The organism is Emticicia sp. W12TSBA100-4 (assembly GCF_040253585.1).
Classification (GTDB): Bacteria; Bacteroidota; Bacteroidia; order Cytophagales; family Spirosomataceae; genus Emticicia.
On the sequence record NZ_JBELAU010000006.1, the window covers coordinates 1 to 57,671 of the forward strand.

The following is a 57,671-nucleotide window of genomic DNA, read 5'->3' on the forward strand; positions in this document are numbered from 1 at the left end:
ATTTGCTGTACCTGTGATTACTGCATTTGGCACGCTGTTATCAAGCGTGACATTGGTCGTTGCTGTTGCGGTGCAACCATTACTATTTGTCACCGTTACCGTGTAAATGCCTGAACTTGTGATACTTACCGTGGCATTTGTTCCAAGTCCATTTGACCATGAATATGTTCCACCGCCTGTGGCTGTGCGTTCTACCGAAGTAGTAGTACAAGTTAAATTCGTTGTCCCTGTGATGCCTGCACTTGGCACACTGTTATCAATTGTAACACTTGTTGTCGCTGTGGCGGTACAACCATTGCTATTCGTAACTGTTACGGTATAAACGCCTGAACTTGTGATATTTACTGTTGCATTTGTTCCCAAGCTATTTGACCATGAGTAGGTTCCGCCACCTGTCGCTGTTCTACTTACCGATGTGGTCGTACAAGTTAAACTCGTTGTCCCTGTGATGCCTGCATTCGGAACACTGCTATCAAGCGTGACATTGGTCGTTGCTGTTGCGGTGCAACCATTGCTATTTGTCACCGTTACGGTATAAATACCAGAACTTGTGATATTTACTGTGGCACTTGTTCCCAAACCATTTGACCATGAATATGTTCCACCGCCTGTGGCTGTTCTACTTACCGATGTGGTCGTACAAGTTAAACTCGTTGTCCCTGTGATGCCTGCATTCGGAACACTGCTATCAAGCGTGACATTGGTCGTTGCTGTTGCGGTGCAACCATTACTATTTGTCACCGTTACCGTGTAATTCCCTGAACTTGTGATACTTACCGTGGCATTTGTTCCCAAACCGCTTGACCATGAATATGTTCCACCACCTGTGGCTGTGCGTTCTACCGAAGTGGTCGTACAAGTTAAACTCGTTGTCCCTGTGATGCCTGCACTTGGCACACTGTTATCAAGCGTGACATTGGTCGTAGCTGTGGCGGTACAACCATTGCTATTCGTCACCGTTACAGTGTAAATGCCTGAACTTGTGATATTTACTGTCGCACTTGTCCCCAAACCATTTGACCATGAATACGTGCCACCGCCTGTGGCTGTTCGGCTGACCGAAGTTGTTGTACAACTTAGGTTTTCTGTGCCTGTGATGCCTGCATTTGGAACGCTGTTATCAAGCGTGACATTGGTCGTAGCTGTGGCGGTACAACCATTGCTATTCGTCACCGTTACAGTGTAAATGCCTGAACTTGTGATATTTACTGTGGCACTTGTTCCCAAGCCATTTGACCATGAATACGTGCCGCCACCTGTGGCTGTTCGGATTACTGATGTCGTTGTACAACTTAGATTCGTTGTCCCTGTAATTCCTGCATTTGGTACGCTGTTATCAAGAGTGACATTGGTGGTAGCAGTTGCCGTACAGCCATTGCTATTTGTTACAGTTACGGTATAAATTCCTGAACTTGTGATACTTACACTCGCATTCGTCCCCAAACCATTTGACCATGAGTATGTTCCGCCGCCTGTGGCTGTTCGGATTACCGATGTTGTTGTGCAAGTTAAATTTGTCGTGCCTGTGATGCCTGCATTTGGTACGCTGTTATCAAGAGTGACATTGGTGGTAGCAGTTGCCGTACAGCCATTGCTATTTGTTACAGTTACGGTATAAATTCCTGAACTTGTGATACTTACAGTCGCATTTGTTCCCAAACCATTTGACCATGAATATGTTCCACCGCCTGTGGCTGTTCTACTTACCGAAGTAACCAAACAAGTTAGGTTTGTAGCTCCAGTAATGGTCACGGTTGGTTTAGTAGGTTGAGGGTCAATGACAACAGGATTGCTGGCATAACTTATCACGCAAGCAGGATTAGAAGTATTCCTTATCGTTAAATTATAGGTTCCAGAAGTAAGCCCACTAAATGTATTACTGGACTGATAATTCATACCTCCATCTACGCTAAACTCTATTGCTGAGGAGCTTGTGGCATTGATTATAATTGTACCCGATGCTACGTCGCAAGTAGGTTGTGTTATGGTTGGAGCATTGACTGTTATAGCGATGTCATCGTTTTGAATAGTTCCAGTAGCATCAAGTGTAGTTCCACCACCATTGAATCGAATATTCCTTCCATTGTTTATTAAATTACTAAGTCGGAGAATGAGCGTTTCATTACTCTCAAATTTACAATCACCGTTGATGGTTACACTGACTTGCTTGGTTGTTTGGCCAGCCGCAAAAGTAAGTACTCCCGAAGTACTGGTGTAATCATTATCAGTAATAGTGGCAGTATTATCAACGGTAGCATAATTGACCAACACATCAGCATCCGAGGGATTACTCATTTGAATATCAAACGTCATGGTCGTCGTTCCAGTATTAGTCTCGGCTACCGTTGGATTATTGATTGAAATAGTGCTAATATCATCGTTAACAATTGTTCCAGTTGCCTGTGCATCAACAATATATATTCCAGTGGGAGCTCCCGATAAATTTACGTTAAAAGTCTCATCTAATTCAACCACATTATCACGATTGACTGAGCCTACAAAAATATTCGTAAGACTACCCCCAGCAGCAAAAAAGATTGTCCCGTTTGAAATAGTGTTATAATCAGATGTACTGACTGCTGTCCCATCAGCTGTATTTACTGTTAATGTGAATACTTCGTCATTGTCACTCCGTGTAACCGAGAAATTAAAGATAGTAACAGAACTATTATTACCTTCATTAACACTAAAATCACTGATAGATACCCTTGTGGGTGTTTTAAAACCAAAATCAACATGATTGATGGTAGCAGCAATATTAAATGCCTGTGTTGCTACCCCAAAGCCACTCACTGGATGGCCATTATCGTCATTATCTGTATTGTTGAAATCAGGGTCAGGGGGAGATGTAGTAGGGCTACTCACAAGAGGCTGACCTGTATTATAGAGAGGTCCCCCTACTGCGAAGTTTGAAGCAGCGACTTCAACGATGTAAGTACCTGCCACAACTTCAAAAAGATAAGTGCCTGCCTGCGTAGCCACAGTAGTAGTAGTGGTAGTAGCCACTGGAGTACCATCGCCCACATCTAATCTATTGTTGTTGTTGATATCTCGATAGATATTCATTATTACACCATCAATTCCCACATCCCCCACATCAAAAACTCTATTTCTGTTTATATCGTTATATACTAAATTACCTACCATAAAGACAGAAGTCGGTGCGTTGATGACAACATCAGCCGTAGGTGCCGATACACAATCCGTGCTGTTAGTAACCGTGAAGTTGTAAGTGCCTGCTGCCAAGTTAGTAACTGTTGTGCTGCTCCCAGTTCCCGAAATATTACCAGGATTAATAATCCAACTGCCCGATGGTAAACCACTCAGTAGAACACTACCTGTTGAGGTACTAAGGTAGGGTTGTGTAATTGTTCCTACGTTGGGTGTAGCAGGTGCAGGAGGGTCAGAAATTATCCTTGAAGTGACTAATGTAGCAGTACAACCGTTTCGAGTTACTGAGAAGTTACTGTAAGTTCCAGCTTTAAGCCCAGATAAAGTAAAGGCATTCCCCTCAACCGTTACATTCTTCGGACTTGTTGTTGCTCCCACGCCAGTTGCCGTGAAACTTAAAGAGTATGTCCCATCAGGTAAATTGGTAGAGTTAAACGGAATACTACCATCCCCCGTACAAGTAGTCGAATTTACGGCTGTACCAGCCACAAGCGTTGGGGGCGATGGATTGGCCACTGTTTTGGCGGGACTTAGGACTCCCGTACTAACTGCATTTCCCGAAACTGTTATCGAAAAATTATTATAATCACCTACTGACAAGCCCGTTAGCATAAAAACACCTCCATTAACCATTACATCCTTAGGACTGCTACTGCCCGTAGTACTGAAAGATAGCGAATAAGTACCATCTGGCACATTGGTTGTGGTAAATGCAATACTACCATTCGCTCCACCACAACTAGTGGTATTCGTTACTGCTCCTGCTGTAATGGTAGGTGGGGCAACATAATTATACGTAAACGGTACTACATAAAAGCACGCCCCACCACTTGGAGTTATTTTAGCATAAAGCGTTTGTGTGCCTGCTGGTAGCGAAGCATCTGGTTCAAAAGTATTCGGTGCGGTAAAGGTTCCAGCTAAGTTGGTAGCTGCCTGTTCTTTATAAATGCCATTTACTGTACTTGCACCCGTGCCGTTATATGTGCCACCGTAGGTAAAAATTGGAGTTGGTGTATTATTTACAACGATTGAAGCATTACCCGAATTGGTGATTGTACCCGTCAGGCTACCGTATTTTAGTATACCAGAATTGGTGAAAGTACCACCAGTATTATTTATGTTGTTCATGATTTGGATTAAGCCAGAATTATTGGTCGTACCAACTCCCAAATAGCTTCCCGAAGCCATGATGATTTTACCACACGAATTATTGTTAATGGTAGCTCCATTGCCCAAAATCCCTTTACTTAAATTCATATTAACCGTTCCAGTATTGGTAAATACTGTGGCTGCATTCATGGTCATTGATTCCCAATTAGTACCTAAGTCAAAATTTAATGTACCATTATTGGTAAAAGTTCTTGGATTCGACCCTAAAAAAGCAATCCCTCTTGTATCGTTTGTCCCTTTAAAATTTATAGTACCTGTACTATTATTTGTAAGATTAACAGTTGAATTACTTCCACCAAACGATATATCATCAACGGTAGATTTCAATGTAAGAGTACCATTATTGATTATTGAAATAACATCACTACCTTGAGTAACCATGGCAAATCCTGTAACGGGGTTTCCGCTGGCTGTTTCTACTCTAATGGTTCCATTATTTGTTAAGGTTGCCCCATTTAGTGTAATAGCAATTGTATTGGTACTAACACTTCTTACATTAAGCGTACCATTTACAGTAAGTGATGAATTAGCATTAATCCGTATTGAATTAATCTCGGCAATAGTAGCTAAACCAATAATTGGTTTGTTCGGAACATCTGGTATGATTGCATCCTTATTTGTCAAATCTGGTACCCAAGCAGGATTCCAGTTGCACGGGTCGTTCCAGTCGGTGCTAAATGTTCCTGTCCATGTTATATCAACATTTCCTGGAGAGGTTGCCAAAGGTGTACATGCTTCTTGAATATACTTAGCTGTAGAGCTGGTAAAGTTTGCGTAAGCAATACTGGCTTTATTGTCGATAGTTGTTAATGAAACAGCATAGGCCAAACCCGAACCGTTTGCTTCCAATATTAGTGGACTCCCCCATGTGTTGCCTGAGACATCAGAAGCTCTTAGATAGTATAAACCGTTACCAGTAAGATAGGCAATCGCAGGATTTCCATTTACAATCTCTAAGGAGCAACTTGAAACTGCTGTAGATGAGGTGGCACTTTGTAAAATGCGGTGGGTTCCCCATGTATTACCATTAACATCATTGGCTCTTATAAAAGCAAGTTCATTGCCTCCAGTTGAAAAAGCAATAGCTGGGTAGCCGTTTACAACTGTAAAAGAAAAACCAGCTACTTGCAAATAGTCTTCGAGTGCAATGACAGTACCCCACGAACTTCCTACGGCATCATTGGCTATCACGTATTCTAAATTATAACCGCTTCCATTTCGTAAAACAATAGCGGGCTTACCATTGACCATTTTCATAGCTTTCAGGTCTGCACTATGTGAAGTAACCACTACGGGGGAATTACTAAATGAAGTTCCTGCATCATTAGTTGCTCTCGAAAAATAAACGTTCGTTGCATCCGAGAATACCACCGCAGGTCTTCCTCCAACATCAAGCAAAGAAGGATTGTTGTACAAAGAATTGGGTGAAAAAACCGTGACAGTAGTATTCCAAGCACTTCCATTAATATCCGAAGCAGATTTGTAATTAACGTAGTATTGGGGCGAATTGAAGCCCGAATATACAACTGCAGGCTTCCCAGCTATTATAGCCATTTGAAAATCACTACCGACATTGAATCTATCTTCAAGTGTTACTGGAGTCCCCCATGTAGTACCTTCAGCATTGGTTGCTCGCACATACATCAAATCAAGTGATGAATTAAGATAAATAAAGGCGGGATACCCATTGACAATCAAATGAGAATGTTGCCTTGAAAAATTCGCTATGCCCGTCACGACATTTACTGGTGTTCTAAAAGTACTTTGTGCAAAAATTTGTTGGCTTATCAACAAAGCCATAAAAAGGTAAAATATTTTTTTCATGGTAGATTTCAATTTGGGTTATTCATAAGATTCAAACTGATATTTTGATGTTAAGTGACTACGATAGATTTATCATAGCCACTATTACTTTATTTCTTTACGCCATCGCACATGGCTTCCATGTTGAGTCTTACAATGTGAGGTATTTGCTTACGACCTTCGGTACTGCCATTTACGCCATAATTATCTTTAATTTTATCTTGTATTTGGTCGTGTACTTTATCAATTATATCGCCCGAAGTGATGATTTCGGTATGAAACGGGTCTTCTTCTTTCATCTGTACAAAGGCTTGTCCGTAGAATAGTTTACCAGAGGCATCAAAGCCCATTTGCAGCACTATGTGGTCATCTAAATTATCGCCTCTAATATGGTCTATTTTTACGGAAACCAACATTCCCGCATCGTGCGTAATCATCGAGCTTTCTTGATGCCAAGTGCGGTAGTTATGGTCGCCATCTTTTATTCTGTACTCCATTACTTGATTAAAAGCACTCGATTTATCATCATCTTTATAAAACCAACCGTAGTTTTCACCGCTATTTTTTACATCAATATCATTGTTTTCATTGCTATTCATTGCTTTACCAAAAGCATCATAATCGAATTTCATAGTTATAAGAAGTTTAAGATTGAAAAATTTAATTTGCTGAAACTGACGAACACAGACGATTGATAGTATGGCTAACCACCGCCACAAAATACAACTGACCACCATTATCATTGAATTTTACGATAGCAGTCGAAATCTCATTGAAAGCTTTGGCACAAAAATCAAAGGCCTCTTTGGCATCAAGTGCCAATTCTTCTGAAAGGCCAAAAGTTTCTAATGCTCCCACTGCACCAATTATTTCAAGTGTTCCATCGACAACTTTAATCAGCTTATCAGGAACCTGATAACCATCATCACCTTTTGTCCAATCATAATCTACTTTGTTGATTGTTCCAGTCGGGCTAAACGTAACGGTAAGCTCAACGTGGTCGTCGGTGGCGTCGGCTCGAATATGGTCAAGTTTAACATTCAGTACATTATCTGCCTTCACGGTCGGATTATAAACCCGATACTGAGAATCTTCGACTTTGTATTCCAAATACTCGCTGGAAGACTTTGAGTTTGGATACAAACTTTTGAAGGTATTTAAATTAAATTTTACGCTCATGGTTATAAATTTTAGAGTTGAGAAATAATACGTTTTTAGTTCAATTACACGCAGGCTGAATGACGATTTTAAGCTTAATAGTCCAGTATCAATTATTACAAACTGCCTGAATCATGGCTTGAAAAACAGCTCCTTTTTTTGCCTCAAAACCAGCGTCAAGCTCCACATATTTGCCAGTTTGGAAGGTCGCTTTTCCTGTCGTTTCGATTTTATTACTGGCCTTAATGTTGTTTCCTGCCAACAAAATCCCAGCATAGGCTGTAATATCATTCGTTGGGCTAACCAATGTTTGCGTAGCAACCGCATTCACAACCGTAATAGCCTGACTTACTCGATTGCTAAAACAAGCAGTGTTTTCGCAAGCGGCATAATAAGTCGTCGTAGCCGAAGGCGTAATCATAAAAGGTGAGCCTGTGGCAAGTGCCGTTCCGCCCGTTGCTTGATCATACCACTTTACTGACCCAACTGTACAAGTAGCTGATAATGAAGCACTAACACCACTACAAAGATTGTTTTTTGAAGTACTAACGGCAGTTGGGGCAGTAACTGAAGGCGATACAAACACTCTAAATACATCTGAAAATACTGACCCAGTATTATTTAAAGCGGTACATCTGATGTACTTATTAGCAAATGAGGCATTGCCCAAAATTGTAGTTGAACCAGCAGAAGTTGAAAGATTAGTTGGTGTGCTCATATTGGCAAAAGATGAACTTTGCCATTGATAACTTATGGCATCGGTTGCGGTAAGATTTAGCACTTCGCTTGCACCCGTACACAAGTTACGGTCGGTATATTGCGAAGTAAAAACGGGAAGAGGCACATACGTAATTGGGGCAACAAAGCTACAAGCACCATAAGTGATTTTAGCATAGAGTGTTTGCGAGCCACTCGGAAGCATGGCGGGCGTAAAAACATTAGTAGCAAGGCTATAAGTACCTGCCGAAACAGTTGTTGCTAAATCGGTATATATTCCATCCACGACCAAGTTATTGTTTGTTCCGATGGTCATAAAAGTTGCGTTTGCTGGATTATTCCTGACCCGAAGTTTATTATTTGTAAATGTCCCTGCTGTATTTCCAATTTTTATCAGACCGTCATTCACAAAATTGGTAGCCCCTGCGTTGTTGGTCAAATTATACTGAATATCAAAATAGCCATTGTTCTGAACCAAACCTGCTTGATTGATAATTTCTCCTCTATAAAAGTTGCTATACGTGATGAGTTTTATGATACCACAAGTTTCGTTAATAAGGTTATCGGTATATTTTTCGATACCACCCGTCAGATTCATTGTTCCGCTATTGCTGAGCATCGTTAAGGCTGTATTATCGCCTTGCATAAAAATCGCTTTCGCACCTGTGGCATTGATAACCCCGCCTGCTTCATTGATAATTCTTGATAAATTATAGAGTCTAATTCCATAAGCACCATTCACCACAGGAATGATTGAATTAAAAACTCCTGTGGTTTTATTGGTAAAGATTCCACTTAGTTCAAACCTACTACCTTCGTTTACATTGATAGTGCCGAAATTTTGAATACTACCACGGCAACTAAGCGTAGTAGTTATATTAAGCACTACTCCCGAATTCACGGTCAGACTTGCCAGTGTATTAACTAAAAAAATAGACTTGATAGAAGCGTTGGCAGCTACAATAGGATATCTGGTTAGGCCAATCGGAATCGTAACATCATCGGCAGAGGTAGGTAAACCGCCAGTCCAGTTAGCGACATTACCCCAGTCGGTGTTTACGCTGCCATTCCAAGTGATGGTAGCGGCAAATGATAATTGATTGATAAATAAAAGGATTACGAAAAGTCCTTTTGAGAAAATTCTTTTTTTCATGGTAGTGAAATTTTTGAGGTTATTTTTGAAAACAATAGGGTAAAAATCATGGCAAAAAAAGTAGGAGATAACTCCGAAGAGTTACCCCCAAACCCACTTCTTTCTACCACGAAAGGCCTTTTGATGATTTTGAAAAAATATTTTGGAAGGTTTTTAGTCTTCTCCGTGACGCAATAAATTCCTTCCCACCGTTGAGCCGAATGATTAGCTTATTGTTTTCATGGCGAAAAGCTGAGAGATGCGAAAGATTGATGATGTAGCTTCGGTTGACTCTGAGGAAAGATTTAGTATCAAGCCGTGACTCAATAACGCCGAGTGTAAGGGCGGCCAATATTCTTGCCTTTGAAGTAGTATAAATATTGGTATAATTCACCTCGCTTTCGAGGTATAAGATTTTGTCAGTTTCTATCTGCTGACGGCGTGTAAGGTAAAGTTCATTCATGGTTCTCGTGGTATTGAAAAGTTTCTACAAAACTCGTCCACGAAAAGCATTTCCATTTAACCCAAAATGAACTTTCTTTTGCTCTTTTTAAACAACAAAAGCCTCGAAAATCGAGGCTTTTATCAAAAAAACATGATATTTATTTGCTCAAAATGAACTTTCTTTTGCTCTTTTTGAAAAAATACGATTATTTTCCATATTCCGAAGGTGACTTCCCAAACTCATCTTGAAAGGCTTTCGTGAAATAAGATAGACTTTCAAAACCTACCTGATAAGCAATATTTGAGACCGTATCTGCACTATTTTGTAGCAAATTTGCAGCCTTTTGTAGGCGATATTTACGCACAAATTGTGTGGCAGATTGATTAGTAACGGCCTTGATTTTTCGGCGAAGAACCACCGACGACAGATTCATTTCTTCGGCAAATTGCTCTACATTAAACTCGCTTTCGGAGATATATTTTTCTACTACTTCTTTAGCCTTATTGATAAATTTTTCATCAATCGAAGGCAGAATCACTTCGGTTGGTTTCAAATCTACCACTTGTTTATCATATTTTTGGCGTAATATTTCCCTTTGGTTGACCAAATTCCTGACTCTAACCAGCAGTTCTTCTTTATTAAAAGGCTTTGTCAGGTAATCGTCAGCACCCAATTCAAAACCCTCAATGCGGCTTTCTACATTGGCTTTAGCTGTGAGCATCACTACTGGAATGTGACTCGTTTTCTCGTCACTTTTTAAAATTTTACAAAATCCTAAACCATCTAATCGAGGCATCATAAGGTCAGAAACCACAATATCAGGAATCAACTCTAATGCTTTTTCTATGCCTTCTTGCCCATCAATTGCTTCAATGATTTGGTAATCTTGCTCAAAAACACTCCGAATATACTGGCGGAGGTCTGAGTTATCTTCTATGATAAGAAGTATTTTTTCTTCATCGCCTACTTTATTTGTTTCGACAATGTTTTTACTTTCGCTACTGGCATAAAAAGCCCTTAAATCAGTATTTTGATATTCTTCCGAAGCTCCATGAAGTAATTCCTCCTTCCAGGTTTCTTTGTCGGTAGGAAGGCTTATAGTAAAGCTTGTCCCAATGGTTTCTTTACTCGAAACTCGTACCGTTCCTTTGTGCAATTGCACCATTTCTTTGACCAACGCCAAGCCAATTCCCGAACCTTCGTAGTTTCGCTGATGCGAGCCATCAATCTGATAAAATCTATCAAAAATCTGATTTATCTTTTCGGCAGAAATACCTATTCCAGAATCTTCAACAATTATTTCAACACCGCCAAAATCTTCGGTATAATTTACTTTCAAAGTGATTTTACCCGCATCTTTCGTAAATTTAAACGCATTTGAAAGCAAGTTCAACAATATTTTCTCAATCTTGTCCGCATCAAAATAAGCAATTGCTTGTCGGCGGTTCTGAATAATCTGGAAATCAATTCCTCGGCTTTCGGCCAGCGAACTAAACGAACTACCGAGTATTTGAATGTGTTTGGCTAAATCATCTTGCTTAATATTAGCTTGCATCTGCCCTGCATCAAGCTTACTCAAATCAAGCAATTGATTGATAAGCACCAACAATCGCTGGCCATTACGTTTCATTGAGTCAAAGAGTTTTTCGTGCGGATAACGCTTTCTCAAATCATCAATTGGACTCAAAATTAAGGTTAACGGAGTACGGAATTCATGCGAAATATTGGCAAAAAACTGAGTTTTTAGGTTATCAAGTTCTTTCAGACGTTCGTTTTGAATGACATTGAATTGAAGTTTTTCTTCGGCCAACATTTTATTTAATTCAACACTCCTAAAGATTTGCCCTAAGAAAACTACAAACAGAAAAATTTCGGCAATAAAAAGGAAAGTAGTAATTTCAAAAATTGGTTTAAATTCAAGCAACCCAAATAATCTAAGATTGAAAATAAAGTTGGCTATTACGCCCAAAATAAAAGGGAATGAGTAATAAATATGAACATTGTATCGCTTGATTATGCTATAAATGTAGACCATAAGTACAATTGCAGAAGAAGAAACAATGTTATAATGCCCTGCTTTTAGCCAATACCATTTATAATCGAACAATACTAAAATGTCAATAATAGCGGTTGAGATAATTGATATTTTGATTAATAAAACCATCCATTTTGGTAGTTTTTCGACTTCTAAAACGGCCAAAATTAAGATACCCGAACCAATAGCAAATGAATTATAGCAAAGAAAATCAATTTTTTGGGCGATATCTGGGTTAAAAGAAAAAAGTGGCCCAGGTACATTCATCATACCTAAAAACGAAAACGTTCGGATAGCAATCTGAATCGAATACGCTCTAAATATTCGGTCTTTTATGATAAAAAGGCCAAGTATAACAACTAAAAAAAACCTAAAAATAATTAAAGCCAAGTTGAAACTCTGATCAGAATAAATATCAATGTTTGAAAACACATAAGAAGGTGCAGAATGAAGTATAACAGCCCCATAAATGCCTCTTTGGTTCTTTAGTCGTAGATAAACTGTTTTGGTAGAATTGACAGGTAAATCAAGTTTAAATGTAATTTCTTCTTCTAAAAATTTCTTAGTTTTTTGGATAGTTAATAAACGTTGTTTTTGATAATCAATCTTTTTTCCTGTAGAATCCAATACATAAAATTCGAGCTGCTCGGTTAGCGGATTATTCCATTTAATTACCCATTTTTTAAATTCAGAGTCTTCGTTTTTGAAAGTAAACTTCATCCAATAAGCATTATTGGAATAGGGAAATATAAAATATTTTTTTTGATGTTTGATAAACTTATGCTTTGAAAGCTGCTCAAACGGCACTTTTGAAGTAGAATCTTTAAAAACCTCCATATCAGAGGTAATATTCAAGGGGATTTTGGATTTAGAAGTGAGTAGTACGGTCTGCGAATAGCTCTGTTTTTGTAGTATAAATAGTAGTGATATTAAAAAAAACAGTGTTTTTTTTATCATTTTCATAGCATATAAAGTTAATTAGTATCCTCTACAATACAACATCATAAAGGACATTAAGTTTTCATGTCACCGATAAATAAGCATCGGTTTAGGTTACATAGGTTGTAAATATACTTATTCCTAAGAATTAAAGCAAAAATACAATTTTCTGAAAAGAATCGACAAAGATGAATTCATAAAAAAAGGTTGCTCCCAGAGGTAATTAACCTCTAAAAGCAACCTATCAATAAATGTAGTAATTTGGAATTACTTATTTAAGAAATCAATTGTGCTTATGCCAAACAAAGCTTTGCCTTCAGCTTTAGGGTTTTTGAAAACAAAGTACAAGTTTTGTAGGCCAGTAGCATTTAAACTAACTTTTAGAGGCATCATATTAGATTCTGAAACCTCAGCTTCTGCCAATACAGCCCCTGTTGGCGAACCCGTACGAACTTCAACTTTTCCACCTACACTCTGGCCTTTTTGCGAAAACGCTCCAATCGTCAATCCTTTTACGCCAGTCAAATCAATATTTTTGAAGCCAAAATAGGCACCATCTTCGGTAGCGATTACAATTTCACCACCCAATGCCTCCACATTAAATTTCGATGTAGCTTTGGCTTCATCAAACGTAACTGCTTTCACTTTAGGGCTACGCAAAGCTACCGACTCTGTATTTGTCAAAGGGCCAATTACCTTTCCACCCTTATCAGTATAAGTAGCTTGAATGATATATGCTCCATCTTTTTTACCCTTATGTGCAGTAGTTTCATAAGCAGCCTTAATTGGTTGTGAAGCTTTTTTCTTATCGTTTAATGAAAGAATATAGTCAACCATGTCACGGGCATCAGCAAGTGAAACTTGCGGGTGAGCCGCCATTGCTTGTTCTCCCCAAACACCACCACCACCTTTGATCACTTTCTCAGCCAACTGATTAATAGCCGTTTGTCCACGACGGTATTTTTTAGCTACATCAATATATGCTGGCCCGATAGATTTTTTATCAACTGAGTGGCAAGCCTTACAATCGCTCAAATCAATCAAACGTTTTCCTGCCGCAAAGTTCATATTTTCTTTGTGTCCTTGCTCAATCATCGTTTTGTCATAACCTTCCAAATAATTGATATTTACAACCACATCAGCAGCATCAATACCTTTGGCGGTTGTACCGTCTTCTTTGTCAGCAACACTTACTTCGTAATCAATGTTTTGGTCATCGAAGAAGAAAGTTTTGTTGCTTTTCACGGCAATATTTACTTTTGGTTCGGCATTACCAACTTTCACTTTCAATGTTTGATTTGCTTTATTTCCAGCCACATCTGTTACCGTCAAAACAACATCGTATTCGCCAGGTTTAGCAAAAGTAACCTTCGGATTTTGTTGAGTACTTGCGGGAATGCCTTTGCCAAAATTCCATGAATATTTCAGAGCATCACCATCATAATCCATGGTTCCTGCTGAAGAGAAGGCAACTGTTAGTGGAGAAGCCCCTGCTTTTTTATCGGCTTTTGCCATCACTACAGGCTTACGATTACCGTAGTTATACTCAATGACCGAAAGCGTAGCTTCTTCGTTTTGAGCAAACCAGTTCATGCCATAATCTAATACAAACAAACGGCCATCTTTCGAAAATGCCATGTCCATTGGGTGATAGAATTTTGTGCTTGGCATAAAACGCTCCATACCCGCATAATTTCCATCTTTATCCATGCTTATCAAATAAATCCAGTCACGCATCCATTCGTAAGCAAAGAATTTTCCGTCTAAGTAGCTTGGTAATTTCTTTGGATGTTTGTCATAATCTTCTGAATAATAAACAGGTCCAGCCATCGGATTGCATCCACCTTTACCAAACTCAGGAAACTGTCTCGATTCACCATAACCATAATGAATCCATGCTTTTTGGGCTGGCGGAAGCTCAGTTAAACCTGTATTATGCGGTGAATCGTTGATTGGAGCTAAAGCATTGTATTTCTCGCCTGATTCTTTTTTAGCAAAATCATAATGATTGTAGGCAAAATTTGGCCCTGTAAAAATTGGCCAACCAAAGAAACCTGGTTTACGTGCTTGGTTAAATTCTACGATACCTTCAGGCCCACGATTTGGGTCCGTTTTACCTGCATCGGGACCAACGTCTCCCCAATACAAATAGCCACTACGCTTATCTACCGCAATTCTGTACGGATTACGCATACCCATTGCATAGATTTCTGGACGAGTTTTTTCTGTTCCAACTTTAAATAAATTTCCTTCTGGAATTGTGTATGTACCATCTTTTTGTGGTGTAATTCTGAGAACTTTTCCACGCAAATCGTTAGTACTACCCGATGAACGAAGAGCGTCCCAGCCATCACGTCCCTCACGAAAATCTATCGGAGCATAACCATTTGAAGCAAAAGGGTTTGTATCATCTCCTGTCGATAAATATAAATTTCCTTTAGCGTCCCAATCAATTGAGCCACCTGTATGGCAACATTCATCACGCTTTACGGGTACTCTGAACACTACTTTTTCCGAAGAAAAAACTACTGTATCTTTCTGATTATCGTACTCAAATCTTGATAAAAAATTGTCTTTCGTAGCTTCACGGCTTTCGTTTGGTGTATAGTAAAAATATACCCAGTTGTTTTGAGCAAAATTTGGGTCAATTCCAACGCCCATTAAACCATACTCGAATTTGGTATAAACTGGCATTTGTGCAACTACCTTCACTTTGTTAGTTGTGGGATTCCAAACCTTTACTAAACCTTTGCGTTCTACAAAAATAACCTTTCCATTTGGCATGGTGGCCAATTCTGTTGGTTCATCGAGATTCGTTGCTAAAATGGTACGTTCGTAGCGATTTTCTTCGGGAGCTCTTTGCGTTTTAGCTTTTGAATAATCCAATTTTTCGGCCATTGCCCATTTCAAACCTTGCCAAAAATGCTCAGTTATCAAAGGTTCCGTAAATGTTTCGGGTGTGTGTCCATAACTCGAATAAAATGCTTTTCCACCATCAAATTCATGGTACCATGCCATTGGGTGAAACTCACCCATTCTACCCATTTGGTAACTCGACTCGTCAACCTTTACGATAAATTTCAAAATATCTTTTTTCAAAGATTTGAAATCGTAAAATTCGTCAGTTTTTTCAAATGTTTCAGGAAAATGTGCCGATGCTGGAAACGTTTTGTCAAGCGTAACCATTTTACCCTTTTGCACATTCGATACTTTCCCACCTGGGTGGCTCGCAAAATATGCCCCAACTAAATCATTATACCATGGCCAGTTATATTCTGTATCTGTAGCAGAGTGAATACCCACATAACCACCACCTGCTTGAATATAACGCTCAAAATCGGCCTGTTGAGCAGGATTCAATACATCACCTGTGGTGCTTAGCCACACAACGGCATTGTATTTTTTGAGGTTTTCTTCAGTAAATTTGGCAGGATTCGTAGTTGTATCAACGCTAAAACCTTGTTTTTTCCCGAGTTCAAGAAAAAACTGATTTCCTTCTTTAATTGAATTGTGGTGAAAACCTCTTGTCAAGGAAAACACCAATACTTTTTTTTGGGCTTGTACTCCCAGTACACTCAACAAGAGTGCGTAAAGCAGAATAACTTTTTTCATTTGAAAAATATAGGTTGGAGTTTAATTTTAAAAACCATTAATCATAATTTTTGTTAGCAGAAATGATTCATTTCTTTTAATAAAACAAAGATATACAAAAAGAAATGTTTAATTGTCAAATTGACACTAAAAAGTATTTTTTTGAGATGTAGTATAACTTTTTGGCGAGAATTAGCAGCAAATTATACTCTGAAAAAGTAGCCAACACCTTTGATAGTCATGATTTCAAGGCTTGGATCATCTTTAAGGTACTCTCGAAGTTTGGTCATATAAACATCCAGATTGCGTGAGTTGAAGTACGAATCATCGCCCCAAATCTGCATCAGAATATCTTTACGGCTCACAATGCTATTTCGATTTTCGGACAAAATCTTTATTAATTTAGCTTCTCTATGGCTAAGTTTCTTGATTTTGTCTTGATAAGTCAACTCGTACTTATTTAAGAAGACTTCGTACTGACCAATCATGATAACATTGGTTGTGTTTATACTTTTTTGTTGTGTTAGATTGAGCAAATTATTGATGCGAATAATGAGTTCTTCCATGCTAAAAGGCTTTCGGATATAATCATTTCCGCCCGATTGAAATCCTTTTGCCAAATCCTCAGTTTGGGTTTTAGCAGTTAGAAAAATTATAGGAATTGTAGGATTTAGTTGCCTAATTTCAGTAGCCAATTTGAAACCGTCTTTGTTGGGTAGCATCACATCAAGCACACATATTTCGGGTTTGTATTGACCATAGGCCACAAGACCATCTTTGCCATCTGTAACCATAATTACCTCAAAATTTCTACTTTCAAGGCTCTCTTTCACTATTTTGCCTAAAAATGGCTCATCTTCGGCATACAATATTTTTGTTTTCATAAAGTTTTCAAAAGAACTATCTTAAATTCACTTCCTTCACCCTGCTTATTTACCAAATTAATCGTTCCTCTATGTTGTTCAACAATATTTTTTACATAACTCAGACCAAGCCCATAGCCTTTGGTATTGTGTGTATTTCCAGTTGGGACTCGGAAGAATTTCTCAAAAATTTTATATTGAAACTCCTTCGGAATGCCGTTGCCATTATCGGTAAAGGTCAAGATAAATTGTTTATTTTTTTCGGTTAAGACAATTAGTATTTTTGGGGTATTTGTTGTGTATTTTAAAGAATTATCCAACAAATTATAAATGACATTGGTCAGGTGAATCTCATCGCCTCTACTAATAAAGTTTTGACCATTCGTTTCAAATTGCACCTGAGCTTGGCATTTTTCAAACTGCAATTTCATAGTATTTAGCACTTGCTCAACTAATTGTTTCAAATTGATTTCTGAAAAATTCAAATCAAGTTTTTGTTGCTCGAAAATCGCCATTTTTAGTACACTATCCACCAAAACCGATAATCGATTAAGTTCATTTTTTGAGATTTCGAGATATTCTTTGGTCAACTCTGGATTTTGCAAGCCCCCAAAACTACTCAATGCTTCAATAGCAACACTGACTGTCGAAATAGGCGTTTTAAGTTCATGAGTGATGTTGCTAATTAGGTCGTTTCTGAGCAAAGTTAAGCGTTTTTGCTGCTGTAAATTCCTAAAAATTAGCCAAAAAGCACAAGAGGTTACGGTAATCAAAAAGAGTGAAAACAGAATTTGAGGTATAATTTTTTTGATTAAAAAGTTTTCATAACTGTTGAAGTTCGCCAAGAACGATTTAGAATGAGTGGGGCTTTCAACGGTGATTCCCGATAAAATAAATTGGGATTTCACTTTGGGTGAAACAAATACCTCGAAAGGTAAATCAATTGCCGATTTAATTAGTTTTCGTTGAAACGCCTTCGCCACATCAAGCCTCCGCAACGAATCCTGAGTAATGCGAAGTGTTATTAATGTATCTCCGCCACTTTTCTTTAATTTAAAATCAGAATTAGTTTTTTCACTTATTTTTTCGAGCTGAATACTTGGCAAAACCATATTTGTATCAGCCTGATTTGTTGACAAACTAAAACTTTTACTTGAATCACGATTCACCTGTATGGTCAGCCTACTTGTACCTGCTCTCTTTTGCACAACTGAAATCATTCTCGTCAAAATTCTCTTTACTGAATCATTCATCTGATTGCGAGAAAACGCAAACTTTATCATTTTGATTGATGTATCAGCTACGCTTAAAGAACTATCAGTCAGTGGATTGACTGGACGCATATTCATCACAACTTTTGGACTTTTGGGCGTTTCTTTGGCTTTAAAAGTTTTTTTTAGCATTGCTTTTGCCGACGGCAACTGCATTTGATTGATAATCATTGAGTCTTGCAGTTCTGAAATTGTAGCATCAAAAATCTGACTGATGTTGTCTTTTAGTAATTTTTTTTGCTCAAAATAGTTTTGCCTAATCCAAAAGAATTGAAAAAATAGTAGCAATAAAATACTGCTAACTATCAACATTATTGGGAGCTTATTTTTGAAATCATTTTGCATCAAACAAATGTAAGGGTTTTCATAAAAACACCATAGTTTTTAACCTAAATTAACCTTAAATCAACCTACTTTAACACTAAATCAGGTAAAAGAATATCAATTTTGCCTTGAACTAAAATAAAAAATAAAATGAAAAAAATAGTAGTATTTGCCGCCATTCTGGGCAGTTTAGGCACTTTAAAAGCCCAAAAACAAGAAGGAATCATTGATTTTGAGCAAAAAATAAATATGCATAAACGCATGACCGATGAGTCGATGAAAGCCATGATTCCAGAATTTAGAAGTACACAACACCAATTGTTTTTCAATGCCAACGAGTCGGTTTATAAATTACTCGAAAAAGAAGACGACGATGATGAGGAGATGGGAGGAGGTGGCGTAACAATAAAATTGACAATGCCCAAAAACGAGCTATACCGCAACTTTACTACCCAGAAAAAAATTGACCTCAAAGAAATGCTTGGCAAAAAATATCTGATAAATGACACACTCCAGACTATGGCTTGGAAGCTTGGTACAGAAAGTAAAAAAATCAAAGGGTTTGAGTGTATGAAAGCTACAATGGTCAATAATGAAACTCAAAAAACTATTGTGGCATGGTTTACCCCCGAAATTAGCTGCCCAAGCGGCCCCGAAATCTACGGTACGCTGCCTGGAATGATTTTGGAAGTAAATGTAAACGATGGCGAGATTGTCTATACTGCCAACAAAATAACGTTTACGAAACTCAAACCAAACGACCTAAAACAACCAACAGAAGGCAAACCAATCAGCCCCGAAGCATTCAAAAAGATGATAGATGAGTTTAGAGTTAATAACGGAAATGGAATTAAAATTATGAGAAACTAAAAACATTATGAGTCATAAAAAAGGCATCATCTACTAAAAACCATTAGATGATGCCTTTTTTCTTTGAAAACTTAGCATTTTAGTGCTTTATCAAAGTATGTGTTCCGTCTGGATTTATTTTTGTTGAAGTATTAGCATTATGATGAATAACTGTATGCGTACCATCTGGATTTACTTGAATTGATGTGCTTTTATTCCGATAAATCACAGTATGAGTACCATCAGGATTTACCTTTAAGTTTGTATTTGAATTATGCTGAATTGTAGTACTTTGTGTCCCATCTGGATGAATCTTTGTTAAAGTATTACCATTATGATGAATAACAGTGTGTGTGCCGTTTGGATTTACTTGCACCGAAACATTGTCATTATGCTGGTGAATAACAGTATGCGTACTATTTGGATTCACTTGAACAGTTGGACTTTGGGCTTGACAAAAGTGAGCAGAAGCTGTGAAAATTAGACAAGCGATAGTAGTTTTCATATATTTAATGAATTTTAGTAAATTTATTTTTAACTATTGAGATATTTCACTTTAAATGACATTAATGACTTGACTATTTAGCTCTTTCACTGCTGAATAATTCTCATCACACCTTGTGACTTTCCACCCAAAGGTTTATTGAGTGAATAAGTGAAACTTACCAAAAAGTAACGCCCCAACGAGCGTACACGACTATCTTCCACAAAGTTTAGACTTGCTTGACGATTGATTCCAACATTTTTATTGAGGGCATCAACTACCGAAAATTTCATTTCTGCACGGTTATTTTTTAGGAAAAGTTTGGCAACTGACGCATTCCAAAGCGGTATTTTTTGATTAAAACTGGCATAAAGTAAATAGTCGAAATTAGTGCTAAAGGTCCAGTTTTTAGGTAAGTTCATATTCGACTCTACAAAGTAAGTTTGGTTGATAAAACTTTGATTAAACTCTTGACTAATAGCATATTGAGTTTTATTGAAAGCTATTTCTCCGCCAAAAGCCACACTCACAAATCCCTTAAAATCATACTGCCAACGCAACTCCGACGAACCCAAATAACGAATGGTTGTATTCTCAATATCATTAATAAAATTTATACCTTGATTATAGGTAAGTTTAGTATTAATATTTAGTTTACTACTTAGTTCTTTAATCGAAAATCCGAGCGAGAAATTACCATTTAAAGCTACATCTTTTGGCACATTGATAAGTTTTATCTGCTGACGAAGGGCTTCATCGGTAGTTTGTGAAGTGGCAATTTTATTGTTTGTATAAGTCATTGAAAAATTCAAAAACAAACTACTAAAATTCGATTGATTGAAACGATTAGAATTTACACTTAGACGGTGAGCATATTCAGGAATCAGGTCAGGATTACCAATTTGGATTCGTAACGGGTCAGTATTTTCAGGAATTGGGTTTAGCTCATTCAGCGATGGCTCACGCACCGATGTTTCATAGTCGAAATGAATATTCTGTCTTTGCTCGGTAGTAATTACTACGTGGGCATTTGGCAAAAAATTGCTAAATCGGCGATTAACTGTAAAGTTGATACTGGGTATTTGTCCATCTAAAACCGACGATTGCAAGGCAATTCCAGTTGAAAAATTATACTTTTTTTGAACCATTCGGTAACTCAAACCAAAGCGATTATACAAATACTCATTAATAAATTTATTACTCAGTCCCTCATTTAGGCTTCGTTTACCTTCACCCAAATCATATACTTGGCGGTCGATTCGATTGTTATTTTCTCGAATGCTATAATTTAATTCCAAGTATTTTTTGCGAGCAATTGGCTCCGAATAAGATAAGTTTATCCCCCAATTTTGACTATCATTTTGCTGCGAATTTTGCTGGTCAATCGTATCTCGAACCACTCCTCCTCGGTATGAGTTAATTGCCGCTAAAGTACCATTATTATTGTTTTGGTTAATACCCAAAGTAACATTTGCAGTCATATTTCGCCCTTTTTTGCGGAACCTATGTCTAAATAGCAGATTTGCATTATAATTCAGCCCCAACCCTTCTACCACAACTCTCCTATTTCCTTCGTTTTGAATTACTCCTTTATCGTCTATATTTTGGTTTTCTCCTTCGGTTCTAAGTTTGGTTTCGTTTAAAGCAAAATTTGAAATAAACTTCATCGAATTGAGCGAATCAATCTTATGGTCAAGTGTAAAATTAAGTCGATGATTGGTATTTAGGTTGTTTTGAATGGTCTTTTGGCTTGTTGAAAAGTTACGGTTCTGCAAAAAATTTTGTCGAATCAAGTCAGTTTCAATAAGATTATTCATTGAATTTAAAAAATAGCTACCATTCAATTCGGTCTTTGGTGAAAAAGGCTCGTTGAAATTTACCCCACCTGCCCATGACCGAACAAAACCATTATTTCGGCCGCCAAAATTGAGCGGAATTGCTCCATCAGTAGCGTTAATTTCTAATCGCAAAGAGCCACCTCCACCCGCCATCATTCGCTGCATATCGCCCGAAAAATTGAGGTAATCTTCCATCGAAAACCCTTGTTTATTCACATTATTTCCCAACAATAAGAGTGAACGTTGGCGAGCTTTATTAAATCGATTAAGATTCGATTTGACCTCAAATCGCCCGTTGTCACCTACTCCTGCTGTTGTTTTACCGAAAGTCATTTTCTTACGGTCCTCTTTCAGTTTAAGGTTAATCGTTTTTTCACGGCTACCATCATCAATCCCCGTAAATGCCGTTTGGTCTGATTTTTTATCAAATAATTGCACTTTATCCACGGCATCAGCAGGTAAATTTTGCGAGGCAACTTTTGGGTCTTTTCCAAAAAACTCTTTCCCATCGACCGTGATACTTCGTACTTTTTCGCCCTGTGCCATAATATTTCCATCTCTATCTACCTGCACACCTGGCAGTTTTTTTAGTAAATCTTCTACTGCTGCATTAGGTTGTGTACGAAATGAACCTGCATTAAACTCAACCGTATCGCCTTTGATTTGGACGGGTAAAGCTTCAGCTTTTACAGTAACGGCATCAAGCTCGTTACTAAGTATCTGCATTTTTATTTCGCCCAAATCTATCATTTCAGTAGAAGATTTTTCGATAACTCTTACGTAGTTTCTATAACCAACGAAGGTAATTTTGATAAAATAATCATTAAAATTAAGATTTTTCAATTCAAAAGTACCTCTTACAGTTGTTCGGGCAAAGGTAATGAGAGAAGAATCTTTGACAGAAAGGAGAAGTACAGTAGCGTTTTCTAAAGGTTTTTGTTCGGCATCTAAGACAGTAGCTTTCAGTGAAAACTTTGTCGGGTTTTGAGCAAAAACGCCCAAATTCATCAATAGCAAATAAGTCACCAGTAAAATCTTTCTCATAATTTTGTGCATTTTATTTGCTCAAAGTTATGGCTTCATTTCTGTGTAAAAGGTTAAATTTGCTTGATATAAGGTTAATTAAGGTTAATGGACTTGCTGATTTTTGGCAGTGAATGATTATAGTGGTATTTTAGTCTAAAAAGTAACTTGTAATAAAGGATTTGGCCTACATTTACTTCAAAATCTCTATCAACTCGGCAATCATCAGGGCAGTTGCTCCCCAAACCACTTGTTCTTGAATCACAAAACATGGAGTTTCGAGCTTTACACCTCTGGTTTCGACAGTACGTACTTGTACGATTGATGGGTCAAGAATTTCGGAGATTGATACCTCGAAAATTCCAGCAACTTCACGCTCGTCGGGATAGAAATCTGGGCGTGAAGTCATATATCCAACCACAGGCTGGCAAAACATATTTGAGGGGGGAATAAATAATTCGGTAAGATTTTTAATAACTTTTACATCTGTTGCCTTGATCCCAATTTCTTCTTGAGCTTCACGCAAGGCCGTTGCTTGAATATCTTTATCTTTTAGTTCAACCCTTCCACCAGGAAAGGCCATTTGTCCACCATGAACACCATCGTATTGCGGACGTAGAATCAAAGGCATAAAAATATCTTCTCCTTTCGGATAAAACATCATCAAAATAGCACTTCGACGAGTACTTGCATTCGGTTCAACCTTAACTTTGAGTCTGTAAGGTGACATTTTTTGCATGATGATGTCATGACCTGGTAGAGGCTGCTCTGAAAGTCGCTTGTTGAGAGTATTTATAAAGTCAGCAAAATTCACGGTGTTAGGTTTTAGTCAGGTGTTTTGAAATCAGATATTCATGGCAATATACAAAAAAAAATTACGATTTACGATTAACGAATTACGATTTTATGCTCAATATTTCCGACATAGAAAACCTATATAATTCCAGAAATCGTAAATCATGCCTCGTAAATTATAATTAACCATATATTCTGACAAGTTGTTCAGCACAACGCTCGCCATCCATTGCTGCCGATACAATTCCTCCCGCAAAACCAGCTCCCTCACCACACGGAAATAATCTTTTTATTTGTAAATGTTCGAGCGATTCTTTATCTCGTGGAATACGAACAGGCGAAGAAGTTCGACTTTCGATACCAATCAACTGAGCTTCATTCGTTACGTATCCTTTCATTTTTTTACCAAATTCTTGTACACCTTCTTGCAGTGGTCGAGCAATAATATCTGGTAAAACTTCTGACATATCCATTGAAACCAAGCCCGGTTGATAAGAAGTGGGTAAAAGTTCATGAGAGATTTTGCCCGAAAGGAAATCATTTAAACGTTGGGCAGGAGCAAATTGCGAATCAGATAGTTTTTTTGAGCTGGCTGCCAATTTCCACGCTTTTTGCTCAACATCTTTCTGTAATTGTAGCCCGGCCAACGGGCCTAAATGCTTATATTTCTGCCAATCAATTTCGTTAATGGCAACTACAACGCCCGAATTAGCATATTTTGAGTCTCGACGAGAGGGAGACATTCCATTTACGACCAATTCACCTTCGGCAGTAGCAGCAGGTACTATAAAACCACCTGGACACATACAAAAACTAAAAACTCCTCGCTGAATATTTTTGTAATAGGTCTGAGCCACCAAACTATATGATGCCGCAGGAAGCAAACCTCGCTCTTGGCGATGGTATTGGTGCGTATCTATCAAACTTTGTTGATGCTCAATTCTGACACCCATTGCATAAGGTTTAGCTTCAATCAGAATAGCCTTTTGGTGTAATAACTCAAAAATATCACGTGCCGAATGGCCAGTTGCCAGAATAACTCCCAGCCCAGTTATCTCTTTTCCGTCGGCAGTTATTACACCTTTCATTTCACCATTGACCAATACAAAATCAACTACTTTTGTATCAAAATGTACTTCTCCACCTGCTTTCAGAATGCTTTCTCGTAAATCGGCTACTACGCTCGGTAATTTATTTGTGCCGATGTGCGGATGTGCATCAAACAGAATCTCGCTTGTTGAGCCATGAGCCACCAAGATTTCCAAAATTCGACGCACATCACCTCGTTTTTTTGAACGAGTGTAAAGTTTTCCGTCAGAGTAAGTTCCTGCTCCACCTTCACCAAAACAATAATTCGATTCGGGATTTACTACGTGGTCTTTGTTGATTGCCGCTAAATCTCGTCGGCGAGTACGCACATCTTTTCCACGCTCAAGCACAATCGGTTTGATGCCCAGTTCAATCAAACGCAAAGCTGCAAACATTCCAGCAGGCCCCGCTCCTACTATAATTGCCTGTGGTTTGTTAGCAACGTCGGTATATTCTTTCCGAAACTCCATCGCAGGAGGTGGAATTTCACCTGAATAAACTTCTATTTCGAGATTAATTTTTACTTGCCCTTTTCGAGCATCAATCGACTGACGCATTTTCCTAATTGAAAAATCTTCATCTATCGTTTTTAAATATGTTTTTTGAATATGTTGACGCAGAACAGCATCATCAAGAGCAATCTCAGGCTCTAAGGTAAGACTCAAGGTTTGTTGCATTGTCTGAAAGGTTTTTATCCTCTAAATTTGGCACAAAGTTAAGCAATTCGTCTTAAACTTATTCCATAGAATCTGCCAAAATAGACTTAGGCACAAACTTTGAAGTGAAATTTATTGTTTATCATACTAAAAAGATAGACTAATATTACAATTTTGAGGTTATCTTTGCAGAAATCAAATAATTGTGACCCGAAAAAAACACTGAATGTCCGCTTATTTTAAAAATATCAGTCGAGGAATAAAAACAACTCTCAAAGGTATGAGCCTGACGCTCAGACACTTTTGGCAGGCACGTAGAAGCCGACAACCTTATGCCATGCAAGATTCGAGTTATTTCGATTTGCAAACGGGTATCGTTACGCTTCAATATCCTCATCAGACTTTACCAGTGCCAGACAACGGGCGTTATCAACTCGACTGCGAGATTGATGATTGTATTGTATGCGATAAATGTGCGAAAGTATGCCCCGTTGATTGTATTGATATTGAACCCATAAAATCTTCTGAGATTATTAGCTACGCTTCTGATGGCTCGCCTATTAGGTTGTATGCCGCAAAGTTTGATATTGATATGGCAAAATGCTGTTTCTGCGGACTTTGCACAACAGTTTGTCCGACCGAATGTTTGACCATGACCAATGATTATGATTTTAGCGTGGTAGATATTACGCAGTTAAATTTTGAGTTTTCAAACCTTACGAACGAACAAGCAGATAAAAAACGCAAGTTATACGAGCAGTATTTGGAAGAAAAAGAAGCGTTAAAGAAAGCCCCTGCTCCTGCTAACGAAAACACGAGTGAAGCTCCAAAACCGAAGACTTCGTTTAAACCAGCCTTTAAGCCCACAGCAAAACCAGTAGTAAAAGATTCAGAAGAAACAATTACTGAAAATAATAACTCTGAAAATATTGTTGTAGAAACACCAAAGCCGAAGCCTGTTTTCAAGCCAGCGTTTAAAGCAGCACCTAAACCAACCGAAGTACAAGAAGATAAAACAGAAAATATAGCAGCCGAAACGCCGAAACCGAAACCTGTTTTCAAACCAAGTTTCAAACCTGCTCCAAAACCAACTGAAATAACTGAAACGCCAGAAACCAAAGCAGAAGAGGTAACGAAAGAAACCCCGAAACCGAAGCCTGTTTTCAAACCAAGTTTCAAACCTGCTCCAAAACCAGCAGAAATAACTGAAACGTCAGAAACTAAAGCTGAAGAGGTAACGGAAGAAACATCAAAACCTAAGCCTGTTTTCAAACCAAGTTTCAAACCTGCTCCAAAACCAGCAGTAACAACTGAAACGCAAGAAACTAAAGCTGTGGAGGTAACTGAAGAAACTCCGAAACCGAAGCCTGTTTTCAAGCCGACTTTTAAGCCTGCTACAAAACCAGCAGAAACAACCGAAACGCAAGATAATAAAGCAGAAGAAGTAACGGCAGAAACGCCTAAACCCAAACCTGTTTTTAAGCCAACAATGAAAATTAAACCTAAAAATAACGACTAAATTGTTTGACGAATTATTAAAAAACCTTGATTATACGCTCATCAAGCAAATTGCGTTTGCTGCTTTTGCAGTAATAACAGTTGGTGGTGCATTATACTTACTTTTCACTAAGAGTGTACTTTATGCAGCATACAGTTTATTGCTCACGCTCTTAGGTATAGCTGGACTTTTCGTTTTTGCAGGAGCTGATTTTCTGGCAGTTAGTCAGATTATGATTTATGTAGGTGGAATTCTGATACTATTGATTTTTGGTATTATGCTCACCAATAATAAGAATTTCCAACGTACCAATTTACAAACCAACAAAATTGAAGTTGGGCATCACAATCGTTTTTGGGCTGTTTTGGTTGCGGTACTTTTGTTTTTGGGGTTCTTGAAAATTATATTTGCTGCCAACTTCCATATCGTTGGTAAACAAATTCATAATAGCAGTAGTTTGCAGCAAATTGGGATAAATCTAATGACCGATTATATTTTTGCGTTTGAGGTTATTGGTATATTTTTATTGGCTGCTTTGATTGGAGCAGTTTATATTGCAAAAAAAGAGAAAGTTTAATCAGATGATAGCCATACAAAATTATCTCGTTATTAGTGCCTTATTGTTTTCGATAGGATTGGCCGTTGCGGTAACCAAACGGAACGCAATTTTGATTCTGATGGGCATTGAATTAATGCTCAATGCTGTAAACCTAAATCTTGTTGCATTTAGTCAATATGACCCAAATAGACTGCAAGGGCAAATGTTTGTACTATTTATAATGGTTGTGGCAGCTGCTGAAGTAACCGTAGCACTGGCGATTATCTTGAAATTATATGACTATTTCAAGAACCTTGATTTAGATGAAATAAATTCATTAAAAAAATAATAAAAGGCTTGACAAAGGTAATTTTAAGTCGTACTTTTGCAGTCCCAAATGGGGAAAAGTAAAATAGATGGCTGCGTAGCTCAACTGAATAGAGCGTCTCACTACGGATGAGAAGGTTTGGGGTTTGAATCCCTACGCGGTCACAAAGTAAAATAGTAAACGGCTGTGTAGCTCAACTGAATAGAGCGTCTCACTACGGATGAGAAGGTTTGGGGTTTGAATCCCTACACGGTCACAAGAAACGCCCTTAGAATCACTTCTGAGGGCGTTTTTATTTGTTCCTGCAAGTAAGAATCAAAGATTGTTAGCAAGAAATTAGCTAAATATTGTTAGCATTTTTTTTGCAAATTCTTTGAAGTTAATCGGTGCATACCACCTTTTATATTGAGCCTAAAGGTGTTTTTTATGCTTTTATTGTAAGCAAACTGTAAGCAACTTTTCTTAATATTTCTGCTTACAGTCCGATAAGCTCCGATATATGCACCGTTCTATTATACCGCCTGTTTAAGCCTTTTTTCCAAACATTCTCGACAAAAAAGTGTACTTCCCCGCTTCATCAGGTGTATGAAACGATTTTACTTTTAAACGATTGTATTCTTTCTCGGCAATTTCATTTTCTGAATCTTCCTGAGTAGATGGAGTTGGTATTGATTTTTCGACTTGGTTTGTTGTGGTTGTGGAAGCCTTTTTTACTTTTGATTCAATCAAGGCAACTAAATCTTCGTAGTGATTTCGTCCAGTAATATTTATAATTTTCTCACCACTATTTCCGCCATTAACCTCCAAAAAATAACAATTATCAGGTGCAAGTCTAATAAAATCAATACCTGCAAAATCAAGCCCTAATGCTTTGGCACACTTTACGCAATTTGCTTTCTCGGTTTCTGTCAATTCGCTTAAAACATCTCGACCGCTACCACCTTGACTTAAATTTGCTCTAAAGTCGTTTTTACCTTTACGCTCCATTGCAGAAACTACTTTATCACCTATTACAATCGCTCGAATGTCTTTTGCACCATTTTCGATGTATTGTTGAATGATAACATTTTGTTTCAAACTGTAAAGTGTTTGTAAAGTCGTATTTGCACCAACTTCGCTTTCCATGATAAATACCTGCTTTCCTTGTGAACCTCGTGGAAGTTTGCCAACTGCTGGGAGTCCTCCAACTAAGTCGATTAAAAACTTAGGATATTGCGGATAATCAGCAAATACAGTCTTAGGTTGTCGAATCTTTGCTTCGCTTAACTTTTGGGATGTCCAAAACTTGTTTGTTGCTATTGTCATACCTAATGATGAACCTGTACTGTAAACCCCTAAACAGTCTTCAAAATGGCGTACAACCGCACAAGCATAAAAGAAATTCGCCCCGCTAATCCGTGGAATAATTGCATCTATACCACTCATGTTAAGCCGTTCGGGTTGGTTCGGGTTGCTGGATTCGATGTAAACCCTATCATAACCACTTTCATATTCCGAAATGTAAAGGTAAATTTGACTTGGATTTAATAGGACTACTTCATGTCCTTTGTCTTTAAGCGTTTTAGTTAATAACGCTTGACTACTGTTGCTCAAAATTGCTACTTTCATAATTCTGTAATTGTTTAAATTGTAAAAAACTGTTAATTAAAGATTGTCATTTTTGTAGGTCATTATCTTTTAGTAAAGAATTAATCCTACGGGCAAATTCATTCTGCTCTTGGGATGTAGTACGACTCTTTTTGTAAGTGTCCATTGATTGTGCGTTCCCCTTTCGTGCCTTTCCTGTAAATTGACAAATCACCCATCCATCGGGGCAAGTGCCGTGGATAGCATATTGAAGTTCAACGCTATCCTGTTCTGTCCATGCCATAGTTACATCATTGTTTAAGTGTTAAATACTGTTGCAAAGGTTTATCAATTGAGCCATTTTGTAAAGGACGGTTTTTCTACTTTTGAAACTGTTGGAGTTTTGAGGGTTTCAAATTCATATATTCGGCATTTTATTTTTGGCAATTGCCAATACGATAAACGGCGGGTTGAACTCTCAGAAAAGCAGGCAAAAAAAAAGTTTTTAAAAATATAACTAATTGATTATCAATTAGTTACGCTCTCAACCAAGAGATTTTGGGTGCAACTTTTTGAAAAACACTTTTTTGATGGAATTGCCACTTCTGATAATTAAACATAAAACACTGATTATCAATGACTTACAAACAGTTTAATGAAAAACTATTCAATTATTTTTCATTAGCCACTCGTTCAAATCTCCGAATCTTGCGTATCTGACCGAACAATCAATAACTTTTGATTTTTGGCAATTGCCAAAAATTTCCAAAAATGCTTTCTTGCCTGTCTTGTCTGTGTCCAGTACACAAAATATTTTAGCGTAGTTACTTAGCAAGTCATTTGCTAAATGTAGATTCTTTGTTGAGTTCAGTACGATTGTATCAAACTCAGGAGTTTCAATATTTTTGATTGTGAGATAAGAAAGAAAATCCATGAAACCTTCAAAAACTAAAACGGCTACTTTGCTCTTTCCTTTGATACTTGTAATAGTCTTTGGACTTGTACCGAACTTTCTTATTTTGTTACGTAGCTCGAAACCGCCTAAATCATTCTCGAATGCAAGTGCAAATTCTTTGGTATTATAGTATGCTTCTTTCAGGTAGATTTTAGCGATTGATAAGTTTACTTTTCTTTCAGTTAGATACTCAAGTAATGCTCTGTTATCGAGTGCCTTTACTTTCTTGAGTTGAAACGGCTGCTTTGTTTCTTGATGGCATACAAAAGAAAAGGATTCGGGTTTGACCATACCATCAAAAGACTGCAAGAGCTGCACGGCTTCTTTAAAATCTACGTTGTGGTAACGCTCCACAAACTTGATAATATCGCCACCTTTGCCCGTTGCAAAATCAATAAAATCATTCTGCTTTGGTCGAACTGCAAAAGAGGGCGTTGTTTCGGCTGGGCGAAATGGTGAATGATAAAACAACCTGTTGCCACTTTGGTTTTTTGGCTCAAAACCTATGCTTTGTAGATAGGCTTGCATTGATATATTTTTGACTGCTTCGAGGTTCATTTCTTTTCTTTTGTATGCTTTGTTAAAATTGTACTGACAATGTGTTTTGGAGTGATATACCTGTTTTTTTGGAACATTGGAACAAAACAAACTTTTTGGAACATTGGAACACTTTTGGAACACTTTTGGAACATATTAAAATACTTATATTCAATACTTTACAATCATTTGTTCCAAAGTTCCAAGATTTTTTAATGTATTTCTAAATCATATATTTAGCTTTACTTCAGATTTTTTCTTTGTTCCAAAAGTGTTCCAAATGTTCCAAAATATGCCACTTTTAGCCATAATTGAAAAAGTCAAATTGTACTATTCTAAGATTAACAATATTAGTCAAATCAAAAAAATTACAATCGAGACAATTATCTAAATTGCACTTTTCAAAGTACTTGCTTTCGCTCAAATAGAAAGTGATAGTTGTTTTCGTTTGTAGGTAAATAAACTGATTCCTGTTTTGTATTTTCGGCACTCTTTAAACTGAAATACTCATACCTACTCTTTTTCTGTTCGGTCATTCCAAACTCTTCAATCAATGCTCTCTTTACTCTCGAACGGTCTAAAAACTTAAACCTGCCTTCCAATTCGTTGCAAAGGTTCGATACTGAAAAACAGAGTTCTTTTTCTTCTTCAAAAAAGTTAAATGATTCAATGATGAGTTCTTTAATGGCTCTACCAGTTGCAGAATGGCTATTATCAAAGTAGTATTGAAGTTGCTGGGTGTAATAAATTTCGGGTGCAAAATACATTCGACTTTCTTCTTGATGTACTAATTTGCGGTTTACTAAGAAATGAAGAAAAGACGGTATCTCGTCTAAAAAGTTGGCTTCTATATTTGGGTTATCAGTCACGCCCTTTTCTGCAAAGGTCGGCACTTTAAAAACGGCAAAACGGTTCTCACCTTTTTCAATTGGTAACGCTCGCCCTTCTTCGTTACTCAATAATACAAATTTACCAAAGAAATCAATTTGGCTCTGTGCTTTGTTTTTCTCATTGAATGTTACTCGACCAGTCTCAGTACTAAAACGTTTGAGCATTTGCATTACGCTGTTCTTTTCGAGTGATGCTTCATCGACAATAATGGCTAAACGCTTAACCCAAACAGAATTAAAATTACTGTCTAAATCAGCGTTTCCGACCTTTACCGAATTATCTTGAAAGATTAGCTTGAGTAAATTACCAAAGGTACTTTTGCCTGTACCACGTTCTTTTGATTCCAGTAAGATAATAGGCAGCCGTTGCGTTGGTTTAGTGTAAAGCAGCTGCAAATAATCTAAAGCAAAATCCACTTTATCACCAAAAACATGATTCAGAAAAGCAGAAATAGTTTCATGTTTACCTGCTTTTGGTTTGTGTGATAATTGAAAGTATTCATTGAAGAAACCCTGTATAACTTGCTGATAATTAGTGTGTGAAGGTACATTTACAAAACCTTCATATTTTTTAATAGATTTAAAATAGTCGCTATTCTTTCCGCCCAAATCATCTTGTACCGTGCCTTTTTCACGCTTATCGTAAAATCTGTATAAGTTGCCATCTTTGTCGGGTTTAAATACTTCTTTCAGGTAATTATCTCCTACACGAATAAACTTTTTTGCTAATCTTTCTTTCTCTAAAATATGGGTATCTTTCATAATTTTGTTGTTATTTTGCATTCAATGGATGAATAGGTTTATTATTTATTCATAGTGGGGTACTACCACTTAAAAAACGGGTTAATTATCTTTAAAGAAATTGCAAAAACGCCCCCGTTTCATCGAGGGCATTTTTGTTTAATTCAATGACGGTTTAACGGCTCTATCAAAGGTTTTGACCATCTTTTTATACTCATGGATAATCTCTTTCAATACCTCAATTTCTCGCTCCTGGTGTTCAATAATTCTCGATTGAATTTTGATACGTTCATTGTCTAAATTAAAGTCCTTCATCATCCTAATTTTGTGCGTTTAAAGGCTTCTTTTAGGTCTGTGAGTACGGTTTTATGCTCTGCTTTTGCATAATGCTTTAGAGTAACCTCAAGGCTCGTGTGGCCCATTGTTGCTTTAGTTGCCAACTCCGATAAACCTGCATTGTATAGAATCGTACTATACGAACGCCTTGCAACGTGACACGTAAGCACTTTCTTTATCTTTGCCAATGCTCCTATTGCTTTTAGCTGGAGGTTTAGTTTATGGTTGCTAATTACGGGTAAAATCAAGCCGTATTGCTTGCAATAATTATCATCTTGATATTTGGCAAGAATCTCTAATGCTCTGTTAGTCAAGTAGATAGTTTGTGATGTACCCGTTTTTTCTCGTGGCTTATGGATGTAAGTTTCGCCCGTTTCGAGTGGTAAAAAATTATGTGGTTTTAAGGCTCTACAATCCGAATATGATAACCCGGTATGGCACATAAATATAAACACGTCTCGAACCCTGTCAAGGCTCGTTATTAGGTGCAGTTTCTCAATGGCTAATACTTCTTCTTCTGTAAGAGCTTCACCACGTTTTATCTCGAACTTTCTGCGGAAACTCATAAAAGGATTTCTACGAATCCATTCCTTTTCTACGGCAAAATCCATGATTCGCTTGAAATGCCCTGAAACCATTTGAACTACATTATGACTTAGTTTCTTTTCCTTTTTTAGCCAATTACTAAACTCCTTAATATCGTATGGTACAATAGCTTCTAAACTCGCATTTTTGCCTAAACGACTAATACCAAACTCGCTTATATGTTTGGTTTGTACCTTGATTTTTCTGACAGTGCCTATACTTTTATCACCTACTTTATAATCGTCTTCTACTGTTTTTAAAAACAAAGTAAGTGCGTGTTGTAGGTTTGGAATTGTAGCAACGCCCAAGCCCAAAACAATAGATTTTATGAGGTCTAAATCAATGCTACGTTCGGTTAAAGTGAGTTCTATATATGCTTTTTCGGCTCGTAGCTTCATATCTTGCAACATCAATGTTCGGTGTGTATCGCCTTTGATGCTCCAGTTTTGAGTATCAAGGTCGCCGTACTTGCATTTCATATTTGTAGAAAATGGTTTACGGTATTTGCCAAATTGTAAATCAATCATAATCGTACAATTAGTGTCGGCATTTTTCGGGTTTATCTTTCTTTGCCATACTAATACATTAAACCTTGTTTCAGTCGATTTTAAACCCTTACCATGTTGAGCATCTTGGAGTTTGTTACCTATCGGGGAATTTGTTATTTTTGCCATGATTCAAATAGAATGTTTAAAAGCCCGTTCACTATGTCCAGTAGTGGCGGGCTTGTTTATTATTTAAAGAACTTTTGTATTGGAATAGAAAAGTATGCTGCTATTTTTTCTAACTCACTTTTAGTAGCTTCCTTTTCGCCTCGATAAATTAAAGCCCATCGCTTCTTATTTATCTGAGTATTATCGTAAAATTCAACATTTGGTTTAAATACAAGTTTTGTATTTCCTTCGATGGCTTGTGCGATACTTGACTTTTGCATATTTGTTATTATTTATGTTAAAAATGATATTACAAATGTAATAATGAACATTATATATGCAAAATATATTATTAAAATTTTGTCAAATGGTACATACATTTGTAGATGGATATTTCAAAAACTATAATTGAGATTCGAGAACGCAAAAAAATTAAGCAATCTGAACTTGCTAATAAGTTAGGTATTGACCAACCTAACTATTCTCGTTTGGAAAAAAGGGGCGAAAAATTAACTGTTGAGCAGCTAAAACAAATTGCATCAGCTCTGGGCGTAGAAATCAATGAGCTATTAGGTATTGAAGTACAATCAATAGATATTGAGAAAGTAAAAAGAATAGAAAAGAGAGTTTCAGAATTGGAAAAACTCAATAATATATTAGAAGAAAGAAATAAAGAATTACAATTAGTTCAAGATGAAAATAAGGTAAAATTAAATAGTATTAATCGTCAATTGACTTTTCAATTGATGATAATGTATCAAGTTGGGCGTATCAATTTATTGAATACAGATTTAACCATTGCGAAAAAAGTAAACGTTAGCGAAATATCTCAAGAAGAATTACAAAAGATAATTTATTCACAAAACGACTTTGCAATTGATTACTATTTCACCCAAGAAGATAAGAGAGAAATTGTAAATAAATTGACTGGAAATTTAGAAGAAGAAAAAGGCTTCAAAGTCTTTTTAGATAATTATGACGTTATACGACTATTACTACCTTAGTGTCAATTAATAGACTCGCTTACACTACATAAACCACTTATAATCAACACTTTGCAATATATTTCAGTAAAATATTTCATTGCTTAGCTTACATAGATGGCTTACAAATTGGCAAAAAGATTCTATAAATGACTGATAGTTATTGTTTTAGTTCTGAGAAGTAAAACCCCTACGCGGTCACAAAGGAGAATAGCATTAGCTCTTCTCCTTTTTTTATTATACTCGGATGAGAAGGTTTGGGGCGAGAAATTTTTTCTTTGAATCTTCAATCGCTCATAGAAGTTAATCAAATGACCCATTTTTTGCTAAAAAATTCTTTTCTCTATCTCTCAAAATACAAGCCTTCAAAACAATTTCTTCCTATAATACAACTTTTTCAAAAATATTTTTAATTTTGAAAAGCATTTTAGTACCTAACTATTCTTTAAACCTTATTTATTTATGAAAAAGACCATCATTGCATCCGTAGTTGGAGGCCTTATCCTCTTTTTTTGGCAATTTCTCTCTTGGACAATTCTTGACACGCATCGACCGATGCAAAACTACACGCCAAAACAACAAGAAATATTAGATTTTCTTGGTCAGAACCTCGAAGACGGTAGCTATTATCTGCCAACCCTACCACAAGGTGCTTCTATGGAAGAAAACGAAAAATTAATGAAGGAGTCAGCAGGCAAACCTTGGGCCGAGATCCGCTATCATAAAGCCATGAATGCCAACATGTCACTGAATATGATTCGAGGGCTTTTGATTGATATTTTAGTAGTTTTTTTGTTTTGTTCCTATTTACTAAAAAGTTCGCTCGATTTTAAAAGCACTCTCATTTCGGCTTTAGTCTTTGGGTTAATAGCTTATTTAATCACTGACTATACCAAACAAATTTGGTTTGAAACCAATACAATTCCTGATTTGATTGATGCCATAGTGGGCTGGGCTTTGGTTGGTTCTTGGATTGGTTGGTGGTTTGGAAGGAAATAATCGTTTAAATGTCATTTTCTGGATACTAAAAAAGTCGTTAAGTTTTTGCTTAACGACTTTTTTAATACCTATCTATGTACTTTATATCCTTAACGGCTCAAATAGAGATTTCTTTCCGAATAAACTTTCAAGAAATAATCATCTGTTAAATCATCAATGAAATAAATTCCTTCACCTGTCGATTTCATTTCTGGGCCAAGTTCTTTATTTACATTCGGGAATTTATTGAACGAGAACACTGGAATCTTAATTGCATAACCTTTCTTCACAGGGTTAAATTCAAAATCAGTTACTTTCGCTCCTAACATTACTTTCGTAGCGTAGTTTACGTAAGGCTCTTGGTAGGCTTTACAGATAAATGGCACAGTACGAGAAGCACGAGGATTGGCTTCAATTACATAAACTTTTTCGTCTTTAATCGCAAACTGAATATTGATTAAACCAACTGTGTTCAATCCTACTGCAATTTTGCGAGTATATTCTTCAATTTGAGCAATTACTGCTTCGCTTAAATCAAACGTTGGAAGCAATGCGTAAGAGTCGCCTGAGTGAATACCTGCTGGCTCGATATGCTCCATGATACCGATGATATATACATTTTCACCATCACAGATTGCATCAGCCTCAGCTTCGATAGCATTTTCTAAGAAGTGGTCAATCAAGATATTATTATCAGGAATGTCATTCAAGATTTTCACAACGTGCTGCTCCAGTTCCTGTTCGTTGATAACAATCTTCATACTCTGTCCACCCAAAACGTAGCTCGGACGCACCAATAATGGGAAACCTAACTCACGAGAAACTTCTACGGCACGGTCGGCAGAACGAACAGTATCGAACAACGGATAAGCGATATCCATTTCTTTTAATCTTTGTGAAAAACGACCTCTATCTTCGGCCAAATCAAGGGCATCGTAAGACGTCCCGATGATTTTGATGCCGTATTTTGTCAATTTTTCGGCCATTTTCAAGGCAGTTTGTCCACCCAACTGCACAATTACACCTTCTGGTTTTTCGTGCTGAATGATGTCATAAACGTGTTCCCAGAAAACTGGCTCAAAGTATAATTTATCAGCAATATCAGGGTCGGTCGAAACAGTTTCAGGGTTACAGTTCACCATGATAGCTTCGTAGCCACACTCTTTTGCCGCCAAAATTCCGTGTACACAAGAGTAATCAAACTCAATTCCTTGTCCAATACGGTTCGGCCCAGATCCTAGTACAACAACTTTCTTTTTGTTTGAGCTAACTGACTCGTTATCAAGGTTATCAAGCGATGTACTGAAAGTTGAGTAAAAATACGGTGTTTTTGCTTCAAATTCAGCTGCACAAGTATCAACACACTTGTATATACGATGAATTTTCAATTCAATACGCTTATTGAAAACTTGACTTTCTTTGCAGTTTAGCAAGTGAGCAATTTGTCGATCAGCGTAGCCTTTTTGTTTGGCAGTCAGCAATAATTCTTGTGAAATTTCATCAATAGTCGTTTGCTCAATTTCTTTTTCGAGCATTATCATCTCCTCGATTTGACGCAAGAACCATTTATCTATTTTAGTAAGATTCTGAATGGTTTTGAACGAAAGTCCAGCCTTGAAAGCATCATAGACGTGAAATAGACGATTCCAAGATGGATTAGCCAAAGACTTTTTGAGTGCATCTTGGTCTTTTAATTCTTTTCCATCAGCACCTAAACCATTACGCTTGATTTCAAGCGACTGACAAGCCTTTTGAAGTGCTTCTTGGAAATTACGACCGATACCCATTGTTTCACCAACCGATTTCATCTGTAAACCAAGCGAACGGTCGCACCCTGGGAATTTATCAAAGTTCCAACGTGGAATTTTTACGATTACGTAGTCGATTGCTGGCTCAAAATATGCTGAAGTGCTTCCTGTGATTGGGTTAATCAACTCATCAAGGTTATAACCAATGGCCATTTTGGCGGCAATTTTGGCAATCGGATAACCAGTTGCTTTAGATGCTAATGCTGACGAACGAGAAACACGTGGGTTGATTTCGATGGCAATGATTTCGTCAGTTTCTGGATGAAGCGAGAACTGAACATTACATCCACCCGCAAACTGTCCAATAGCATTCATCATCTTGATTGCCATATCACGCATTCTCTGATAAACTGTATCAGGCAAAGTCATGGCAGGTGCAACCGTGATTGAATCACCTGTGTGAACACCCATTGGGTCGAAGTTCTCAATTGTACAGATGATTACGATATTGCCGAGATTATCTCTCAATAACTCTAACTCAAATTCTTTCCAACCTAAGATTGACTGTTCAACCAATACTTCATGCACTGGCGATGCGTGTAAACCGTTATTAAGGGCTTTATCGAATTCTTCAGGCGTATTCACAAAACCACCACCCGTTCCGCCGAGTGTGTAAGAAGGACGAATAACGAGTGGAAAACCGATTTCTTGAGCAATTTCTTTTCCTTCCAAGAACGAACGTGCCGTGCGACCTTTACAAACACCTACGCCAATTTCAAGCATTTTTAGTCTGAATTTCTCACGGTCTTCAGTTGTTTCGATGGCTTTAATATCAACACCGATTATCTGAACATCATATTTTTTCCAAACACCTGCTTTGTCACAATCAATGGCTAAATTGAGAGCGGTTTGGCCTCCCATTGTCGGCAAAACTGCATCAATCGGGCGACCCATCTGCTTGTGTTTTTCCAAGATTTCAACGATGGATTTTTTCTCCAAAGGTTTGAGATAAACGAAATCAGCATTGAGGGGGTCGGTCATGATAGTGGCAGGATTTGAGTTTATCAAACTTACCTCTATGCCTTCTTCTCGAAGTGACCTTGCGGCTTGTGAACCAGAGTAATCAAATTCGCAGGCTTGACCGATGACAATAGGGCCAGAGCCGATAATAAGAATTGACTTGAGATTGGGATTTTTTGGCATTTTTTCTTTGAAGGGGGTTTCGATTACTACACGCTCTAAACGTGACTATCGAAGGACAAAGGTAACATAGAATTTTTATTTATTCATGGAAACCAGTTAATTATCTTAGAAAAGTACAATACAATAACAATAATATTAAGTTTAAAGTCCGTTAAATCAATTTATTGAAAATATAACTCAATTGGCAAAACATTAAAGTTGAATAAAAGTAATCTAATGAAAATATGTATTGTGCGAAAAATTATTTATTTTTGAAAACCCTAAATAACAAATAGGTTTTAAAACCGAGTGAACACTATAAAATTACTACTATGTTAAAAAATTTACTTTTTAGCTTTTTGGGCTTATGTTTGTTTTCTTCACAACTCTTGGCACAAAGCCCACAACTTACCGAGAAGAAAAAAATTAAAGTACAGATGTATATTGATGGAAAACTACACCCATCTAATCAAACTTTCACCAGAGCTGACCACAATATTCAGATAAAAGCCTACGATGCCATCAGTAATAAAGAATTGGCGGTTGCCTTGGTTGAGGCTTCGTTGATAAGAAATGGTCAGAAAATTGCGACCCTTAAACTTCCCGGAACAGGTTCTATTGAAAAACTGGCAGCGAGAGCAAAAAACAACGACAATTATATGTTTGAAATAAAACAAGTTTTGGAATTGACCGAAGATTTATCGCTCAAGCCTTTTTCAGAAAAAAGTTTTAAAGTGAATTATTGGTTTTTTGATGCTCAACTTGACGCTACCAAGGTTGCGGTTGGTAGCAATTAACACAGCTTTTTTATACTGTTTTGATTTACATAATAAATTAAAACAAATTTATAACAAAATAGCCATTGAAATTCTATTATTTCGTGTTACTTAAAAATGATTACATTTGATGATTCTCCAGTGTCTTATTGGACATTGGGAATGCTGCTGTTTGTTTCAGCAGCACTTTTAACTGTTATCTCATCGCTCAAAAGCCATCAGCTAATCAACAATTGGTTGATAAGGGCTGCATTTTTTCTTCAATTACTGCTGCTTTTTTATTTTCGATTACCTGCAATAGTATTCAACGAAATGCTGAATCCTGATGAAAATCTCTTCATCGTTGGAGCAATGACCCTTGCAGAATCACCGCTTTATTGGGAATCAGTGGATGGTTGCACAAGTGGTCCTTTTAATTTTTATATCATCACTGCATTTTGTGAGATTTTCGGACAACCATACGACTATATTTCTGCTCGAATCGTTGGAATTTTATTGCTTATGGGAAGCTGTCTATTCATTTTTTTGACATTAAAAATTCTTTTCTCTTCCCATACAGCCTTACTGAGTTTATTTCCTGCTACCGCTTACTTAGGCCTTACCCGACATTGGGATTTTGTCAATTTTAGTAGTGAGCAACTTCCTATTTTTTTGATGAGCATTATGCTCTACTTATTTGCGAGAATTTATACAAATAAAACAAACATCAAAAAGATGGATGTTTTTATATATGGATTTATTGCTGGTGGAATCATATTTACAAAATTACAAGCCATTCCGATTGCATTTTGTCTAACACTAAGTGGCTATTGGCTAATTTATGAAAAACGAAAAAACGATTTTTTGAAAAATACTATCATTTTTACAATTAGTGGGTGTTTAACCTCTTTTGTTTTGGTACTAATAGGATATTATTATCATTTTCTTGATAAAATATGGATTTTCTATCTCAAAAATAATTTGTCTTACGGAAAAGAAAGTCGCAGTATCATTCATAGTATTTTTATTTCATTCAGCGACCCTTTCAATATTTTTATTCGTATCATTATTCTGCTATCTGGGCTACTACTACTATACTTTATTTTTATAAAAAAGCAATTTAAGCCTAATATTTTGAGTAGTACGCTTATTCTTTTCGTAGGTAGCACTATTTTTTCGGTCTATAAAACGGGGTTTATGTTTCATCATTATTTGCTTTTTTTAATTTTCCCATCAGTATTTTTATTTGCCTTTCTGCTCAATGAGCTATCAAAGTTTTCAAAAAAAATACTCAATATAGGTCTTTCGATAATCGCTACACTATACCTCATCTTACAAACCCATACTGCCGCCTTCTCAAATCATTTCATAAGTGCTGATAAGCCTCAACGCCCCTTATCAATTTCACAAACGGGGTATCAGATTTTGAAGTATTCACGACCTAATGAATCGCTGGTTGTTTGGGGCGATGCTGGAAGATTATATTTGGAAACTAAACGTATTCAGGGAATAAGATGGAGTAACTCGCACTGGGGAATGTATAGTGATTCGCTTCAAAAAAACTTCCAAAAGGAATTTATTATTGAATTGAAAGAAAAACCATTTCCTGTTTTTGTAGATGCTCACCCTACTAAAAACACCTTTATGACACGTGATAAATTGGGTTATGAAACTAATAAAGAATTGAAAGAGCATATTGACTCAAACTATCAATTTATCGGTGAATTTGATGAACAACGAGTCTTTATTCACAAAGATAGGTTAAAAGAAATGAACGCTACCAAGTAGCAATAAAAAGCCACATGATTCGATGTGGCTTATTTGTTGAAGTTATTTAACTACAATATTTTTCTGCTCGATTAAAGAAAGTAGCGAGTCTTTGCCTGCAATAAATGCCTTATCGTAGTCGAATGCCTGAATGGTCGTATCAGTAATGGCAAAGTTTTCGTAATCTTGAAAAACAATACCTCCGACTGTTTGACGGTTTTTCACACGGCGAAATCTTGGTCCACCATTAGTATATGCCAAATAATCAACAAGATGTGTTTTCTGGTTAAACCAATAGCAATAAACGTCTTCAAAGTCTTTGCCTCCGCCCTCTTTATCGAACCATACTTTAACTTTATCGTATTTTTGTTTGTCGATTTCAGCTTCGCCGAGATATTCAAGATTTACTGCTTTATCTTTCAATTTATAGGGCAAAAGCACAAAATATGCTACTGAATTGACAGCATTTTTATATTTTTCTTGGTCTTTTTCTGAAAGAGTAATCTGATTTCCGTTGATGATTCTCAGAAAACCTTCATTATTAATAATATCCCAAACTTCATTATTCGCACTATCTTTTGAGATGCGTTCATACTGAAATTTACCCTCATTTTGCATGAGCTTTATATGAAACTTACGGAAATCAAATTCAGCCATAAACTTCTCATACTTTGCTCCACCGTGTACTTCGATACTTTTATCGACAATTTCACGGGCTTTATCGGTTTTGTCTTTGCAGGCAACCAATGCTAAAGCAAAGGCTGATATTAGAATAAGTTTTTTCATAGTTGTAGCACAATTCTCCGAATTGTGAGTTAAAATGTTGTATTAAACACAATTCGGAGAATTGTGCTACTGATTTATCAAAAATACGAGGCAATCACTTCTTGAATCTTACTCATCGGTACAATCATCGGCTTTTTGGTAATTGTTATTTCTACCTTCGTTTGTGGACTATTTGGGTCGGAAATGACTTTATAATTACCCTTTACCACTCCAATAAGTGTCTGTAAACTAAACGAACCAGCATTTGCATTTCCTTGAAAAACACCACCTTTGTTTTGAATAGCCTTTGTGGCGTTTACTACAAATTCATTAGATGAACCTGGGTAGTCGATGTTGAATGATGCCATTGTATGAATGGATAATTGTTAATGGATAATGATAAATTATGCAATCTGTTTATACTAATTTCACCAATTCGTTGAGTTTTAGTAAGGCCTCAATTGGTGAAAGTGTATTTACATCTATTGCTTTTAGTTTTGCTTTTAATTCTTCAATCTTAGGGTCTTCTGGCTCGAAGAAACTTAATTGGAAATTATTCTTCGGAGCTTCTCGAATTTTCTCTTTGTTATCTTCTTTGATATGGTCTTTTTCGAGGTGATGTAAAATTTCATTGGCTCGAAGCACTACCGATTGAGGCATACCTGCAATTTGTGCTACGTGAATACCGAAACTATGTTCGCTGCCACCTTCTTTGAGCTTACGTAAAAATACAACTTTATTGTTGAGTTCTTTTACCGAAACATTAAAGTTTTTAATACGGCTAAAATCTTCGGCCAATTGATTAAGTTCGTGATAGTGCGTCGCAAAGAGCGTGTAAGGCTTACATTTTGGGTGATTATGTAAATACTCTGCAATACTCCACGCAATACTTACGCCATCGTAGGTGCTGGTTCCTCGACCAATTTCGTCCATGATTATGAGACTTCTGTCGCTCAAATTATTCAAGATTGAAGCCGTTTCAGTCATTTCAACCATAAATGTCGATTCGCCACGAGAAAGGTTATCGCTCGCTCCTACCCTTGTAAAAATCTTATCGACAATGCCCAATTCGGCACTTTGGGCGGGTACGAAACTACCCACTTGTGCCATGAGCGAAATCAAAGCAGTTTGACGAAGCAAGGCCGATTTACCCGCCATATTTGGCCCAGTAATGATAATGATTTGCTGGGTTTGGTCATCTAAATACAAATCATTTGGAATGTAGGCTTCGCCCAAAGGAAGTTGCTGTTCGATAACTGCGTGGCGGCCTTCTTTGATATTAAGCACCTTATTATCAGAAACTTGCGGCTTACAGTAATTATTCTTCTGAGCCACTTTCGCAAATGATGAAAGTGCATCAAGAATAGAAATCACTCGGGCATTTTGCTGAATTTGTGCCACAAACTCATTGGCCGTGATGACTAACTCATTGAAGATTCGGTATTCTATCTCAAATATCTTTGATTCGGCCGTCAGGATTTTTTCTTCGTAAATCTTTAGTTCTTCGGTAATGTAACGCTCAGCATTGACAAGCGTTTGTTTACGAATCCACTCGGGCGGAACTTTGCTTTTGTGCGAATTGGATACTTCGAGATAATAGCCAAAAACTTTATTGTAAGAAATCTTCAACGAAGGAATACCCGTGCGAGCCGATTCTCGATTTTGGATTTCAATCAAGAAATCTTTTCCCGAAAAAGCAATTTTATGAAGCTCATCTAAATCAGCATCAACGCCTGATTTTATCATATTTCCTTGGTTTGTAACCACAGGAGCATCGTCACGTAATTCTTTTTCGATTTTATCAATTAAATACTGACAATCAGTGAGTTGGTTGATGTATTTTTGAAGCACCGAGAATTTTTCACCGCCTAAAGCCAGTTGTTTTTTGATAGGGTCGATTTGCACCAAAGCCCTTTTTAATGTTACCAATTCTCGTGGATTGATGCGTCGAACGGCCACTTTTGAAATCAATCTTTCTAAATCACCGATTGGTTTGAGGAGTGTAGAAAGTTGTTCGAGAATCTCTTCATTTTTTACAAAAAACTCAACGGTATCGAGCCTTTCTTGAATGAGTGAACGCTCTTTGAGCGGTAAAACCAACCATTTACGAAGCAACCTCGCTCCCATCGGGGTGATAGTTTGGTCGAGCACCTGAATGAGCGGGACACCGCCATCGTGCTGGGCAAAAACCAATTCGAGGTTGCGAATCGTGAATTTATCAAGCCAAACGTATTTGTCTTCGTCGAGACGAGTAATGCGGGAAATATGTCCCATTTCTTTATGCTCGGTATCGGACAAGTAACGCAAAATTACGCCTGCCGCTGTGATTCCATCGGGCATGGTTTCTACGCCAAAACCTTTCAAAGTTGCCACTTTGAAGTGATTTAAGAGTAAATTATAGCCAAAATCAAATTTATAAGCCCAGTCTTCAAAGGTAAACTCATTAAATTTATCTCCGAAAAGTATCTGAAATTCGCCTCGGTGTTTTTTGCAATAAAGCACTTCTGAGGGTGCGAAACTCTGTAATAATTTATCTATGTATGCTGTATTTCCTTCGGTTGTGAGGAACTCGCCCGTTGAGACATCGAGAAACGAAACACCAAAATAATCGGGTTTGGCAAAGTGAATAGAAGCGAGATAATTGTTTTGTTTGTGGTTCAAAACGTTATCATTGAACGAAACCCCAGGCGTAACGAGTTCGGTAACCCCACGACGCACAATGCCTTTGGCGGTTGATGGGTCTTCGAGCTGGTCGCAGATGGCTACACGTTCTCCTGCACGAACGAGTTTTGGCAAATAGGTATCAAGCGAGTGATGCGGAAAACCCGCCAATTCTCCTTGAGCTCCACCATTATTGCGGCGAGTAAGTACGATTCCGAGGATTTTTGAGGCACGAATGGCATCTTCGCCAAATGTTTCGTAAAAATCACCCACCCGAAACAACAACATTGCCCCAGGGTATTTTGACTTGATTTGGTTATATTGACGGTTTAAGGGAGTTTCCTTGATTTGCTTTACTAATTCTTCTTTTGAAGGTCTTGCCACGATTCTCTGCTTGCTAAATGTTTGTAAAATTTAGCCCAAATTTAGGAGAAAAAAGGGGATTTTTGTAAAAAAGAATTAGGGAAAAGCAAAAAAATAATCAAATTTTGAATATAGATTTTGGTTTTTGTTAATTTGAAAAAAGTAGTAAGTTTACGATGAGAAACAATTTAATGGAAGACATTAGACCATGTCATACCACTCTCAGTGGTGCAATAAAAATAAACTTAGGTTTTGAATTAAAATCAAAAATTTCAAATCTATTTCGTATTGTTTTTAGCGTTACTTTGGCTACTAAACCATGTAATACAACGCCAGATTTAGCTATTTATCCTCAACAAGCTCTTGATTTCAAAAATGACCCTTCAAGACGGGAAGATGCACCTTTGCTTGTAATAGAAATTCAATCAGCATCACAAAGCACAAAGGAAATGGTCGAAAAACTCGAACCTTATTTTGATTTTGGCGTAAAATCTTGCTGGATTGTGATTCCGACTTTACAGGCAATTTTAGTTTATGATAGCCCTACTCATTATGAGTTTTATCATGAAGACGAAATGCTGAAAGATAAAACCCTAAATATTGAAATTGATTTAAAGAAAGTATTCGAGTAAAATATATTTACCAAAATTAAGCGGTTATATTTTGAATCATAAATCAAAATACAACCGCTTTTATATTAAATTCACTTTTTTACAACTTCACCCGACTTTTCTCACTTTCTGAGCCACCTGATTGGCGTGCATTGAGGGTTTTACCTTTGCTGAATCGGTAAGCAAATGAAAACGTTACGACTCTACTATCGAGATAACTTAGCCAATTGGCTTTGGCATTGGCGATATTTCTGATGTCTCCGCCTGGTTGGTTGGTGTAGAAAATATCAGAAACATTTATGCGAAATGTGCCTTTATCTTTCAAGATTTTCTGCGAAATTCCAGCTCGCATCGACCAAACTGGAATCGTCAGAAACTGCCCTGCCAACACTCTTGTTTGGTAATTTCCTGCTAATTCCGCCGATAATTTTTTATTGATTTTAAATTGATTAGTTGGGCCAACATACCAATAAAATCTACTTTCATCGAGGGTTTGACCATAAACTTTGGTGTTATAACCTTGATTTTTCAGTTCTGTATAAAGTTGGAGTGTCCACCATTTATTGATGGTAAAATTACCGTTTACTGAGATTCCGTAGGAAGTAAATTCTCCGAAATTCCCGGGGCGACTGTAATAAATTGTGCCTCGCTGTTCGTTGGTTTCAAAGATGAGATTTTTAGAAATACTGTACTCCAAAGAAGTTGTCAGGAAATTTTTGTAAGTGTGCGAAACCTCTAAATTATACGAATACGTTGGTTGTAAAAATGGATTTCCTCCGTAATAGGTATATCTATCCAACGGATAGGTAAATGGGTTTAGGTCTTGATAATTTGGGCGGTCGATTCTTCGTCCAGCCGAAAAACCAAGTTGGTGCGTTTGTGTGCTATCTAATTGATATTGCAAATAAAACGTTGGAAACAAACTATTGTAAGCCCTCGTAAAAGTTGAATCTTTAGTCATTTTATTGCCCAGCTGATTGCCTTTGATACTTGTATTTTCGTAGCGTAATCCTGCTTGCAACGATAGTCTTTTCCAATTTTTTGAGTAATTCACGTAAGCCGCATTGATATTTTCGTTGTATTTGAAACGGTTAGAAAACTCATAATTTGGAACTTCTTGACTATTAACTATATCAAAAAAATCGGCGGTGTTATCGGTCTTGATAAAACTTGTCTTTATTCCAGTTTCAAATTTTGCTCCACCTTTGAGCGGATTTACGTAATCAATTTTAGCGGTTTTGATATTGATTTCGGCGGGAAGCGATGAACCTAAAACCGTTTGGCCAACCAAAACTCTTTCGGGCGTGAAAATGGTATTTGTTAGTTGTTGGTCTTGGGTTGAACTATATTGAATCACATCAAAATTTGATGTTAATTCTTTGCCCAAAGAGTCAATTTTAAGGGCGTAGTTTAAGTTTATGCTGCCATTTTTCCATTTTCTATCGTTGGGGCTAAATGCTTCAATGATGCTCACGACTTGGTTATTTTGGTTCAAAATCTGAGCTTTGTTGGTGGTAGGCACAAAAGTTGGATTATAAAAACCATTCAACACAAGTCCCAAAGTAGATTTTTTCGATACATAATAATCAAGACCCAATTTGAGGTTATTGCTCCCCAATTGGCGTTTGATATAAGAATTTTGACTAAAAGCCGACGAATAAGCACCTTCGGGCGTATAATAAAGGCGATTGATAGTCAAATCTTGGTACGTATTGTTTTGATTGACACTGGCATTGGTAAAGAAATTGAACTTATTGATGCGATAATTGAAATTGATACTATTATTGGTTCGAGCGTAACGCCCTTGCCCGTAACCCAAATTAATTCCGCCATTCAAACCTTTTACTTGGTTCTTTTTTAGCTTGATATTTATAACACCTGCATTTCCTGCGGCATCGTATTTGGCAGGTGGATTGGTCATAATTTCGATACTTTCGACCGAACCTGCGGGCAACGAACGCAAATAACCAGCCAGATCAGCGGTTGCTAAATACGTGGGTTTATCATCAACAAAAACTACTACGCCCGATTTTCCTTTGAGCGTAATCAAACCATTCACATCGACCTGCACCCCTGGAGCTTTTTCTAAGATTTCGAGCGAAGTTGTACCAGCATTACCAATCAAAGCATCAGGATTTATCACAACTCGGTCAATCTTTTTTTCTACGAACGATTTCTGAGCCTTGACGGTCACTTCTTGTAAGTTTTTGGTAGCTTCCGAAAGGGAAATAATCCCTAAATCAACATTTGCGTTTGAAGCTGATAAAATGATGTTTTCGGCAACGTATGGCTGCATACCGATATACGAAACCGTGAATTTGCAAGTGTCTTCCTTCAATTTTTCAAATTCAAATTTCCCATCAACATCGGTAAAAGTTGACTTGATGATTTTATTGGTTTTAGCTTTAGAAAGAATGACCGTTGCCCCGATAACTGGTTCTTTTTTTTCATTCTGCACTTGGCCAATCACTTTATCAATCGTTTGACTATAAGTCAGTTGTGTAGCCCAAAATAGTAAAATTGTAATGTAATAGCTTTTAATCATAATTTTGTTTTTTTATTTATTCAGTTGTTTGTGTTGGTTCTTAGTGGGTTTTCAAATACAGCCAATTCCCAAAAGAAAAGCCTGCCGCAAATATTTTGATGATACAAACCGCAATAAATACGACCAAAAAAACTTTAAATAAGTTCGATTTGAAAAGTGCTTCTTTTGTCATGATTGTAAGATTTAGAAAGTTGGAATTACCTTTTACTTTGAGCTGTACTGCTATAAGTCAAGAAAATTAAGAGAATGTTGCATTTTCTATTTGAGCAGTTGGTTAATTTGTTCATTACTACTTTTTTCGTGTTACTTTAAATGTACCATTAGGCTGATTTAACAGCAATTCATTGTAATTTCCTTTTGAATCTTTGATAAAATTTACAGAATACCCCGCTGCTCCTACTTTTAAGTTAAACTTATCTTTTTCGATGGCTACTAACTCAAACTCGGGTTGATTGGGCAACGACATGAATAAAGTTTTATCATTTTTGAGGCTAATTTTCATGGGTGTTCCGTTCAACAAAAATTCACCTGTATAAGTCATTAAAACTTCTTTTGAAAGTGTTTTTGGCTTAATTGACCGCTCAAATTCTATCGGCTTCGCTATTTCTGGGTCGAACTGGATTGATGTACTTTTGATTTCGCCGTTTATATCTTGATTAAATACAATTCGGTTAATGCTAAAACTCGTATCAACCCCAGTTTTTTTATCGACTTGATAAACCTCAAAAACATCATTTTTGTAAGGGCGAAGCCACCATTTATCTTCTGCAAAAACTGCAAATAATGAATCTTTTTTAATTGAAATTTCAAATTTTCCGTAGGCTTCGTTGGTGTAATATCCTTCGTAATTTTCTAAATTATGCGAGGATTTTTCATTGGTTTTCTGATTTTCTACTGCACTTTTCTTGGCGTTTTTCATGGCCAGTTTTGCAGCATTTTCAGAGGTTAACAAATAACTACTCCAATCTTTCGTGGGTAAATCCAACATTCGGTCGGCAATTACATTGCGGACAATTGACGTAACTTTCGATAAATTTTGATTACAAAACACCACAATTCCGACATTATCGGTAGGAAAAAACGCCACATTGGCCGTAAAACCTGTAATCGTTCCACCGTGGTCAACTCTATAATGCCCACGATACGATGACACAAACCAACCCAAACCATAATTATTGAAATAGAGCGAAGGATTATTATTGGCTGGCACGCCACCCGCAATAATCATGTGCGAGCCGATGGCATCTCTGACATAAGAAGCAGGCAAAATTCGTTTACCTTTATAAAAGCCATTATTCGCCCAAAGCATTGCCCATTTAGCCATTTCGACAACCGAAGTATTGATTCCACCAACCGATGACATCACATCTAAATTTACATATTCGGTCTGCTTGATTTTATCGTCATCGGTTGTAATATATCCCAAAGTTCTATCTTTATTTTTTGCCATCGAATCAACCGAAAAGTTCAGATTTGTCATTCCCAATGGCTGTAAAATCTTTTCTTGCAAATAGTTTCGGTAAGGTTTACCTGTCAGATTTTCGATGATTCTTCCCTGGGCCAAAAACATGAAATTATTGTACTGGAATTTTTCTCGAAGTCCATAATTTGGCTCTTGAAATTGCACTTTTTTCAATAATGAATCGACAGATTTGGATTTGAAAAGTCCCCAAGCATCGTCATAGCGTGGTAAGCCAGTTCGGTGACACATCATATCTCGAATCGTCACTTTGTTGTTTAGCTCATCGTTGTAAAATTTCAGTTGTGGGAGATAGTTTCGGGCTGGTTTATCGAAATCTACTTTTCCTTCTTCTTGCAAAATGCCCAAAAGCGAGCAAGTAAAAGCCTTTGTGCAACTTCCTGAAGCAAAAAGCGTATTTTCGGTAACTGGAATTTTGTTGGCAACATCGGCATAGCCAAAGCCTTTGGCATAGACAATTTTGTCTTTTTCGACAACCGCAACAGCAAAACCTGCACAATTCCAATCTTTCAGCACTCGGTTGAAAGTAGAATCAAGTCCAGTGAAGCGTTTATCAGTTGTCTGTGAAAATCCTTTTTGTAGCATCAAAAGGAGTAAAATAGTAATAGCTTTTTTCATAATAATTGTAACACAAATGAATGAGGATGTGTAAAATTATCATGACGACAGCACTTCTATTTGTCAAATCCTGCTAATTCTGTTTTAAAAATAACGTAGGCGAAACACCAAAATGGTTTTTGAAAGCTTTGCTAAAAGCATAAATATCAGCAAAACCCGACTCAATGGCAGCTTGCGACACCGAATAACGGTCTTGTTGAAGTATTTTCTGACTATGTTCGAGTCTTTTCTGCAAAATATACTGGTGAGGCGTAAGTCCGTAAACTAATTTAAAAATCCTAAAAAAGTGATATTCCGACATGCAGGCTTCTTTTGCTACCAATTCAATGGTCAGCGGCATAAAAAATGTATTATCAATAAATTCTCGCCCCAGCGAAACTCGTTTGTATAAATCTTTTTTTGTGGCAGATTTGATGGTCGGAATTTGCTGTAACTGCTTAAAAACTGGCAATTGGTCAGCAACGATTTTCTCCGATAATTGATAGAAAAACTCTTGGTTGAAAATATTAGTTGACAAATGATTTCTTTGAGCAGAAAGCCCCATTCTTGATAAAACGCCACCAAGTTGGGTCTGATTGGCATCATAATGATTCTCCAAAAAATCAGTTGTACTAAAGAATTCTCCGAGTGCAGAGTCTGAAAAAGCGGTATCAGGTCGTTTCATACTTGCTACCACCTCGGTCAGCATTGAAGGTATGATATTGATGCAAATTCCTTTGACATTTTTGTTGCTTTCAATCTCAACACTACCCTCCAGAAGATAATTTGTGAGCAAATATTTACCAGCTTTTACATCATACTTTTGACCATTAATGATATATTTTTCACTTCCCTCAAAGACATACTTTACCGCAAAACCTTTCGATTTAATTGGGTGATAAAATTCTCGCAATGAAGAAAACACAACGATATTATCATCATATTTTATCGCTTCCAGTACGTCCTTTGTTTCGTTAAATAGCTGAAACATAATGCTCGAATTAAAGTATTTTAGCAAAAAACAACATAAAATCACTCGAAATAACAGCGTTTCAGCCAAACGAAATGTTAAAAAATGATATGTGGCTCGACAACTTTACGAAAGGGAAATGAATTTCCTTAAACACACATTTTACACTTGTTCTTCTCCGAAATTCTCATAAATTTGTTATTTCTTCAACCAACAAAACTATGAATTTCAATATTGACGCTGATAAAAGCACAACTTATGATGCAATCGTAATCGGTTCGGGCATTAGTGGCGGCTGGGCTGCCAAAGAACTCTGCGAAAAAGGACTAAAAACATTGGTTCTGGAGCGTGGTGGAATGGTCGAACACGTAAAAGATTACCCAACTTCCATGACAAATATTTGGGAGTTTGAGCATCGGCTTCGAGATACAAAAGAAGATTTGCAGAAAAACCCCATTGTGAATCGTTGCTATGCTTACTCGGAAGCAACGCAACATTTTTTTGTAAAAGACGAACAGCACCCTTACATTCAAGAAAAACCTTTTGATTGGATTCGAGGCTACCAAGTTGGTGGAAAATCTTTGCTTTGGGCAAGACAAACCCAACGTTGGAGCGAGTATGAATTTGAAGCTCCCGCCCGTGATGGTTTTGCGGTAGATTGGCCAATCAGATACAAAGATATTGCTCCGTGGTACAGCCATGTGGAGCGTTTTGCAGGAATTTCGGGGAATAAAGACAATATCAAAAACCTTCCCGATGGAGAGTTCTTACCAGCCTGGGAATTAAATTGTGTTGAAAAACACATTCAGTCGGCTGTAAAAAAGCACTATCAAGATCGCCAAGTAATCATCGGCCGATGTGCCCATCTGACCAAACCCAACGAAATTCACGCCAAACAAGGGCGTGGGCAATGTCAAGCTCGAAGTTTGTGCGAGCGTGGTTGTCCATTTGGTGGCTATTTTAGTTCAAACTCTTCTACCTTGCCGTGGGCTGCCAAAACTGGAAAACTGACGATTCGACCTAATTCGGTTGTACATTCAATTATTTATGATGAGAAGCTCAATAAAGCGTCAGGTGTACGAGTGATAGATACAATCACCAAAGAAAGTATTGATTATAAGGCACGAATCATTTTTGTAAATGCGGCGGCTCTTAATTCCAATTTAATTTTATTAAATTCTATTTCAAATCGTTTCCCGAATGGTTTGGGGAATGATAGCGGAGTTCTGGGACAATACATTGCTTTTCATCAATATCGTGGACAAGGCGGGGCAACGTTTGAAGGCTATACTGATAAATATTACTACGGCCGCCGACCTACTTCGGCATTTATGGCCTCATTCAGAAATGTTGAAAAACAAGAAACCGATTTTCAGCGTGGCTATATGTTGGCGTTTTCGGCAGGGCGTGGCTCGTGGCAACGAGGCTCTCAACCCGAAGCATTTGGAGCAGATTTTAAGGAAAGTCTTACTCACCCAGGTGATACATGGAGCGTGTATATACAGATGCAAGGCGAGACAATTCCTAAAAAAGAAAACCATGTAAGATTGAGCAAAGATAAAACAGATGCGTGGGGCATTCCGCAATTGGTTACTTCAATTGGTTATGATGAGAATGACCACAAAATGATGAAAGATTTTCATGTGCAAGCCTCAGAAATGCTCGAAAAAGCGGGTTGTAAAAACATTAATATGTTTGATAGTAAACAAAACCCAGGCTTGGATATTCACGAAATGGGTGGCGTAAGAATGGGTAAAGACCCAAAAACTTCACTACTCAATGAATGGAATCAATTACACGCTTGCAAAAACGTATTTGTTACCGACGGTTCTTGTATGACCTCAATTGGTAATCAGAACCCTTCGCTTACTTTCATGGCTCTCACGGCTCGTGCTGCCAATTATGCAGTTAGTGAGTTGAAGAAGAAGAATTTGTAATAAAAAATTAAGGAAGACTTTACCATTTAAGCAAAGTCTTCCTTAAAATATAATTTGAGGAAATCCTGTACGTTCTGAAAAAAAGAATCTACATGAAAAAACTACAAATCTACCTACTTTACTTCCTACCATTCATTAGTTTTGGACAAGAACATTCTATCGAAAAACATCAAAAAGGTGTTTCTTTAGAAGCCTTCGGAATTAGTCCCTTTGGTTCGCTCAATTTTGATTATGTGGTGCATCGCACTCAACGAGGCTTTTTTAGTTTACAAGTTGGTATAGGAATTATGTCAACGATTGAAGACCAATGGTCATTCCCACATGCCATTTCTTATAATTATCTACTCAATAAACCAGCCAAACGAAGAAACCAATGCAAACCTAACCCGAAAGTGAGAAATGAAACTTTTTTGGAAATCGGTTATGGTCAAATCTTCCATTCTAATCAAGCAACTATTGGTAATATTGAGTATGCAATGCCCATTGTTGGTTTTAGAATTCACTTTACAAAAAGTGCAAATAAAGAGTTTTATTTAAAATGTAGAATTACTCCGAATCTGCTAAAAAACAATTCAACTTTTGCAGGTTTAGCATTGGGAAAAGTCATTTAATATCATATCAAAAGTATCAAAAAACAAAAAAACGAAGCACCTATCGATGCTCCGCCTTCATACTCGGTTCATTAATCTACTCAAATATTGTTTGAGATCTTAAATTATTTATCAAGTTTCGTCAACTCTCCTTTGCTAAATGGTTTTGTTTCTACAAAAACTTCCTTTCCTTTTTTGTTTATAAAACCAGTCTTTCCAAAAATACTTACACGAGCCATTCCATCAGAAAAATTGTACGCCTCATCATAAATCAACGGAATGATTTCAACGCCCAATTTGTCAATATAGCCATGTTTTCCTGCTGTTGACACTCGTGACATCCCCTCTGAGAAACTCAAAATATTGTCGTATTTAACAGGGGCAACCTCCTTACCAGTTCTATCGATGACTCCAAATTTCCTTTTTACGGTTACAACAAATAATCCTTCGGAAGAACCTACAATAAAATCATAATCCACTTTTAATAACTTATTACCTTCTTTATCGATTAAATTCCATTTTCGTTCGTTACGAACAACAGCTATACCTTCTGAAAAATTATCAACTTCATCAAAAGTATCAATTACTATCAATTGATCATTTTTGTCTATAAAACCCCATTTTTTATTTTCAGTTTTTATTGCCGCTCGACCTTCTGAAAAGCTTTTGGCCGACTTATATTTCAATGGAATAATCAGAATCCCTTTTTTGTCAATAAATCCATATTTGTTTTCAATCGCTACACAAGCCATTCCCTCAGAAAAACTCTCTACTTTATCGAATTTTGGGAGGGCTACATAGTTATTTTTTAAGTCAATTACACCCCATTTACTGTCCTTTTTTACAAAAGCTAATCCTTCTGTAAAACTCAATACATTTTCATATTGGGGGGTAATCTTTAATTTACCTTTAGCATCAACAAAACCCCATTTCTCACCAACTCTTACTGCTGCCATTGACTGTGAAAAATTAAGGACTTCATCATAATTAAAGGCAATTTTTTCAATACCAAATTTGTCAATAAAACCCCACTTGCCATTTTTTTGAACAGCTGCAAACCCCTCACTTATATCATACGCATTTTCATACCTAAGTGATACAACTGAATTTCCTTTTTTGTCAACAAAACCAACTCTATTATTACTTTCGATACGTGCAATACCCGATTGAAAATCACTCACTTGTGTTGCTGAAGCAAATTCCATTTTTATTTCTTGAGCAAAAATATTACCCGAAAGCAAGACGAGACCTAATAAGAGGCTTTTGTGAAAGTTGTTGTTAAAAAAATTATTCATAGGATTATATGGTTATTAGGAAAACAAATCTTATTTACTTATTATCTTGCCAAACTTGTGCCAATTGACCCTTTTTGAATAGAATCTTACCCAACGGATACATTTGCCAATTTGGCAGGGTTATCAACACGATTTAGCAGGTTTGATTTTTAATTTCACTAAAGGGTCAAACTCAGTGCCAAGCTTGCCCTAAAAAACATAAACTTAGCCAGCGGATACATTTTGGAAGTGTGGAGAAATACTCAAAAAATAGTATCTTTGTGCAAAAATTCGGCAACGAAAAAATACAGACATTAATTTGACAGCTTCATAAATGAAAATTTCGTACAATTGGTTAAAGGGTTTGATTGATATTCAAGAATCGGCCGAAGAAATTGGTAAATTATTGACCGCTACTGGCTTAGAAGTAGAAGGCATCGAAGAAATAGAGTCGATAAAAGGTGGCTTGAAAGGTTTTGTGGTGGGCGAAGTGCTTACTTGTGAGACTTTTATGGTCAAGGAAAAACAATTGAGTTTAACAACAGTAAGCATCGGTTCTGAAACGCCTTCTACGATTGTTTGTGGTGCCGCCAACGTAAGAGCAGGGCAAAAAGTAATCATTGCTACGCTCGGAACAACCATTTATTTTGAGGATGGCAAATCTTTTGTAATCGAAAAACGTAAAGTTTATGGGCATCCGTCTGAAGGTATGATTTGTGCTGAAGATGAGATTGGAACTGGGCATTCGCACGATGGAATCTTGGTTTTGGATACTGATTTACCAAATGGTACGCCAGCAATAGAATATTTCAAATCAATCGGAAAATCGTTTGAGGCTGATTATCAAATCGAAATTGGTCTTACACCAAACCGTGCCGATGCGGCATCACATTTAGGCGTTGCTCGTGACCTAAGAGCGGTTTTGGGTCGTGAGATTACGATGCCATCTATCGAAAATTTCAAGCCTGTTTCAACAAAGACAGACTTTCAGATAACTTTAGAAAATACCGAAGCTTGTCCACGTTTTTGCGGTTTAGAAATTCGTGGAATTACAGTAAAAGAATCGCCAGAATGGTTGAAAAATGCTTTATTGGCTATCGGTCTGAATCCAATCAGCAATATCGTTGATATTACAAATTATATCTGCCACACACTCGGTCAACCGATGCACGCATTTGATGCTGACGAGGTAAAAGGGCATAAAATTGTGGTGCGTGTTCCAGAGAAAGGCACAAAATTCACGACCCTTGATGGTACAGAACGCACACTTTCAGGAAGCGATTTGATGGTTTGTAACGAAGCAGAACCAATGGCAATTGCAGGTGTTTTTGGTGGTCAAAAATCTGGCATCAAAAATTCTACTCAAAATGTGTTCTTAGAAGTAGCTTATTTTAGTCCAGTTTGGGTGCGTCGAACTGCCACTTTTCACGGTTTAAAAACCGATGCTTCGTTCCGTTATGAACGTGGTACTGACCCAAATATGCCTCCATTTGCAATTCGCTTGGCGGCAGTTTTGATTCAAGAATTGGCAGGTGGAGAAATAATCGGTGAACCAATTGATGTTTACCCAAATCCGATTGCCAATTTTGAAATTACAGTAAAACATAAAAATATCAATCGTTTAATTGGTAAAAACTTAGACGACCGTTTGATTCATAAAATTCTGAAAAGCCTTGATATTGAGATTTTGAGCGATAACGGCAGCGAAATGCAAGTAAGTGTGCCACCCTACCGTGTGGACGTAACGCGTGAGGCTGATGTAATCGAAGAAATTTTGAGAATCTATGGTTTTGATAATATTGAGTTATCAGAAACTCTTCAAACCGATTTCCTATCATCGTTTGCCGAGAAAGATGCTGATAAATTACAATTCCGTATTATTGAACTATTGGCAGCTAATGGTTTCAATGAAATACAAACGCTTTCAATTACTCGACCTGCTTATAATCAAGCACTTGAAGCCACCGCAAAGGGAGAAACGGTAGTACTATTGAACCCATTGAGTGAAGAACTCTCGGTGATGCGTTCGAGTCTTTTATTGACTGGAATGGAATCGGTGGCATATAATATAAATCGCCGTCAGAAGGATTTAAAGTTATTTGAATTCGGACGTAGTTATTTCAAAAAAGACGATAAATATAAAGAAAATAAGCATCTGGGTGTTTGGATGACGGGGAATCGTCAGTCAGAATCTTGGGCGAGTCCGAGTACACCTTTGGCTTTCCATGATTTGGCTTTGGTTGTACAGAAAGTTTTGAAGGCAATGAAAGTTGTGAAATTTGACACACAAGAAGCTGATTCTTCTGTTTTCCAATATGGTCTTTCTTATTTAATCAACAAAAAGCCAGTTGTAAGTTTGGGTTTAGTAAAACCACAATTGGCTAAATTGGCAGATGTAAAACAAGCAGTTTTCTACGCTGATTTCGATTGGGAATATTTATTAAAACAATATTCGGGAAAAGTCGCTTTTGTTGAGATTCCGAAG

40 protein-coding genes and 2 tRNA genes (1 of these 42 running past the window's edge) are annotated in these 57,671 nt (G+C 37.1%); 14 read left to right on the forward strand and 28 right to left on the reverse strand.

Features of this window, described 5'->3' with window-relative positions; translation table 11 throughout:
• The 9 genes from ABR854_RS09220 to ABR854_RS09260 form a co-directional block, all read right to left on the reverse strand.
• The coding region (locus ABR854_RS09220; RefSeq protein ID WP_350265117.1) for a beta strand repeat-containing protein at positions 1-6,165 on the reverse strand (6,165 nt) is incomplete at its 3' end.
• An 89-nt stretch (positions 6,166-6,254) separates the two neighbouring features.
• Positions 6,255-6,776, reverse strand: coding sequence for a hypothetical protein (locus ABR854_RS09225; protein WP_350265118.1), 522 nt, complete (start codon positions 6,774-6,776; stop codon positions 6,255-6,257).
• A gap of 28 nt (positions 6,777-6,804) precedes the next feature.
• Complete coding sequence (locus ABR854_RS09230; protein ID WP_350265119.1) at positions 6,805-7,323, reverse strand: hypothetical protein; 519 nt, start codon at positions 7,321-7,323, stop codon at positions 6,805-6,807.
• A gap of 88 nt (positions 7,324-7,411) precedes the next feature.
• Positions 7,412-9,172, reverse strand: a complete 1,761-nt coding sequence (locus ABR854_RS09235; RefSeq protein WP_350265120.1) for an immunoglobulin domain-containing protein — start codon at positions 9,170-9,172, stop codon at positions 7,412-7,414.
• A gap of 103 nt (positions 9,173-9,275) precedes the next feature.
• A complete protein-coding gene (locus ABR854_RS09240) occupies positions 9,276-9,614 on the reverse strand; it encodes a LytR/AlgR family response regulator transcription factor (protein WP_350265121.1) in 339 nt (112 codons plus the stop codon).
• Between the two features lie 187 nt (positions 9,615-9,801).
• On the reverse strand, positions 9,802-12,486 hold the full coding sequence (locus ABR854_RS09245) for an ATP-binding protein (protein WP_350265122.1): 2,685 nt from the start codon (positions 12,484-12,486) through the stop codon (positions 9,802-9,804).
• A 351-nt stretch (positions 12,487-12,837) separates the two neighbouring features.
• Positions 12,838-16,182, reverse strand: coding sequence for a ThuA domain-containing protein (locus tag ABR854_RS09250; protein WP_350265123.1), 3,345 nt, complete (start codon positions 16,180-16,182; stop codon positions 12,838-12,840).
• Between the two features lie 182 nt (positions 16,183-16,364).
• Entirely contained in the window at positions 16,365-17,045 is a 681-nt protein-coding gene (locus ABR854_RS09255) for a response regulator transcription factor (protein ID WP_350265124.1), read from the reverse strand.
• Positions 17,042-18,607 carry a sensor histidine kinase gene (locus tag ABR854_RS09260; RefSeq protein WP_350265125.1) on the reverse strand — a complete coding sequence of 522 codons (1,566 nt, stop codon included), beginning with the start codon at positions 18,605-18,607 and terminating at the stop codon, positions 17,042-17,044. The genes ABR854_RS09255 and ABR854_RS09260 overlap by 4 nt, the downstream gene beginning before the upstream one ends.
• A 162-nt stretch (positions 18,608-18,769) precedes the next feature.
• Between ABR854_RS09260 and ABR854_RS09265 the strand changes: the two genes are divergently transcribed.
• Positions 18,770-19,489 (forward strand): GLPGLI family protein, encoded by a 720-nt coding sequence (locus ABR854_RS09265; protein ID WP_350265126.1) that lies wholly within the window; start codon positions 18,770-18,772, stop codon positions 19,487-19,489.
• Positions 19,490-19,568: 79 nt separating this feature from the next.
• On the opposite strand, the gene ABR854_RS09270 is transcribed toward ABR854_RS09265, so the two are convergent.
• The 4 genes from ABR854_RS09270 to ABR854_RS09285 form a co-directional block, all read right to left on the reverse strand.
• Complete coding sequence (locus ABR854_RS09270; protein ID WP_350265127.1) at positions 19,569-19,973, reverse strand: hypothetical protein; 405 nt, start codon at positions 19,971-19,973, stop codon at positions 19,569-19,571.
• Positions 19,974-20,059: 86 nt separating this feature from the next.
• On the reverse strand, positions 20,060-22,834 hold the full coding sequence (locus ABR854_RS09275) for an outer membrane beta-barrel protein (RefSeq protein ID WP_350265128.1): 2,775 nt from the start codon (positions 22,832-22,834) through the stop codon (positions 20,060-20,062).
• Between the two features lie 172 nt (positions 22,835-23,006).
• Positions 23,007-23,627, reverse strand: coding sequence for an NUDIX hydrolase (locus tag ABR854_RS09280; RefSeq protein ID WP_350265129.1), 621 nt, complete (start codon positions 23,625-23,627; stop codon positions 23,007-23,009).
• 163 nt (positions 23,628-23,790) lie between these two features.
• Complete coding sequence (locus ABR854_RS09285) at positions 23,791-25,374, reverse strand: NAD(P)/FAD-dependent oxidoreductase (RefSeq protein WP_350265130.1); 1,584 nt, start codon at positions 25,372-25,374, stop codon at positions 23,791-23,793.
• 205 nt (positions 25,375-25,579) lie between these two features.
• Between ABR854_RS09285 and ABR854_RS09290 the strand changes: the two genes are divergently transcribed.
• From ABR854_RS09290 to ABR854_RS09310, 5 genes are all read left to right on the forward strand, one after another.
• A complete protein-coding gene (locus ABR854_RS09290; protein WP_350265131.1) occupies positions 25,580-26,872 on the forward strand; it encodes a 4Fe-4S dicluster domain-containing protein in 1,293 nt (430 codons plus the stop codon).
• Between the two features lies 1 nt (position 26,873).
• Entirely contained in the window at positions 26,874-27,428 is a 555-nt protein-coding gene (locus ABR854_RS09295; RefSeq protein WP_350265132.1) for an NADH-quinone oxidoreductase subunit J family protein, read from the forward strand.
• Between the two features lie 4 nt (positions 27,429-27,432).
• The gene (nuoK, locus tag ABR854_RS09300; RefSeq protein WP_064197220.1) at positions 27,433-27,738 is read left to right on the forward strand and encodes an NADH-quinone oxidoreductase subunit NuoK; all 306 of its coding nucleotides are present in this window, start codon (positions 27,433-27,435) and stop codon (positions 27,736-27,738) included.
• A 69-nt stretch (positions 27,739-27,807) separates the two neighbouring features.
• Positions 27,808-27,881, forward strand: a tRNA-Arg gene (locus ABR854_RS09305).
• An 18-nt stretch (positions 27,882-27,899) separates the two neighbouring features.
• Positions 27,900-27,973, forward strand: a tRNA-Arg gene (locus ABR854_RS09310).
• 269 nt (positions 27,974-28,242) lie between these two features.
• On the opposite strand, the gene ABR854_RS09315 is transcribed toward ABR854_RS09310, so the two are convergent.
• From ABR854_RS09315 to ABR854_RS09340, 6 genes are all read right to left on the reverse strand, one after another.
• A complete protein-coding gene (locus ABR854_RS09315) occupies positions 28,243-29,325 on the reverse strand; it encodes an ATP-grasp domain-containing protein (protein ID WP_350265133.1) in 1,083 nt (360 codons plus the stop codon).
• Between the two features lie 46 nt (positions 29,326-29,371).
• On the reverse strand, positions 29,372-29,587 hold the full coding sequence (locus ABR854_RS09320; RefSeq protein ID WP_350265134.1) for a hypothetical protein: 216 nt from the start codon (positions 29,585-29,587) through the stop codon (positions 29,372-29,374).
• 363 nt (positions 29,588-29,950) lie between these two features.
• The gene (locus ABR854_RS09325; protein ID WP_350265135.1) at positions 29,951-30,796 is read right to left on the reverse strand and encodes a DUF8464 domain-containing protein; all 846 of its coding nucleotides are present in this window, start codon (positions 30,794-30,796) and stop codon (positions 29,951-29,953) included.
• Between the two features lie 380 nt (positions 30,797-31,176).
• On the reverse strand, positions 31,177-32,427 hold the full coding sequence (locus ABR854_RS09330) for a DUF5906 domain-containing protein (protein WP_350265136.1): 1,251 nt from the start codon (positions 32,425-32,427) through the stop codon (positions 31,177-31,179).
• A gap of 293 nt (positions 32,428-32,720) precedes the next feature.
• Positions 32,721-34,001 (reverse strand): site-specific integrase, encoded by a 1,281-nt coding sequence (locus ABR854_RS09335; protein ID WP_350265137.1) that lies wholly within the window; start codon positions 33,999-34,001, stop codon positions 32,721-32,723.
• Positions 34,002-34,060: 59 nt separating this feature from the next.
• Complete coding sequence (locus ABR854_RS09340) at positions 34,061-34,261, reverse strand: hypothetical protein (RefSeq protein ID WP_350265138.1); 201 nt, start codon at positions 34,259-34,261, stop codon at positions 34,061-34,063.
• Between the two features lie 105 nt (positions 34,262-34,366).
• On the opposite strand from ABR854_RS09340, the gene ABR854_RS09345 reads away from it, so the two are divergent.
• Together ABR854_RS09345 and ABR854_RS09350 are read left to right on the forward strand one after the other, a co-directional pair.
• A complete protein-coding gene (locus ABR854_RS09345) occupies positions 34,367-34,984 on the forward strand; it encodes a helix-turn-helix domain-containing protein (protein ID WP_350265139.1) in 618 nt (205 codons plus the stop codon).
• Positions 34,985-35,425: 441 nt separating this feature from the next.
• Positions 35,426-35,962 (forward strand): hypothetical protein, encoded by a 537-nt coding sequence (locus ABR854_RS09350; RefSeq protein WP_350265140.1) that lies wholly within the window; start codon positions 35,426-35,428, stop codon positions 35,960-35,962.
• An 89-nt stretch (positions 35,963-36,051) separates the two neighbouring features.
• Here ABR854_RS09350 and carB read toward each other — a convergent pair whose 3' ends face one another.
• Positions 36,052-38,892, reverse strand: a complete 2,841-nt coding sequence (gene carB, locus ABR854_RS09355) for a carbamoyl-phosphate synthase large subunit (RefSeq protein ID WP_350265141.1) — start codon at positions 38,890-38,892, stop codon at positions 36,052-36,054.
• Between the two features lie 311 nt (positions 38,893-39,203).
• Here carB and ABR854_RS09360 point away from each other — a divergent pair, with 311 nt between their 5' ends.
• Positions 39,204-39,668: a hypothetical protein gene (locus ABR854_RS09360; RefSeq protein ID WP_350265142.1), complete on the forward strand. Its 465-nt coding sequence runs from the start codon at positions 39,204-39,206 to the stop codon at positions 39,666-39,668.
• Between the two features lie 96 nt (positions 39,669-39,764).
• Positions 39,765-41,414 carry a glycosyltransferase family protein gene (locus ABR854_RS09365; RefSeq protein ID WP_350265143.1) on the forward strand — a complete coding sequence of 550 codons (1,650 nt, stop codon included), beginning with the start codon at positions 39,765-39,767 and terminating at the stop codon, positions 41,412-41,414.
• 42 nt (positions 41,415-41,456) lie between these two features.
• On the opposite strand, the gene ABR854_RS09370 is transcribed toward ABR854_RS09365, so the two are convergent.
• From ABR854_RS09370 to mutS, 3 genes are all read right to left on the reverse strand, one after another.
• Positions 41,457-42,179 (reverse strand): DUF6503 family protein, encoded by a 723-nt coding sequence (locus ABR854_RS09370; RefSeq protein ID WP_350265144.1) that lies wholly within the window; start codon positions 42,177-42,179, stop codon positions 41,457-41,459.
• Positions 42,180-42,256: 77 nt separating this feature from the next.
• Positions 42,257-42,526, reverse strand: a complete 270-nt coding sequence (locus ABR854_RS09375) for a hypothetical protein (RefSeq protein WP_350265145.1) — start codon at positions 42,524-42,526, stop codon at positions 42,257-42,259.
• 49 nt (positions 42,527-42,575) lie between these two features.
• Positions 42,576-45,203, reverse strand: coding sequence for a DNA mismatch repair protein MutS (gene mutS, locus ABR854_RS09380; protein ID WP_350265146.1), 2,628 nt, complete (start codon positions 45,201-45,203; stop codon positions 42,576-42,578).
• 155 nt (positions 45,204-45,358) lie between these two features.
• On the opposite strand from mutS, the gene ABR854_RS09385 reads away from it, so the two are divergent.
• Positions 45,359-45,814 (forward strand): Uma2 family endonuclease, encoded by a 456-nt coding sequence (locus tag ABR854_RS09385; RefSeq protein ID WP_350265147.1) that lies wholly within the window; start codon positions 45,359-45,361, stop codon positions 45,812-45,814.
• Positions 45,815-45,893: 79 nt separating this feature from the next.
• Here the strand turns inward: ABR854_RS09385 and ABR854_RS09390 are convergent, their stop codons facing one another.
• The 4 genes from ABR854_RS09390 to ABR854_RS09405 form a co-directional block, all read right to left on the reverse strand.
• On the reverse strand, positions 45,894-48,338 hold the full coding sequence (locus ABR854_RS09390) for a TonB-dependent receptor (protein ID WP_350265148.1): 2,445 nt from the start codon (positions 48,336-48,338) through the stop codon (positions 45,894-45,896).
• A gap of 40 nt (positions 48,339-48,378) precedes the next feature.
• A complete protein-coding gene (locus ABR854_RS09395) occupies positions 48,379-48,510 on the reverse strand; it encodes a hypothetical protein (protein WP_350265149.1) in 132 nt (43 codons plus the stop codon).
• 117 nt (positions 48,511-48,627) lie between these two features.
• Positions 48,628-50,436, reverse strand: a complete 1,809-nt coding sequence (locus tag ABR854_RS09400; protein ID WP_350265150.1) for a serine hydrolase — start codon at positions 50,434-50,436, stop codon at positions 48,628-48,630.
• Positions 50,437-50,509: 73 nt separating this feature from the next.
• On the reverse strand, positions 50,510-51,406 hold the full coding sequence (locus ABR854_RS09405; RefSeq protein WP_350265151.1) for an AraC family transcriptional regulator: 897 nt from the start codon (positions 51,404-51,406) through the stop codon (positions 50,510-50,512).
• Positions 51,407-51,606: 200 nt separating this feature from the next.
• Here ABR854_RS09405 and ABR854_RS09410 point away from each other — a divergent pair, with 200 nt between their 5' ends.
• Positions 51,607-53,322: a GMC oxidoreductase gene (locus ABR854_RS09410; protein WP_350265152.1), complete on the forward strand. Its 1,716-nt coding sequence runs from the start codon at positions 51,607-51,609 to the stop codon at positions 53,320-53,322.
• Positions 53,323-53,414: 92 nt separating this feature from the next.
• Positions 53,415-53,933, forward strand: coding sequence for a hypothetical protein (locus ABR854_RS09415; protein ID WP_350265153.1), 519 nt, complete (start codon positions 53,415-53,417; stop codon positions 53,931-53,933).
• 104 nt (positions 53,934-54,037) lie between these two features.
• Here the strand turns inward: ABR854_RS09415 and ABR854_RS09420 are convergent, their stop codons facing one another.
• Positions 54,038-55,207: a WG repeat-containing protein gene (locus ABR854_RS09420; RefSeq protein WP_350265154.1), complete on the reverse strand. Its 1,170-nt coding sequence runs from the start codon at positions 55,205-55,207 to the stop codon at positions 54,038-54,040.
• 313 nt (positions 55,208-55,520) lie between these two features.
• Between ABR854_RS09420 and pheT the strand changes: the two genes are divergently transcribed.
• Positions 55,521-57,671, forward strand: the 5' portion of a protein-coding gene (gene pheT, locus ABR854_RS09425) for a phenylalanine--tRNA ligase subunit beta (RefSeq protein ID WP_350265155.1). It continues 282 nt past the right edge of the window; 2,151 of the gene's 2,433 nt are visible here — the first part of the coding sequence; the start codon lies at positions 55,521-55,523; the stop codon falls past the right edge of the window.

Coding starts and splice junctions, on each gene's coding strand:
- ABR854_RS09225 (WP_350265118.1), bottom strand. CDS start 6,776: ATGAAATTCGATTATGATGCTTTTGGTAAAGCAATGAATAGCAATGAA.
- ABR854_RS09230 (WP_350265119.1), bottom strand. CDS start 7,323: ATGAGCGTAAAATTTAATTTAAATACCTTCAAAAGTTTGTATCCAAAC.
- ABR854_RS09235 (WP_350265120.1), bottom strand. CDS start 9,172: ATGAAAAAAAGAATTTTCTCAAAAGGACTTTTCGTAATCCTTTTATTT.
- ABR854_RS09240 (WP_350265121.1), bottom strand. CDS start 9,614: ATGAATGAACTTTACCTTACACGCCGTCAGCAGATAGAAACTGACAAA.
- ABR854_RS09250 (WP_350265123.1), bottom strand. CDS start 16,182: ATGAAAAAAGTTATTCTGCTTTACGCACTCTTGTTGAGTGTACTGGGA.
- ABR854_RS09255 (WP_350265124.1), bottom strand. CDS start 17,045: ATGAAAACAAAAATATTGTATGCCGAAGATGAGCCATTTTTAGGCAAA.
- ABR854_RS09260 (WP_350265125.1), bottom strand. CDS start 18,607: ATGTTGATAGTTAGCAGTATTTTATTGCTACTATTTTTTCAATTCTTT.
- ABR854_RS09265 (WP_350265126.1), top strand. CDS start 18,770: ATGAAAAAAATAGTAGTATTTGCCGCCATTCTGGGCAGTTTAGGCACT.
- ABR854_RS09270 (WP_350265127.1), bottom strand. CDS start 19,973: ATGAAAACTACTATCGCTTGTCTAATTTTCACAGCTTCTGCTCACTTT.
- ABR854_RS09275 (WP_350265128.1), bottom strand. CDS start 22,834: ATGAGAAAGATTTTACTGGTGACTTATTTGCTATTGATGAATTTGGGC.
- ABR854_RS09285 (WP_350265130.1), bottom strand. CDS start 25,374: ATGCAACAAACCTTGAGTCTTACCTTAGAGCCTGAGATTGCTCTTGAT.
- ABR854_RS09290 (WP_350265131.1), top strand. CDS start 25,580: ATGTCCGCTTATTTTAAAAATATCAGTCGAGGAATAAAAACAACTCTC.
- nuoK (WP_064197220.1), top strand. CDS start 27,433: ATGATAGCCATACAAAATTATCTCGTTATTAGTGCCTTATTGTTTTCG.
- ABR854_RS09315 (WP_350265133.1), bottom strand. CDS start 29,325: ATGAAAGTAGCAATTTTGAGCAACAGTAGTCAAGCGTTATTAACTAAA.
- ABR854_RS09320 (WP_350265134.1), bottom strand. CDS start 29,587: ATGGCATGGACAGAACAGGATAGCGTTGAACTTCAATATGCTATCCAC.
- ABR854_RS09325 (WP_350265135.1), bottom strand. CDS start 30,796: ATGAACCTCGAAGCAGTCAAAAATATATCAATGCAAGCCTATCTACAA.
- ABR854_RS09330 (WP_350265136.1), bottom strand. CDS start 32,427: ATGAAAGATACCCATATTTTAGAGAAAGAAAGATTAGCAAAAAAGTTT.
- ABR854_RS09335 (WP_350265137.1), bottom strand. CDS start 34,001: ATGGCAAAAATAACAAATTCCCCGATAGGTAACAAACTCCAAGATGCT.
- ABR854_RS09340 (WP_350265138.1), bottom strand. CDS start 34,261: ATGCAAAAGTCAAGTATCGCACAAGCCATCGAAGGAAATACAAAACTT.
- ABR854_RS09345 (WP_350265139.1), top strand. CDS start 34,367: ATGGATATTTCAAAAACTATAATTGAGATTCGAGAACGCAAAAAAATT.
- ABR854_RS09350 (WP_350265140.1), top strand. CDS start 35,426: ATGAAAAAGACCATCATTGCATCCGTAGTTGGAGGCCTTATCCTCTTT.
- carB (WP_350265141.1), bottom strand. CDS start 38,892: ATGCCAAAAAATCCCAATCTCAAGTCAATTCTTATTATCGGCTCTGGC.
- ABR854_RS09360 (WP_350265142.1), top strand. CDS start 39,204: ATGTTAAAAAATTTACTTTTTAGCTTTTTGGGCTTATGTTTGTTTTCT.
- ABR854_RS09365 (WP_350265143.1), top strand. CDS start 39,765: ATGATTACATTTGATGATTCTCCAGTGTCTTATTGGACATTGGGAATG.
- ABR854_RS09370 (WP_350265144.1), bottom strand. CDS start 42,179: ATGAAAAAACTTATTCTAATATCAGCCTTTGCTTTAGCATTGGTTGCC.
- ABR854_RS09375 (WP_350265145.1), bottom strand. CDS start 42,526: ATGGCATCATTCAACATCGACTACCCAGGTTCATCTAATGAATTTGTA.
- ABR854_RS09385 (WP_350265147.1), top strand. CDS start 45,359: ATGAGAAACAATTTAATGGAAGACATTAGACCATGTCATACCACTCTC.
- ABR854_RS09390 (WP_350265148.1), bottom strand. CDS start 48,338: ATGATTAAAAGCTATTACATTACAATTTTACTATTTTGGGCTACACAA.
- ABR854_RS09395 (WP_350265149.1), bottom strand. CDS start 48,510: ATGACAAAAGAAGCACTTTTCAAATCGAACTTATTTAAAGTTTTTTTG.
- ABR854_RS09400 (WP_350265150.1), bottom strand. CDS start 50,436: ATGAAAAAAGCTATTACTATTTTACTCCTTTTGATGCTACAAAAAGGA.
- ABR854_RS09405 (WP_350265151.1), bottom strand. CDS start 51,406: ATGTTTCAGCTATTTAACGAAACAAAGGACGTACTGGAAGCGATAAAA.
- ABR854_RS09410 (WP_350265152.1), top strand. CDS start 51,607: ATGAATTTCAATATTGACGCTGATAAAAGCACAACTTATGATGCAATC.
- ABR854_RS09415 (WP_350265153.1), top strand. CDS start 53,415: ATGAAAAAACTACAAATCTACCTACTTTACTTCCTACCATTCATTAGT.
- ABR854_RS09420 (WP_350265154.1), bottom strand. CDS start 55,207: ATGAATAATTTTTTTAACAACAACTTTCACAAAAGCCTCTTATTAGGT.